Here is a 55,882-nt window from a genome sequence, read left to right on the forward strand (position 1 = left end):
TAGCGCGTATTCGGCTTCAGCCCATGCACGCGTGCGTGGTACGCGAATACCGTTTCGCCGTTCAGGCCATCGGTGTACAGGCGCTGGACGCCGTGCACGGTGCGTGCCGGCTCGCCGTCGGCGACGATGCGCGCGCGCGGATTGACGGCCGACGCGAGCGAGGCCCACGAGATCACGACTTCCGAGGCCGGATCGTTGCCCCACGTCAGGTGGACCTGTTCGGGCGTGCCGTCCGGGTTCGACGCGGCGGCCCTGGCTGCCGCGAGGCCACCGGCGGCGGTGGCGAGGCCGGATACGCCGGCGAGTTTCAGGAAGCCGCGACGCGAGACGGACGCGGCCGGCTCGTTCGGCTGGATCGGGGAGTTGTCCTGGTTCGACATGGTCGGTGTTTTCGTGGGTGGAGACGCGAGATGTGGAACCGCCTGGCCGTGCGCGAGCGTGACCAGTGCGAGAGCCGGAAACGAGCGGGATCCCGGTGCGAGACATTGTCGAAGGGCAGTTTTGCCGGGTTGTGACAGCAAGGCAACTCCGCATAAGCGTTGGCTCAGGCCACGAACGCGTGGATCGCGGCATCCGACCAGCGCCGACGGGCGTCAGGTTCGGCCGAAATTTATTTGCAGACACCGCGACGGATTCCGTTCGCCCGCGCCGTTTAACGCATGAACGGCCGCTTCCGGTCGATACCCGCTACTTCGGAGTCTTACATGAAGCTTTCCAATTCATTGCGATTCGCCCTGGCATGCGTGGCCGCACTGGCTGCGTCCGCGGCCTTCGCGCAGGCCGTCATCGTCGCGCCTTACGCGCCGCCGCCGCCGCGCGTCGAAGTGCTGCCGGCGCCGCGCGCGGGCTACGTCTGGGATCAGGGACACTGGCACTGGCGGCAGGGCCGCTACGTCTGGATTCCCGGCCACTGGCAGGTGGTGCGCGTCGGCTACCACTGGGTGCCCGGCCATTGGGCCGCGCGCGGGCCGGCCTGGCGCTGGGTGCCGGGGCACTGGGCCTGATGCGCATGCCGCCGCACGGCACGCGATGCCGGCGCGGCGGCGCTTTCCCGCAACGTCATGAGGCGCAGCCATGCCTTTTCGAACCGTGGTGATACTCGCGGCCGCAGCTGTCGTGCTGGCCGGCTGTGTCGTGGTGCCGGCGCGTCCGGCCTATTACCGGCCCGCGCCGGTCGTCGTATATTGAGCACGCCGGCCGCCGCTCGCGCAAACGGGCGGCCGGCACCCGATCGACCCGATCGCCATGCAGCCTGAAACGGATGCCGATGAAACGGACCTTGCCGAGGCCGAGCGCGATGCGCGCGGCGATCCCCGACCGCCAGTGTGGCGGGGCCGGGTGATGGCGCGGCGCATGCAAGGAGAGCACGACGATGAGCTTCAGTCTGCCGACGGGCGCATCAGCGATCGCGCCGCGGCACAGACGCGCGATGCGCTGGAGCGCCCCGCGTTGAGCGACGGCGATCCGGACGCGGCCCTGGTCGCACGGGTCGGCACGCGCGACGCGTCGGCCGTGCGGATGCTCGTCGCGCGCAAGCTGCCGCGACTGCTCGCACTCGCGACGCGCATGCTCGGCGACCGCACGGAAGCCGAGGACGTCGCACAGGAGACGTTCTTGCGGATCTGGAAACAGGCGCCGGGCTGGCGCGAGGGCGAGGCACGGTTCGACACGTGGCTGCATCGCGTCGTGCTGAATCTGTGCTACGACCGCTTGCGCGGCCGCCGCGAGGAACCGGTCGACGTGTTGCCCGACGTGCCCGATCCGCAACCGGAGCCGGCCACCCGTGCGGAGACCCGCTCGCGCGACGCGCGCGTGCGGCAGGCGCTCGCGGCGTTGCCGGCGCGGCAGCGCGAAGCGCTCGTGCTCCAGTACTATCAGGAAATGTCGAACGTGGAGGCGGCCAACCTGATGGGCATTACCGTCGACGCGCTGGAAAGCCTGCTTGCACGTGCGCGGCGAAACTTGCGCGCGCAACTGGCGGGCGACTCACCTAGCGAGGACATCCGATGACACCCGAACGATTTCGCACCATCGTCGCCGCGTACGGCTCGGATGCGCGGCGCTGGCCGGTCGGCGAGCGCGCGGCCGCCGAGGCATGGGCGCGTGCGCATCCGGGCGACGCATTGGCGGCGCTGGACGATGCCGCCGAACTGGATGCGTGGCTCGCCAACGATACGGTCGCACCGCCCGCGCCGGCGCTCGTCGAGCGCATCGTCGCGACGGCGCCCGCCCCGCGGCGCGCGCGGCGGCGGGGCACCGTGTGGTGGTCGGGCGCGGCATTCGCGGGCGTGGGCCTGGCCGGTGCGCTCGCGGGCGCGGTGGCCGTGTCGATGCTGATGCTCGGCAGCGTGCCGCCTGCGCATGAGCCGGGCTATCTGACTACGACGTTCGGTGGGCCGAGCGTGGACTGGAGTGATGAATGAGTGAGCGTGGCTGGAAATTCGTCCTCGTCGGTTCGGTCGTGCTGAACGTATTCATGCTCGGCGCGATCGGCGGCGGTGCGTATCAGTGGTTTTCGACGCACCGCGACCTGCGGGCGGCGGGCGTACCTGCGTCGCGCACCGCATTGCGTTTCGCCGCGGACGAATTGCCGGACGCGCGCCAGCAGGAATTCGTGGCGGCGCTGAAGGCGGCGCGCAAGGACGGCCGCGATTTCGCGCGGGAAGGGCGCGACGACCGGATCACCGTGCTGGACCTGCTGGCCGCGCCGCAACTCGATCGCACGGCGATCGACGCGGCGCTCGATCGGACGCGTGCGGCCGATACGGCGCTGCGTGCGCAGGTCGAGCGCCGCGTCGTCGATTTCGCGGCGACGCTGACGCCGGACGAGCGCGCGAAGTTCGTCGACGGGTTGCGGCGTAGCGGGAACTGGCGGCTGCCGGCGAAGTGGCAGAAGAAGCAGGGGGACGCGGCGAGCAAGTAAGCAAACGCCGCGCGGGCAACGTGCGACGGTGCGCCTTGTCGGTGATGCGCAACGCGTACGCGGAAGGCCGGTCGGCGATGCTTGCAGGCTGAGCTTCGGCGAAGGATCGCGAGGGGCAACCGCGACTTCGCTGCGCGGCGCGCACGTTCAGCGTGCAAGCATCCACGCGGAGATCGCGTCGACCACACCGCTCTCCAGGCCATTGAAGCCGTGATACGCAAAGGCTTCGCACGGATCGCCCCGGGACGTGCCGCCCGACACGATCATCAGTTCGGCTTTCGGAGACTGCTGCAGCTTCTTCAGCAGCGTATCCGTTTCGGACACCGGACAATGTTTGCAGCCGTCATTCTGGTGGTGAACGATGAGCACCGGAATCGTGATGCTGGCAAGGTTCATGTCCGTGACCGCGGTACCGCCTCGCTCTTCGCGGAGGATGGTGGACGTCAGCACGAGACCGTCGGGCCCGCCTGCGCCGGCCAGCGCAACCGCGATGGCGGCGGCGGACTGGGTGCCGCGGCTCGTCCCGACCAGCCAGACCGGTACATGTAGTTGCTCCTTCAACCACGCAATCACGGCGCGTGCGTCGTCGGCGTGCTCCTTCGACAGTCGGAAGCCATCGAGGTAGGGCGCGGATTGGCGGTCGCTCGGTGCATCGATGACCGCGACGGCGATGCCGTCCTTCACGAACAACTGCCGGGTGCGGACGAGAAAGTTGCCCGCGCCCCATCCGAACCGTCCGGACGGTTCCAGTTGCAGCCCGCCATGTCCGCCGGCATAGAGAATGGCCGCGGCCTTCGGCGCGTCGGGTGCGATGAAGAGAAACCGCTGAGTCACGCCGGCGCGCGTCGGAATATCGACGACCCTGGGCGGGTTCTGCGCAAGGGCCGGATAGCCGGGCAGCGTCAGCGCGACGGCAAGCAGCCACGCATGGGGCCAGCGCGAGCGCGGACGCATCGAGCCGACGCAACGAAACCGCGCACGCAAGCTGACGGGAAGAGTGGGCATCGTAGTGGTCGCTGGGTCCGGACGGCAAAACGCCGTGACACGGGGCGATACCTTTCATTGAGTCTAGGTGGCTTTCCGGGAACGGCAAGCGTCCGGGCTGCTGCGGCCGGCGAGCCTTCCCGTGAGATCGAGGTCGGTCAGTCAAGTGAAAGCCCGCTGACCGAATTTCGAAACAGACCCGTTCTTCGCTGGGACACGGCACTCCGATACGGCCGCCGAGCACCCCACCGATTCGCGGCATTGGTCAGCCGAATCCGCGACGCGCATTCGAGCGGCAGCACGCACGCATTCAAAGCCGCGCGACGTACCAGAAATATTCGTGTTCCCAGCGACGGATTTCCCGCCGGCCCACGTTAAACACGGGTACGCATCGCGAGAGCCCTGTCATGGACCACCCGAACGACATCACACCGGCCGCCATCGCGCTGAACCGCTTCGGTCTCGGCGCGCGCGCCGACGAAGCGCCGCCAGCGGACCCGAAGGCAGCGCTCGTCGCGCAATTCGACCGTTACGACGCGCGGCCGGCCGCATGGGCCGGCGAGCCCGACGCGGTCGCGCTCGCGACACGCTTCGCGAACGCGCGCAATGCGATGACGGCCAACGATCCGGCAACGAAGCGCGCCACCGAGCAGTCGATCCGGCGCGACGGCAACGACACGTATCGCAGCGCCGTCGTCGCGCGGATGAACAGTGCGCTGAATACACCCGCACCGTTCGTCGAGCGTCTCGTGCATTTCTGGGCGAACCATTTCGCGGTGTCGGTCGACAAGGGGCCGGTGGCGGCCTATGCGGGCGCGCTCGAACGCGACGCGATCCGCCCGCACGTGCTCGGCCGTTTCGAGGACATGCTGGTCGCCGTCGAACAGCATCCCGCGATGCAGCTTTTCCTCGACCAGGCACGCTCGGTCGGCCCCGACAGCCCGGCCGCGCTGCGTGCCGAAGCCCGCAATCCGTCGGCCAAACGCGGGCTCAACGAGAATCTCGCGCGAGAAATCATGGAACTGCACACGCTCGGCGTACGCACGGGATACACACAGGCCGACGTGACGGAATTCGCGCGTGCGCTGACCGGCTGGAGCATCGCCGGCGGGCGCGGCCCGCAGCCCGGCGATGCGGCGCCCGGCGCGTTCGTGTTTCGCCCGAAACTGCACGAGCCCGGCGTGCGTACCGTGATGGGCCGCAGCTACGACCAGCCCGGCGAAGCGCAGGCGCGCGCGATCCTGCACGACCTCGCGCATTCGGAGGCAACCGGCCGGCATATCGCGTTCCAGCTGGCCCGCCATTTCGTCGCCGACAATCCGCCGCCCGCGCTGACCGACCGGCTGGCCCGCGCGTTCGATGCGAGCGGCGGCGATCTGCCGACCGTCTATCGCGCGCTCGTCGATGCGCCTGATGCGTGGTCGCCGGTCAACCGCAAGTTCAAGACACCGTGGGAGTGGGCCGTGTCGTCGCTGCGGGGGCTCGGCTGGCGCGACACGGGCGACCTGAAGGTCGCGCCGCTGCTCGCGCAACTCGGCCAGCCGGTGTGGCGGCCCGGCTCGCCGGCCGGTTACGACGACATTGCCGCGAGCTGGGCCGCACCCGACGCGCTCGTGCGTCGTGTCGAGTTCGCGCAGCGCCTGGCCGCGCGCACGGGCGACCGGCTCGACCCGCGCACGCTCGGCAACACGCTGCTCGCCGGTTCGTTGAGCGCGCCGACGGCGACCGCGCTGTCGCGCGCCGAAAGCGCGACCACGTCGCTCGCGCTGTTGCTCGTCTCACCCGATTTCCAACGGAGATGACCATGGCACTGTCCCGCCGACAATTCCTGAGCGTGGCCGCCGCCGGCGCAGGCGCGATCCTCGTCGCACCACGGATCGTGTTCGCGAACGTCGAGACCGATCGGCGCTTCGTGTTCGTGATCCAGCGCGGCGCGGCCGACGGCCTGAACATCGTCGTTCCGTATGCCGAGCCCGCGTATGCGTCGCTGCGCGGCCCGCTCGCGATCGACACGGCGGCCGCGACGCGGCTCGACGGCACGTTCGCGCTGCATCCGTCGCTCGTGCAGACCGCGCAGTTGTACCGCGACGGGCAGGCGCTGTTCGTTCATGCGATTGCGTCGCCGTATCGCGACCGCTCGCATTTCGATGGGCAGAACGTGCTCGAGACGGGTGGCCGCGCGCCGTACCAGGTGAAGGACGGCTGGCTGAACCGGCTCGCCGCGCTGCTGCCGGCCACGCGTGAAAGCGCGATTGCGTTCGCGCCGACCGTGCCGCTCGCGTTGCGCGGCACCGTGCAGGCCGCGTCGTACGCGCCGTCCGGTTTGCCGGCCGCGCCGGACGACCTGCTCGCACGCGTGTCGGCGCTCTACGAGGCCGACGCGCAGCTCGGCCCGTTGTGGCAGTCGGCGATGGACGCGCGCGGCCTCGCCGGCGATGCGCATGCGCGGCAGGATCCGGCGGGCGTCGGCAAGCTCGCCGCGACGTTCCTCGCGCGTGACGACGGCCCGCGCATCGCGATGATCGAGACGGGTGGCTGGGACACGCACAGCGCGCAGAACGCACGGCTCGCGAATCAGCTGAAAGCGCTCGACACGATGCTCGCCGCGTTGCGCGACGGCCTCGGGCCCGCGTGGCAGCAAACCACGGTGCTGGTCGCAACCGAGTTCGGCCGCACGGTGGCCGCGAACGGCACGGGCGGCACCGATCACGGGCAGGCATCCGTCGCGATGCTCACGGGCGGCGCGGTCGCGGGCGGTCGCGTAATCGCCGACTGGCCCGGTTTGCGGCCGGGCGACCTGTACGAAGGGCGCGACCTGAAACCGACCGCATCGCTCGACGCGCTGATTTCGGGCGCCGCCGCCGAGAGCCTGCGGCTCGATCCGCGCCGTACCGCGTCCGCGCTGTTTGCGCAAAGCGGTGCGACGCGGCCGATGAGCGGGCTGATTCGCGGAACCGCATGACGCGCGGCGTTGCCGCGTCGGCAACGAATCCATCCACTACACAAAAGGGAGAATGCAGGATGATGAAGATCCGATCCGTTTCGCTCGCCATGCTGGTGACGGCCAGTGCGGCGCTGATGTCCGCATGCGTGGTCGAACCCGTGCGGCCGCCGCAGCCGGCGCCCGTCGTCGAGGTGCCGCCGCCGATGCCAGCGCCGGGCTATCGCTGGGCGAGGGGGCACTACCGGTGGGCCGGCAATCACTGGGCATGGGTGCCCGGGCACTGGGTGGGCGTGTACTGATCGAGTGTGACGCGCCGAACGGGGCGGATGCCACCTACCACCCGATCCGGTGCTTCTCCTCAGTCTCGCGATGCCGCCAGTCGTCGTCCGCGTGCAGGTACTGGCTCGTCGTCGTGAGCGACACGTGGCCGAGGTTGTCGCGTACGAGCCGCAGATCGACGCGGCCATCGGCCATGTGCGAGCCCGCGCTGTGGCGCAGCCAGTGTGCGGACGCCTGTTCGAGCACACGCGCCTGCTGCTCTCCGGCTTCGCCGTTCGCTCGCAACCGGTCGGCCGCGTGCCGGAATACCTGTTTCACGATCCGGTGCAGCGCGGCGCGCGTGAGCGGCTTGCGCGCGTGGCCGACCGGCAGCACGAGCGGCGTGGCCTCGCCGTCGGACGGCAACGCGGGCAGGCCATGCGCACGCCGGTAGCGCGACAGTTCGGCCATCATCTCGTCGGTGGCCGGCACGAGCCGCTGCCGGCCGCCTTTGCCCGTCACGTCGAGCCACCAGCGGTCGCGCCCGTCCGCATCGCGCCGGCAGAAGAACTGGCCCATCGTCGTGTCGGCCGCTTCGGTGATGCGCAGGCCGCCGAGATACAGCAGCGTGAACAGCCAGCGCGCACGATCCGCATGGAAGCCCGCCCGCGCGTCGTCGCGCGGCATCGCGGCGATCGCATCCTTGACCGATTGCCACAGCGGCTGCCCGAGATGGCGCGTGACGTGCGGCGCGGGCCGGCGCTGCCGCTGGCGCGACAACGCGAGCGGATTGCCGGCGAGATAGCCGGCCTGCACGAGCCACGAGAACATCACGTTCAGGATCACCAGCGCCTGCCGCTGGCTGGCCGCCGACAGCGGCCCGTAGAACGGCCGCCAGCGCGGATCGTCGCGCGGATGCTTGCGCCCGCCGTTCGCACACCACAGCTCGGCCGGCGCGGGGGCGAGCAGGAACTGGCGGTAGACGACCAGATCTTCGTGCGTGAGCGACGACAGCGGCTTGCCGCAAGCGATCACGGCCCACAGCAGCAGGCGTTCGGCTTCCTTGCGGTAGTTCTGGAACGTGGTCGGCGTATCGACGAAGCGGGCGAGCCACGCGCGCACCGCGTCCAGGTCGTTGGTCGCGGCAATCTGCGGATGCGCGCTGCTCGAGCGGTTGGTGCCCGAGCGTCCGTCGAGCGCGGCCGGCACGGTCAGCGCATCGATCGGAAGCGGGCGCAATGCGGTGTCGGACGGAACGGGTGAGGTCATGCGAAGCAGGGTGCGCTGCGCGGATCGTACGCATGTGAAAGGGCGGACGAGCACAACGCGATCAGGCTTATCGGGAAGCGCCGATGGTACACGATCGGCACACGGTGAATCCGCCGTCGACAGCGATCGCCTGACCCGTGACGAAGCGCGCGGCGGGCGAGCGCAGCCACGTCACCGTTTCCGCGATGCCGCGCGGTTCGCCGGGCATGAAGGGGGCATGATTGCTGTAAGGCATTTGTGAACTTTCTTGCCGTGAGGGCCTCTAATCGGCCCTCCAACGCTTCCAGAGGAACACCCGATGATTCGCCCATCCAGAACGCTGCTCGGCGCGGCCGTCATTGCCGGCAGCACGCTCCTCGCCGGATGCCAGACCGACGCCGTCGCCACGTCGGCGAACGCGGTGCGCCCGGCCGACAGCAAGCCGGTGACCAGGACCGTGTATGTCGCGCCGCAATCCGCGCGCTGCACGGGCGTCGCGCCGATGGAGTGCCTGCAGGTGCGCAACGCCCCGAACGAGCCGTGGAGCCTGTGGTACGCCGGTATCGAAGGCTTCGCGTACCAGCCGGGCTACCTGTACACGCTCGAAATCGACGAGTACCGCGTCGCGCAGCCGCCGGCCGACGGTTCGTCGATCCGCTGGGTGCTCAAGCGTGTCGTCGAGCGCCGCCCGGCGAACTGACGGCCGCGCTCAGGCCGACGGGCGCGCTGCCGCACTCGCCGGCGGCGCGGCCGTATCGATCCGCCGGAACACGACGGACGACAGCAGCGTTACCACGCCCATGCACGTGAACGACAGCATGAACCCGTGCGCCATCGAGCCCCAATAGGCGGAAAACAGGTTGACGAGGCCGCCGCCGATCGACACCCCGAGCCCCATCGCCAGCATCTGCATCATCGTGAACAGGCTGTTGCCGCTGCCGGCGTCGGCATGCGACAGCCCCTTCAACGTCACGCCGTTCATCGCCGCGAACTGCATCGAGTTCGCCGTGCCGAACACGATCAGCAGCGCGCTTTCCAGTAGCGGCGCGGGCCGCACCGACACCAGCGCGAATCCCGCGATCGCGCACCCGACGATCCCCGTATTCACGACCAGGAACGCCGCATAGCCGAAACGCTTCACGAGCGGCGCGATCCAGCGTTTTGCGATGACGCCCGCGATCGCGGCCGGCAGCATCATCATCCCCGACTGCAGCGGCGTATAGCCGAGCTGCACCTGCATCAGCAGCGGCAGCATGAACGGCACGGAGCTCGTGCCGATCCGGCACAGCAGGTTGCCGAGCAGGCCCGAGCCGAAGTTCGGTTCGCGGAACAGCCCGAGCCGGAACAGCGGCTGCGCGCGGCGCCGTGCGTGCGGCAGGTAAGCAAGCGCGCTCGCCAGCCCGACCACGGCGAGCCCGGCTGCCCATGCGGCGCGATGCGTGGGCAGCGGCGGGTCGATCGCGAGCGACAGCGCGATCATCGCGACCGACAGCAGCGCACAGCCGACGAAGTCGAACGGCGGCGGCTGGTGCGCCTGGTCGTGCGGCAGGTAGCGCTGCACGGCGACGAAGCCGACCACGCCGACCGGCACGTTGACGATGAACACCCAGTGCCACGAAATCGCCTGCGTGAGCCAGCCGCCGAGCGTCGGCCCGACGATCGGGCCGAGCTGGCCGGCGATCGACACGAACGCGATCGCCGCGACGTACTGTTCGCCCGGCACGCGGCGCAGCACGGCGAGCCGTCCGATCGGCAGCAGCATCGAGCCGCCGATGCCCTGCAGCGCGCGCGCGGCGACGAGCTGGCCGAGCGTATGCGACGCCGCGCAGCCGATCGATGCCAGCACGAATACGAGGATCGCGAGCGAGAACACGCGGCGTGTGCCGAACCGGTCGGCAAGCCAGCCGGACGCCGGCGTGAGCATCGCCATCGTCAGCGTATAGACGACCACGACGGGCTGCATCGCGAGCGGCGACGCATGCAGGCTTTGCGCGATCGAAGGCAGGGCTGTGTTGACGATCGTCGTGTCGAGCGACTGCATGAAGAATGCAGCGGCGACGATCCAGAGCAGCGCGGAGTGTGTGGGTTCCCGGGACATGGCGAAATCGGTGGTGCAAAGGCCGGCGCGGGTGGCGCCTTCACGCGGTTGCGCCGCGCGTGCCGGTCTCCAAGCGCACGATGGTACCGATTCCGATGGTCATCGGGAAGCTGCCTTAAGTCGTTGACTGTCATCGGCATTGCCGATGACAATGCGCCATGCTCAATCCCGTCTGGCTCAACACGTTCGCGACCGTCACGAACTGCCGCAGCTTCACCGAAGCAGGGCGGCAACTCGGGCTCAACCAGTCGAGCGTCAGCGAACACATCCGTCGTCTCGAGGAGAGCGTCGGCCGGCGGCTGTTCGTGCGCGACACGCATTCGATCGCGATGACGGCCGACGGCGAGGCGCTGCTCGTGCACGCGAACGTGATCCTGCAGGCGCTGAACCGCGCGGAATCGCAGTTCCGCAAGCCGAGGCTCAAGGGGCGGGTGCGGCTGGGCGCGCCGGACGACCTCGCGCTCGTCGCGTTGCCGGACGTGCTCGCCGGGTTTCGCGCCGCGCACCCGGACGTCGCGCTGGAGATCACCACCGGCATGACGAGCCGGCTCTACGAAGGGCTGGACGCGGGCGCGCTCGACCTGATGATCGGCAAGCGGCGGCTCGGCGAACGGCGCGGCACGCCGCTCTTGCGCACGCGGCTCGAATGGGTCGCGCGGCCCGGCACCGTCGTCGATCCGGAGCGGCCGCTGCCGCTCGTGCTGGTCGCCGAGCCGAGCGTGACGCGCGCGATCGTCCTGAATGCGCTCGCGGAGAAGGGGATCGGCTGGGAAGTCGTGTGTTCGAGCAGCAGCCAGCCGGGCTGCATCGCGGCCGCCCGCGCGGGGCTCGGCCTGACCGCGACGTCGCACTATCTGTCGACGCGCGGGCTCGCGCCGCTGGTCAACGGCGACGCGCTGCCCGTGCTGCCCGACATCGAGTTCATCGCGCTGGCCGCGAAGCGGCTCAGCCAGCCGGCGCGCACGCTGCTCGAATTGCTCGAAGCGAGCGACCTGAGCACGCCGGGCGCGGACGCGTAACGGGCCTGCCACACGCGCGGCACCCGCATCGGGCGCCGGCGCCGCGGGCCGTCATGCGGCCCGTTTCTGCGAAATCACGAGCAGCGCGCCGTTCTTGTCCTCCAGCACCGCGCGGTATTCGTGCGGCCCGGCCTGCACGGGCACGCGCACCGATGCGCCGGCCTTGACCACTCGCGCCATCGCCGCATACAGGTCGTCGTCCTCGTCCACGCGCAGCGTGAGCGCCGCGCGCTCGACGATCTGCTCGTCGCCCGCCACCAGCGCGATCGTCAGCGGGCCGCCGTCGAGCGCGCAATAACGGTCGCCGTCGCGAAACTTCACGCTCAGGCCCAGCCCGTCGACGAACAGCGGCAGCGCCGTGTCGATGTCGTCGACCGGATACAGCAGCATCGATACCTTCATTCCCGCTCTCCCTTGTCGTTGATCGGTGCGCGCCACGCGCCCGCCGTTCGATGCTAGCGCGCCGTCCGCGCGCTCACGCAGTCCGATCGGATGACGGTGAAACCCCTCTGTCCCCGCGGGCGCGCCGGTACTCCGAACAGACGATGCCCGCACCCGTGCGCGCGCCGACACTCCCATTCGTGGACCGTCGCGCTTCGTCCGTATCGTGCGGGCGGGCTGCACGACCCGACTCGTCCAACAACCATGGAGACGCACGCAATGAAGTTTTCCCTCATCTACGAAGCCCAGACCACCGACGCATCGCGCGAGGGCGACCACCGGGTATTCAAGGAGACGGTCGAACAGGCGCTGCTCGCCGAGCAGGTCGGCTTCGACACGATCTGGTGCGTCGAGCATACGTCGCTGACCAACTATGCGCACATGAGCGCGCCGGAAACCTTCCTTGCGTACCTGGCCGGCCGCACGACGCGCATCGGCCTCGGCCACGGCGTCGTGTGCCTGCCGCCGGCGATGAACCACCCGATCAAGGTCGCGGAGCGCGTCGCGCTGCTCGACATCCTGTCCGGCGGCCGCGTGCACTTCGGCGTCGGCAAGGGCGGCAGCCAGCAGGAAGCCGGTGCGTTCGGCTACGACCTCAACGAACTGCAGCCGATGATCGACGAATCGATGTACCTCGTGCCGAAGATGTTCGTGCAGGACGAGATCGAGCACGACGGCAAGTACATCAAGATTCCGAAGCGTCCGATCCACCCGAAGCCGTTCCAGGATCCGCATCCACCGATGTACCTCGCCTGCACGAACACCGACGCGCTGCTGCGCGCCGGCCAGCGCGGGATGGGCGCGCTGGTGCTCGGCTTCGGCGGCCCCGACGAAGTCGCGAAGAAGAACGCCGTGTACCGCGAAGCATGGGCGAACCGCAAGCCGGAAGACCAGGTCGGCTTCCGCCCGACCCAGCACCTTGCCGCGCTGTGCCCGACGGTCGTGATGGCCGATGGCCAGGCCGCCCGCAAGATCGGCATCCGCGGGCAGCGCTACTTCATGGAATCGCTCGCGTACTGGTACACGGGCGGCGAGCGTCCGGACCCGGCGAAGTGGGGCGACGACCTCGTGCAGGCCGACACCGGCGAGATGGTGATCCGCTCGCGCTTCGCGTCGGAGGAAGTCGTCGTGAACTTCGCCGACCCGGCGCTCGCGATGATGAACCCGAACCATGCGTACGGCACGGTGGACGACTGCATCGGCTATGTCGGCCGCCTGCAGGAAGCCGGCGTCGACGAAGTGCTGTTCCTGTGCCAGATGGGCACGGTGCCGCACGACGCGCAGATGGAGACGATCCGCAACATCGGCGAGCACGTGATCCCGTTCTTCAATCGCGAGAAGGAGCGCGCCTGCGCGTGATGTTCGAGGCCGCGCCCGTCGTCCCGTCCGGTCGGACGATGCGGCGCGGTCGCGCGAAGCCGACCATCGGTGGTGGCGAGCATCGCCCGCGGCCAGGCCGCGCCGAACAACTTTGAACGAGAGCGGGGCAGGCGCCGCGGCGCGGCCCCCGTTCCACAGGAGACATTCGTGCATCGCGACAACGATTCGAACGCACTGGCCGCCACGCTGATCGCCCGGGCCGAGGCACTGGCGCCGACGCTGGCCGGCCGCGCCGCGCAGGCGGACGCGCAGGGCCGGATCCCGGCCGAGACGATCGCCGACATGCAGGCCGCCGGCTTCTTCAAGGTGCTGCAGCCGAAGCGCTACGGCGGCTACGAGCTCGATCCGCAGGCCTTCTTCGACATCCAGATGGCGCTCGCGCGCGGCTGCATGTCGACCGCGTGGGTGTACGGCGTCGTCGGCGTGCACAACTGGCAGCTCGCGCTGTTCGACGAACGCGCGCAGCAGGACGTATGGGGCAACGATCCGGCGACGCTGATCGCGTCAACCTACATGCCGGTGGGCCGCGTGACGCCGGTCGACGGCGGCTTCCGCCTGTCGGGCCACTGGAAGTTCTCGAGCGGCAGCGAACTGTGCGAGTGGGTGTTCCTCGGCGCGCTGGTGCCGGCAGCCGTTGCCGGCCAGCCGCCCGAATACCGCACCTTCCTGCTGCCGAAATCCGACTACCGGATCCAGCAGGACTGGGACGTGCTCGGCCTGCGCGCGACGGGCAGCCACGACATCGTCGTCGACGACGTGTTCGTGCCCGCGTACCGGACGCACAAGGCGATCGACGGGATGAGGGGCACGAGCCCCGGTCTCGCCGTGAACGATGCGCCGCTGTTCAGGCTGCCGTTCGCGCAGATCTTCGTGCGCGCGGTGTGCACGTCGTGCATCGGCGCGCTGCAGGGCGCACTCGACGATTTCACCGGCTACGCGGCCACGCGCGTGTCGGCCAACAGCGGCGCGAAGACGACCGACGATCCGGGTGCGCAGAGCGCGTGCGCGAACGCGGCCGTCGCGATCGACGAGATGCAGGTGCTGCTCAAGCGCAATTTCGCGGAACTGATGGCGTCCGTCACCGGCGGCCCGGCCGTGTCGATCGAGCGCCGCGTGCATTTCCGCTACCAGTCCGCGCAGGTCGCCGAGCGCTGCGCGCAGGCCGCGAACGCGCTGCTGCGCTACGCGGGCGGCAACGGCATCTATCACCGCAATCCGCTGGTGCGCCGCTTCCTCGACCTGCATGCGGCCCGCGCGCACTACGCGAACAACGTGGACCGTTTCGGGCAGAACCTCGGCGCCGTGATGCTCGGCCGCGAGAACACCGACTTCTTCATCTGACGAGGCCGAGATGAACGACCCGCAAGCACAGCAATACGTGTTCGACGTGGTGGTCGTCGGTTCGGGCGCGGGCGCGCTGCTCGCCGCGTGCCGCGCGGCCGACCGCGGCCTGTCCGTCGTCGTGATCGAGAAGACGGCGCTGTACGGCGGCACGTCGGCCGTGTCGGGCGGTGGCATCTGGGTGCCGTGCAACCACCACATCGCCGAGCTGGGCGCGACCGATTCGCGCGAGGCCGCGCGCGGCTACATCGAAGCGTGCGTGGCAGGCGAATCGACGCCCGAGAAGATCGACACGTATCTCGACCGCGCGCCGGAGATGCTGCGCTACCTGGAATCGAAGACGCCGGTGCGTTACCAGTCGCTGCCGAAGTACGCGGACTATTTCCAGAAGGTGCCGGGCGCGATGCCGGGCTACCGCGCGCTCGATCCGATGCCGTTCGACGGCGCGCTGCTGGGCGACGAATTCGACCGGCTGCGGCCGGCGTCGCCCGGTACGCTGATCGGCGGGCGCGTGGCCGTGACGTCGAAGGAGGCGCATACGCTGTTCTCGCGCGGGCCGGGCTTCATGAAGCTCGCGATCGCGCAGTTCGGCCGCTACTGGCTCGATATCGGGATGCGCCGCCGCACGCGGCGCGACCGGCGCCTGACGCTCGGCAATGCGCTGATCGGCGGGCTGCGCCGCGCGCTGCTCGACCGCAACGTGCCCGTGTGGCTCGACACGCCGATGCGCGACCTGCTCGACGTCGACGGCCGCGTGACCGGCGTGCGCGCGCAGCGCTTCGGGCAGCCGGTGACGATTGCGGCGCGACGCGGCGTGATCCTCGGCGCGGGCGGCTTCGAGCGCAACCAGCCGATGCGCGAGTGCTACCTGCCGCAGCCGACGCAGGCGCAGTGGAGCGCGACGCCGCCGGCCAACACCGGCGACGCGATCGCCGAAGGCCATCGGCTCGGCGGCGCGCTGGCGCTGATGGCGCACGTGTGGGGCGCGCCGACGGTCGGTGTCGCGGGCGAGGAGAAGCAGCGCGCGCTGTTCGTCGAACGCAACCTGCCGGGCTGCGTGATCGTGAACCGCCTCGGCAAGCGCTTCGTCAACGAAGCCGCGCCGTATTCCGAATTCGTGCCGGCGATGTATCGCGACCATGCGCGCACCGGCGCGAGCGTACCCGCGTGGATGGTGTTCGACGCGCGGTTTCGCCGCAAGTATCCGTGCGGGCCGATCATGCCGGCGTCGATGATGCCCAACTCTCGGATTCCGGCCGCGTTCCGCGACGTGATCGTGAAGGCCGACACGATCGACGCGCTGGCTGCGCGCATCGGCGTCGACGCCGCCGGCCTGCACGACACGCTGCGCGACATGGCGCGCTACGCGGCCACCGGGATCGACGAAGCGTTCGGCAAGGGCGACAACCTGTTCGACACGTACTACGGCGATCCGCAGAACAAGCCGAACCCGTGCCTCGGGCCGGTCGACCAGGCGCCGTTCTATGCGGTGCGGATCGACGCGGGCGACATCGGGACGAAGGGGGGCCTCGTCACCGACGTGCACGCCCGCGTGCTGCGCGCCGACGGTGAGCCGATCGACGGCCTCTATGCGATCGGCAACACCAGCGCATCGATGATGGGCGTGAGCTACCCCGGCGCGGGCTCGACGCTTGGCCCGGCGATGACCTTCGGGTATCTCGCGGCCGACCACCTGGCTGCTCGCGCAGCCGACGCCGGCGGCTGGCCCGCCCGGCCATCCACGACTGAACTTGACGGAGTCCAATGATGAGCGATCTCACCCCCCATCCGCTGCGCACCGACATGCTGCTCGCGATGCGCCGCCTCGCGCGCTCCGTCACGGTCATCAGCAGTGCGCACGACGGCCGGCGCTACTCGATGTCCGCGACGGCGGTCGATTCGCTGTCGACCGATCCGCCTTCGCTGCTGATCTGCATCAACCGCAGCGCGTCGCTGTATCCACCGCTCGACGCGGGCGCCGGGTTCTGCGTGAACGTGTTGTCGGCGGCCCACGAAGGCATCGCGATCGATTGCAGCGGCCGCCTGAAGGGCGAGGCGCGCTTCACGACCGGCGACTGGCACACGTCGGCGCTCGGCGTGCCGTACCTGCGTGACGCGCAGGCGAGCCTCGTGTGCGAGCAGGACGGCCGCTTCGAATACGGCACGCATACGGTGTTCATCGGGCGCATCCGCGAGGTGCTGATGAGCGGCGACGTCGATCCGCTCGTCTATCTCGACGGCGCCTACACGACGCCCGGCGCGCCGGTGGCCCGTGCGGCCGCGTGACGTGAGGAGCCGGCCATGAGCGATTCGCGCTTCCATCGGCTGACCGTGGCCGACGTGATTGCCGAAAGCGACGACGCGTGCTCGTTCGTGTTCGACGTGCCGGCCGCTTTGCGCGACGCATTCGCGTACCGGCCCGGCCAGTTCCTGACGCTGAACGTGCCGTGCGCGGATGCGTCCGTCGCGCGCTGTTATTCGCTGTCGAGCGCGCCCGGCATCGATCCCGCGCCGAAGATCACCGTCAAGCGCGTGCGCGACGGCCGCGCGTCGAACTGGCTGTGCGACCGCATTCGCGCGGGCGATGCGCTCGACGTGCTGCCGCCGGCTGGTGTCTTCACGCCGCGCACGCTCGATGGCGACCTGCTGTTGTTCGCGGGCGGCAGCGGCATCACGCCGGTGCTGTCGATCCTGAAATCGGCGCTCGTGCACGGACGCGGGATGCTGACGCTGATCTACGCGAACCGCGACGAGCGCTCGGTGATTTTCCGTGCCGAGCTGCAGCAGCTCGCGCAGCGCCATCCGGGCCGTGTGCGCGTGATCCACTGGCTCGACAGTGTGCAGGGCATCCCGCAGCAGCGCCATCTCGAGGAACTCGCTCGGCCGTTCAGCCAGCAGGAGACGTTCATCTGCGGGCCCGCGCTGTTCATGGAGAACGCGCTGGCCGCGATGCTCGGCCTCGGGCTGCCGCGCTCGCGGGTACATGTCGAGCGTTTTGCATCGCTGCCCGATGCACCGGCGTCGGCGTTGGCACCGGCGTCGGCGGATACGACGGCGTCAGGCGTCGCAGCGGCGGCCTCGGCACCCGGCGACGGCGCGGCGATCGAGACGGTGCTCGACGGCGACGCGTTTGCGTTCGACAGCGCCCCCGGCGAAACGCTGCTCGACGCGATGCTGCGCGCGGGCGTGCCGGCGCCGAATTCCTGCCGGATGGGGCAGTGCGGCGCGTGCATGTGCCGGATCGAGCGTGGCGAAGTCGCGCTCGACAGCAACCACGTGCTCGACGACGACGAGATCGCGGCCGGCTGGACGCTCGCCTGCTGTGCACGGCCCGCGAGCGACGCGCTGCGCGTGGTGTTTCCCGACTGAGCCGTCGCGCCGGCGGCGCGCACGGCTAACCTGATCCAAGACGATGGACAACGAAATCCTGACCACGCCCGCGCTGATCGCCCGGGCAGCCGCGCGCCACGGCGCGCATCCGGCGATCGAGTCGGAGCATGGCCGGCTGACCTATGCGGAACTCGATGCGGCACGCGTCGACGCGGCCCGCGCGTTGCTCGCGAGCGGCATCGAGACAGGCGACCGCGTCGCGGTGTGGGCGCCGAACCTGCCGCAATGGATCGTCGCGGCGCTGGCGATCCACACCGTCGGCGCGATCCTCGTGCCGGTCAATACGCGGATGAAGGGGATGGAGGTGGGCGGCATCCTGCACGACGGCGGCGCACGGTTGCTCTTCTGCTGCGGCACCTTCCTCGGCGAATCCTATCCGGCGATGCTCGCGCCGCACCGGCCCGCGACGCTCGAGCGCGTTGTCGTGTTCGACGGCGAGCCGCCAGCCGGTGCGCGCGACGAGACCTGGGGCGCGTTCCTCGCGCGCGGCGCCGAGGTGCCGCTGGCCGCGGTGCGCGAACGCGAGGCGCAGGTCACGCCCGACACCGTGATGGACCTGATCTTCACGTCCGGCACGACGGGCCGCCCGAAAGGCGTGATGACCGCGCACGGCCAGAACCTGCGCGCCGCGCAGGCGTGGGCGGCGATCGCCGGCGTGCGCGCCGACGACCGCTACCTGATCGTCAATCCGTTCTTCCACACGTTCGGCTACAAGGCCGGCTGGCTCGCCGCGCTGTCGAGCGGCGCGACCGTGCTGCCGCATCTCGTGTTCCAGCCGGCCGACGTGCTGCGGCGCGTCGCCGACGATCGCGTCTCGGTGCTGCCCGGCCCGCCGACGCTGTACTACGCGCTGCTCGACGCACCCGATCGCGCGACGCGCGACCTGTCGTCGCTGCGGATCGCGGTGACGGGCGCGGCGGCGATCGCGCCGAGCCTGATCGAGCGGATGCGCGCGGAACTCGGCTTCGAGACGGTGCTGACCGGCTACGGGCTGACCGAATCGTGCGGCTTCGCGACGCTGTGCCGCCAGGGCGACGATGCGCAAACCGTTGCCCATACGTCGGGGCGCCCGATGCCGGACGTCGAATTGCGCATCGCGGGCCAAGGCGGCGCGCCGCTCGGGCCGGACGAGACCGGCGAGATCTGGGTGCGCGGCTACAACGTGATGCGCGGCTACTTCAACCAGCCGGACGCGACGCGCGAGGCCATCGATGCGGACGGCTGGCTGCATACGGGCGATCTCGGCTGCGTCGATGCGAACGGCAACCTGAAGATCACCGATCGCATCAAGGACATGTTCATCGTCGGCGGCTTCAACTGTTACCCGGCCGAGATCGAGCGGCTGCTCGCCGCGCATCCGGCGATCGCGCAGGTTGCGCTGGTCGGTGTGCCCGATACGCGGCTCGGCGAAGTCGGACACGCGTATGTCGTGCTGCGGCCGGGCGTGCATGCCGATGCCGACGAACTGAACGACTGGGCCCGCCGCAACATGGCGAACTACAAGGTGCCGCGGCATTTCACGTTCGTCGAGCAACTGCCGACGAGCGCGGCCGGCAAGGTGCTGAAGTACCGCCTGCGGGCGGGGACCGAAGCGGCGGCCTGAGCGTGGGCGCCGCCGCGACACACGAACGGGATGAACGCATGAACGACAACGGGTTTGCGCAGGGCGCGGTGCTGGTGTTCGGCGGCAGCGGCGGGATCGGGCAGGGTGTCGCGCTCGAGTTTGCGCGTGCCGGCGTGCCGGTCGCGGTGGGCTATCGGAGCAAGGCCGACGTGGCCGAGCGCGTGGAGGCGGTGAATGCACCCGCGTCGCTGCAGCGTGTGCGTGCGCCTTCACAAGACGGGGTGAATAGCCGATCGGCCGTCTTTTCTACCGTTCCGTTCCGGCTTACCTTGCAGACAGCAATTCGACCCGTCGGGCGAGCGGCGCATGCCGAGAGGATTCATGCGGCCCGTTGCCGTTCGCCGACGCCAATCACCGTCCTCCTTCCGTCAACGGCGATGATAGCAATGATTGCAATTCGCCCTCATGGCGCTATCATTGATATCAAACCCGGATGGAGGATCTCATGGCAAATCTACTGGTGCGTAACGTGGATGACAGTATCGTTCAGAGCCTGCGCGAGCAGGCTGCGGCAAATGGCAGGAGTGCCGAGGCCGAACATCGGGCCATCCTGGCCGATGCGCTCGGCCGGCCGAAGCGAAAGACATTTGCGCAAGTGCTGATGAGCATGCCCGATGTTGGCGACGACGCGGATTTTCAACGTGTTCAGGATTCCGGCGAGGCCAGGCGTGTATTTGATTGACACGAATATCATCAGCGAAATCAGGAAGGGCAAGCGAACCAACCGTGGCGTACGGGCGTTTTTCAGGCAGGCCGCGGCGGACGCAAGCCCGCTTTACCTTTCCGTCGTAACGGTTGCTGAACTTCGCCGCGGCGTCGATCTGATCCGTCATCGCGGCGATCATCCCCAGGCGTCGGCGCTCGAGGCCTGGATGGCGACCATCCTGTCCGGCTATGCGCCGAACATCCTGCCGGTCGACATCGAGATCAGCCAGATGTGGGGGCATTTGCGCGTGCCCGATCCGACCCACGAACTCGACAAGCTGATCGCGGCCACCGCGCTGATCAACGATCTCACTGTGGTCACGCGCAACGTCGCGGATTTCGCCCGCACCGGTGTCCGGCTGCTGAACCCGTTCGACTGATCCGGGTTGCCGCGCTGCGGCAACCCGCACCTGCTCTCCGTCTCCTTCCGCTTGCATAGCCCGTCCCGCCGGGCTTGCGCGCGCACATGGGCCGCGCCAATTCCCCGCCGCCCCTCGTCCCAACAGACGATGTGACACCACCCCCGACCGGCCAGAATCCTTTCACGAACAACGGATTCTGAACCAGGAGGAGGCCGACATGATCGATGTCCGTGCGCTTGGCTATGTCGTCGTCGAGGCGACGCGCGTCGATGCGTGGCGCCGCTACGCGGAGGACGTGCTGGGCATGCAGGCGCTCGACGCGCCCGACGGCGCGCTGTACCTGAAGATGGACGAGCGCGATTTCCGCTACGTGATCGTTCCCGGCTCGACCGACCGCTATTCCGCGTCGGGCTGGGAACTGCCCGACGGCGCCGCGTTCGATGCCGCGCTGGCTGCATTGCAGCGCGCGGGCGTCGAGCCGGTGCGCGCCACTCGCGACGAAGCCGCGCTGCGCCGCGTGCAGGCGATGGCGTGGTGTACCGATCCGTCCGGCAACCGCCACGAGTTGTACTGGGGCGCGCGCTGCGACTTCCGCCGCTTCGTGTCGCCGCTGGGCGTCGCGCGCTTCGTCACCGGCGACATGGGGCTCGGCCACGCGGTGCTGCCCGCGCCGCAGTTCGACGCGACCGACGCATTCGTGCGCGATGTGCTCGGCTTCGAGCTGTCCGACATCTATCGCGTGAAGTTCACGCCCGATCCGGCCGAACCCGAGAAACGCATCCACTTCATGCACTGCCGCAACGCGCGCCATCACAGCCTCGCGCTGTTCGAGATGACCGTGCCGTCGGGCTGCGTGCACGTGATGGCCGAAGTCGACTCGATGGACGAAGTGGGCCGCGCGCTCGATCGCGTGGCCGCGCACGACGTGAAGATGTCCGCGACGCTCGGCCGCCACTGCAACGACCAGATGATCTCTTTCTACATGAAGACCCCCGGCGGCTTCGATCTCGAATACGGCTTCGGCGGCCTCACGGTCGACTGGTCGAAGCACGCGGTGTTCGAGGCCACGAAGGTGAGCCAGTGGGGCCACGATTTCAGCATCGGATACCGGTAAGCCAGCACGATGACGATGAAACCTCTCGACAAGACGATGTCCGCGCGCGACGTGGTCGCGCAACTCGCCGACGGCATGACGATCGGCATCGGCGGATGGGGGCCGCGGCGCAAGCCGATGGCGCTGGTGCGCGAGATCGCGCGCTCGAACCTGAAGGACCTGACGATCGTCGCGTACGGCGGCGCCGATGTCGGCCTGCTGTGCGCCGCGAACAAGGTGCGCAAGGTGGTGTTCGGCTTCGTGTCGCTCGACGTGATTCCGCTCGAACCGCATTTCCGCCGCGCTCGCGAGCAGGGCCGCGTCGACGTGCTCGAACTCGACGAAGGGATGCTGCAGCTCGGCCTGCGCGCGGCCGCCGCGCGCCTGCCGTTCCTGCCGACCCGCGCCGGGCTCGGCACCGCGCTGCTCGATCACGCGCCGCAACTGCGCACCGTGCAATCGCCGTACGACGACGGCGAAACGCTGCTCGCGATGCCTGCGATCGAACTCGACGTCGCGCTGCTGCACGTGAACGTGGCCGACCGGATGGGCAACACGCGCATCGACGGCCCGGATCCGTTCTTCGATGCGTGGATGGCGCGTGCCGCGCAGCGTTGCTACGTGTCGGCGGAAACGGTCGATGCGTCGCTCGCGAGCGAAGATCTCGACGCCGCCAAACGCAATCCGTTCGAGCGCACGCTCGTCACCGGCGTCGTGCATGCGCCGGGCGGCGCGCACCCGACGTCGTGCGGGCCGGCCTACGGCTGGGACCTGCCGCACCTGCGCGCGTACTGCGCGAGTGCGGAAGACGATGCGAAAACGACGGCGTACCTGCGCGACGTGGTCGGCCAGGACGAACGCCGGTACCTCGAAGGCGTCGGCGGCCTGTCGCACGTGACGACGCTGCCGTTGCCGATTCTGTAAAGGAGCGCCTGTGAGCGAATCTCTCGACCATTCCCTCGCGGAACTGATGATCGTCGCGTCCGCGCGGCTCTGGCGCGACGACGGCGAAGTGCTGGCGACCGGCATCGGCACGGGCCCGCGGCTCGCGGCCGGCCTCGCGCGGCTCGCATACAACAACGGGCTGATGCTGACCGACGGCGAAGCGTATCTCGTCGAGGAGCCGGTGCCGCTCGGGCCCCGCCCCGACGGCTATCGCGTGAAGGTGAGCGGCTGGATGACCTACGAGCGCGTGTTCGACTGCCTGTGGCACGGCCGCCGCCATGCGCTCGTGATGCCGACGCAGATCGACCGCTTCGGCCAGGCCAACATCTCGTGGCTCGGCGACGACTACGCGCGCCCGAAAACCCAGCTGCTCGGCGCGCGCGGCTTCCCCGGCAACACGACGAACCACGCGAACTCGTTCTTCGTCAGCGGCCACGGCAAGCGCACGTTCGTCGAACGCGAAGTCGACATGGTGTGCACGGTCGGCTACAACCCGGCGCGCCGGCTGCCCGGGATGAAGACCTTCGTCGACCTGCGCAGCATCGTCACCGACCTGTGCGTGATGGATTTCGGCGGGCCGGACCATGCGATTCGCGTGCGTTCGCTGCATCCGGGCGTGAGCTTCGACGAGGTGCAGGACGCGACGGGCTTCCCGCTGGTTGCCGCACCCGACCTCGGCACGACGGCCCCGCCGAACGCGGACGACCTGCGCATCGTCCGTGCGCTCGATCCGCACAACCTGCGCGCGACGATCGTGCGCAACAATCCGGCGCCGCGCCGGGGATGAGGTCCGACATGGAAGCGACCCAGGTGACCTTTGGCGACGGTGTCGTCGATTACGCGGTCGAGAACGGCATCGCGACGATCACGATGAACCGCCCCGAGTATCACAACGCGCAGAACTCGAAGATGACGTATGCGCTCGACGCGGCGTTCCGGCGCGCGGCGCACGACGACGCGGTGAAGGCGATCGTGCTCGCGGGCGCGGGCAAGCATTTCTCGGCGGGCCACGACATCGGCACGCCGGGCCGCGACATCCACGAGTCGTTCGACCGCGCGTCGCTCTGGTACGACCACGTCGACAAGGAAGGCGGCGAATTCCTCTATGCACGCGAGCAGGAGGTGTACCTCGGAATGTGCCGGCGCTGGCGCGACCTGCCGAAGCCGACGATCGCGATGGTGCAGGGTGCGTGCATCGCGGGCGGCCTGATGCTCGCGTGGGTGTGCGACCTGATCGTCGCGTCCGAGGATGCGTTCTTCGCCGATCCGGTCGTGCGGATGGGGATTCCGGGCGTCGAGTATTTCGCGCATGCGTACGAGCTGAACCCGCGCATCGCGAAGGAATTCCTGTTCCTCGGCGAGCGGATGCCGGCCGAGCGTGCGTACCAGATGGGGATGGTCAACCGCGTGGTGCCGCGCGAGCGGCTGCACGACGCAACCTACGCGGTCGCCGCGAAGATCGCGACGATGCCGCGCCTCGGGCTCACGCTGACCAAGCAGGCGCTGAACCACGTCGAGGAACTGCAGGGCAAGCGCGCAGCGATGGATGCGGCGTTTGCATGGCATCACTTCGCGCATGCGCACAACGAACTGGTGAGCGGCGACCGCCTCGGCGGCTACGACGCACGCAGCATGGCCAGCTCGCAGCGCCAGCCGAACGGCGCGGACCGCAGCGACGCGCAGGCGCAGGCACCGGCACCGGTTGCCGTCAACGGAGCCGCCGCATGAGCACGACGCTTCACACGCCTTTGTGCGACCTGCTCGGCTGTCGCTACCCGATCGTGCAGACCGCGATGGGCTGGGTGGCCGATGCACGGCTCGTCGCGGCCACCGGCAACGCGGGCGGCTTCGGCTTCCTGGCCGGCGCAACGCTCGAGCCCGGACAGGTCGAGGCCGAGATCCTGAAAGTGAAGTCGCTGACGGACCAGCCGTTCGGCATCAACTTCCACATGTTCCAGAAGAACGCGCAGCAGGTGGTCGAGCTCGCGATCAAGCACAAGCTGCGCGCGGTGAGCTACGGCCGCGGGCCCGATGCGAAGACGATCCGCCGCTTCAAGGATGCCGGCATCGTCTGCATGCCGACCGTCGGCGCGCCGAAGCATGCGGCGAAAGCGGTCGAACTCGGCGCGGACATCGTCACCGTGCAGGGCGCGGAAGGCGGCGGCCACACGGGCTCGGTGCCGACCACGCTGCTGTTGCCGAAGGTGCTCGACGCGGTGCGCGTGCCGGTGGTTGCGGCCGGCGGCTTTTTCGACGGTCGCGGGCTGGCCGCCGCGCTCGCGTACGGCGCGGCCGGCATCGCGATGGGCACGCGCTTCCTGATGAGCGCCGAATCGCCGGTGCCGCGCGAGACGCTCGAGCGCTACGTCGCGGTGGGCGACCCGGCGCGCATTCGCGTATCGGACGCGCTCGACGGGCTGCCGCAACGAATGATCGACAACCCGTACCTGCTGAAGCTCGAGCGCTTCGGCCCGCTGCGCCGCACGTGGTTCGCACTGAAGACCGCCGAAGCGTGGCGCCGCCAGAACGGCTTGAGCACGGCTGACATGCTCGGCCTCGCGATCAAGGCGCTGCGCTCGCACGACTACACGGCGAGCCAGACGCTGATGGCCGCGAACGCGCCGTTCCTGATCCAGCGCGCGATCGTCGAGGGCCGCCCGGATGAAGGCGTGCTGCCGAGCGGCCAGGCGGCCGCGATGATCGGCGCGATCGAATCGTGCGACGCATTGATCGCGCGGATCGTGGCGGAAGCCGGCGAGCGGCTCGACGCACTGGCCGCATTGCGCGGCGCGGCGGCGACCCAGGCGGCTTGACGGCTTGAAAGACATCACAGGGAGGCAGTGCAGATGACAACATCCAACCAACCGGCCGGCGCGACGCCGTTCCGGATCGATCGCGCCGACGGCATCGCCGAACTGGTGATCGCCCATCCACCCGTAAACGCACTCGACGCGCAGGGCTGGCACGCGCTCTCGCGTGCGCTCGACGCGCTCGGCGGGGACGACGACGTACGCGTGATCGTCGTGCGCGGCGAAGGGCGCGGCTTCTGCGCGGGCGTCGACATCAAGGAACTGGCCGCGCATCCGGAGCGGATCGTCGCGGTCAACGCGGGCAACTACGAGACGTTCCGTGCGGTGCACCGCAACCCGAAGCCGGTGATCGCAGCCGTGCACGGGTTCGTGCTCGGCGGCGGGATCGGCATCTGCGGCGCGGCTGATATCGTCGTCGCAGCCGACTGCGCGCGTTTCGGCGTGCCCGAGATCGACCGCGGCGCGATGGGCGGTGGCGCGCATCTGCAGCGGTTGTTCGGCGTGCAGAAGGTGCGCGCGATGTACTTCACCGGCGACATGATCGACGCGGCCGAAGCGTACCGCCTCGGCGCGGTCGAGCAGGTCGTGACGCGCGGCACGCTGCGCGACGCGGCGCTCGCGATCGCCCGCAAGATCGCGGAGAAGAGCCCGGCGATGGTGCGGCTCGCGAAGGAAGCGCTGAACGGCGTCGAAGACGGCGATCTCGAGAGCAAGTACCGCTGGGAGCAGGGCTTCACGCTGCAGGCGTACATGACGAACGACTCGACGGAAGCGCGCGCCGCGTTCGTCGAGAAGCGCGATGCGCGTTTCGGCTCGCAGGCGAGCGTCGAGGAGGCCCGCGCATGAACCTGACCTATACGCCGCAGCAACAGGCGTTTCGCGCGGAGATCCGCGCATGGCTCGCCGCGCACGTGCCGCGTGAGCGGCTGCCGAGCTTCGACACCGAGGAAGGCTTCGCCGCGCACCGCGAATGGGAGCGCACGCTGCATTCGGGCCGCTGGAGCATGGTCACGTGGCCGCGCGAGCTCGGAGGGCGCGGCTGCGACCTGATCGAGTGGCTGATCTTCGAAGAGGAATACTGGCGTGCCGACGCGCCGATGCGCGTGAACCAGAACGGCATCTTCCTGCTCGGCCCGACGCTGATGGATTTCGGCACGACGGAGCAGAAGGCGCGTTTCCTGCCCGCGATGGCGGCCGGCGAGCACGTGTGGGCGCAGGGCTGGTCGGAGCCGAACGCGGGCTCGGACATGGCCGCGATCCGCACGACGGCCGCCCGCATCGGCGACGAATACGTGCTGAACGGCCAGAAGATCTGGTCGACGCGCGCGGTATGGGCCGACTGGCTGTTCGGCCTCTTTCGCAGCGATCCCGAATCGTCGCGCCACCACGGGCTCACGTTCCTGATGGTGCCGCTGTCCGCGCCGGGCATCACGGTGCGGCCGATCCGCCAACTGAACGGGCAGACGGGTTTCGCGGAAATCTTCTTCGACGACGTGCGCGTGCGGGTCGAGAACCGGCTCGCGGCCGAAGGCGCGGGCTGGCAGGTCGCGATGGCGACGGCCGGCTTCGAGCGGGGGTTGATGCTGCGTTCGCCGGCGCGGTTCCAGCGCACCGCGCAGGCGCTGCGCGACCTGTATCTCGCCCACCGTGACAGCGCCGACCGCGATCCGACGCTGCGCGAGCGCGTGGTGCAGGCGTGGATGGATGCGCAGGCCTACGCGCTGTCGACCTACGCGACCGCGAGCCGGCTGCTGAAGGGTGGCCATATCGGCGCGGAGTCGAGCACCAACAAGGTGTTCTGGTCTGAACTCGATTTGCGCATGCACCAGACCGCGCTCGACATCCTCGGCGCGCACGGCGAGGTCGTCCCGCAGACAGCCGCGCAGCACGCGACGCTCGGCCACTGGCTCGACGGCTTCCTGTTTGCGCAGGCCGGCACGATCTACGCGGGCACCAACGAGATCCAGCGCAACATCGTCGCCGAACGGATGCTCGGCATGCCGCGCGCGTAAGCGCGCCGGCGCCACCTTTACAGAACGGACATCGTATGGATTTCGTATTCGATGAAGACCAGGAAGCGCTCGCGGACAGCGTGAAGCGCCTGCTGATGACCGAGATGACCCCCGAGCTGATCCGCGAGCTGTGGGCCACGCCGACCGGGCGTTCGGACGACCTGTGGGCGCTGTTCGCGTCGCAGGGGCTGACGGCCGTGTCGGTGCCCGAAGCGCACGGCGGCCTCGGCCTGACCGAAGCGGAATGGGCGCTGCTCGCGCACGCTTACGGCTATTTCGGCAGCCCCGAGCCGTTGCTCGACACGGCGCTCGTGTCGGCCGGCGTGCTGGCGCGGCTGCCGGCGAGCGACTGGCGCGACGCGCTGCTGCGCGACATCGCCGAAGGGCGCGCGCGCGTCGCGCTCGTGCATCCGGTGAACCCGTATGCGGCCGACGTGCACGTCGCGCAGACGCTGCTGTGCGAGCACCGCGGCGAACTGCACCGCGTCGATCCCGCGCAGTGCGCCTGGCGTGCGGTCGACAGCGTCGACCCGTCGCGGCGGCTGTTCACGCTCGACTGGGAGCCGTCGCCGGCCACGCGCATCGCGGGCGCCGACGCGGCCGCGCCGCTGCTGAATCGCGCGCTCGACCACGGCGCGTTCGCGGTCGCCGCGCAACTGCTCGGCCTCACGCAGCGCGTGCTCGACGTCGCGATCGACTACAGCGCGCAGCGCAAGCAGTTCGGCAAGGCGATCGGTTCGTACCAGGCGCTCAAGCACCTGCTCGCGGACGTCGCGATCCGCTACGAGTTCGCACGACCGGTGGTGGCACGCGCCGCACAGGCGATCGCCGACGACCATCCGCAGCGCGCGGTGTTCGTGTCGCACGCGAAGCTCGCGGCGATGTCGGCGGCGCAGCTTGCCGCGCGCCACTCGATGCAGGTGCACGGCGCGATCGGCTACACGTGGGAGCTCGACCTGCAGATCTTCATGAAACGCATCTGGGCGCTCTCCGGCAGCTGGGGCGACAGCGCGTTCCACAAGGCCCGCGTGGCCGACGCGATCCTCGGCGATGCGTTGCCGATCGGCCCCGCGCAGACCTTCGACTTCGAGGAAACGAACTGATGAAACAAGCCTATATCGTCGACGCGCTGCGCACGCCGACCGGCCGCCGCAAGGGCGGGCTCGCGCACGTGCATGCGGCCGACCTCGGCGGCTTCGTGCTGAAGACGCTGGTCGAGCGCAACGCGATTCCCGCCGATGAATACGACGACGTGGTGTTCGGCTGCGTCGACACGATCGGCCCGCTCGCGGGCAACATCGCGCGCACCTGCTGGCTCGCGGCCGGGCTGCCGCTGCAGGTGCCGGGCGTGACGGTCGATCGTCAGTGCGGCTCGTCGCAGCAGGCCGTGCACTTTGCCGCGCAGGCGGTGATGAGCGGCGTGCAGGACGTGGTGGTGGCCGGTGGCGTGCAGACGATGACGCAGATCCCGATCTCGTCCGCGATGACCTGCGCGGCGCCGCTCGGCTTCGACGACCCGTTCTCGGGCAGCACCGGCTGGCGCGCGCGCTTCGGCGATGCGCCGGTATCGCAGTTCGTCGCCGCGCAGCGGATCGCCGATCACTGGAACCTGTCGCGCGACGCGATGGAGCGCTATGCGCTCGAAAGCCATCGTCGCGCGGTGGCGGCGATCGAGGCCGGGCATTTCAAGCGGGAAATCGTGCCGCTCGAAGGCGTTCTGCATGACGAAACGCCACGCCCCGACACGTCGCTGGAGAAGATGGCGACGCTCGAACCACTGACGCCGGGCGGCTCGCTGACGGCCGCCGTCGCGAGCCAGACCTGCGACGCGGCCGCCGCGCTGCTGATCGTGTCGGAGGATGCCTTGAAGCGCTACGGCCTCACGCCGCGCGCACGCATTCATCACCTGAGCGTGCTCGGCGACGATCCGCTGTGGATGCTCACCGCGCCGATTCCGGCGACGAAGGCCGCGCTGAAGAAGAGCGGCCTCGACTGGTCGCAGATCGACGTCGTCGAGATGAACGAGGCATTCGCATCGGTCGCGCAGGCATGGCTCGCCGATACGCGTTTCCCGCACGAAAAAACCAACCCGAACGGCGGCGGCATCGCGCTCGGCCATCCGCTCGGCGCGACCGGCGCACGGCTGATGACGACGCTGCTGCACGAACTGGAGCGCACGGGCGGCCGCTACGGGCTGCAGACGATGTGCGAAGGCGGCGGCCTCGCGAACGTCACGATCATCGAGCGCCTGTGAGCGCGCCATCTTTCACGATCCACGAGGCATGAGCATGGGAATCTGTAACGGACGCACCGTCATCATCACCGGCGCGGGCGGCGGGCTCGGGCGCGAATACGCGCTGGCGTTCGCGGCCGACGGCGCGTCGGTCGTCGTCAACGACATCCGGCACGACGCCGCGCAGGCGGTCGTCGACGAGATCGCGCAGCGCGGCGGTCGCGCGCTTGCCAATGCGGACGACATCACGCGCATCGACACCGCGCAGCGTATCGTCGACGCGGCACGCGAAGCATTCGGCGACGTACACGTGCTCGTCAACAACGCGGGCATCTGCCGCGACAAGATGTTCACGAGCATGACGGAAACCGATTGGGACGACGTGATGCGCGTGCACCTGCGCGGCCACTTCTGCCTGTCGAGCGTGCTGGCGCGTGTATGGCGCGACGCGGCGAAAGCCGGCCATGCGGTCGACGCGCGAATCGTCAACACGAGTTCGGGCGCCGGGCTGCAAGGCTCTATCGGCCAGTCGAACTACGGCGCGGCGAAGGCGGGGATCGCCGCGCTCACGCTGATGCAGGCGGCCGAGCTGCAGCGCTACGGCGTGCGCGTGAACGCGCTCGCGCCGGCCGCGCGCACGTCGATGACCGAAGGCGTGTTCGCCGACATGATGAAGAAGCCCGAGGACGGCGGCTTCGACTACTTCGATCCGGCCAACGTCGCGCCGCTGGTCGTGTGGCTCGGCAGCGCGCTGTCGGCCGACGTGACGGGCCAGGTGTTCGAGGTCGCGGGCGGGATGATTGCGGTCGCGGAAGGCTGGCGCACCGGCCCGAGCATCGATCGCGGCGCGCGCTGGGCGGCGGCCGAGGTGGGCCCGGCGGTCGCGCAGCTGCTCGCCGGTGCGCGGCCCGCGCAGCGCGTGTACGGGAGCTGACGATGGATCTTGCGCTCACCGACGAACAGGCGATGATCCGCGACGCAGCGGCCGACGTGCTCGCCGAACGCAGCGCGTCCGCCGACGTGCGCCGCGCGCTCGAGCACTCGGCCGGCCGCGACGATGCGCTGTGGGCCGCGCTGGCAGGCGAGCTCGGCTGGAATGCGCTTGCGCTGCCCGAGGCGTCCGGCGGGCTGGGGCTCGGTGCGGTCGAGCAGACGGTGCTGATGGAACAGCTCGGCCGACGCATCGCGTGCGTGCCGTATTTTTCGACGGCGTGCCTCGCGGCGACCGCGCTCGCGGGCTTCGCCGATACGCCGCCGGCAAACGGCTGGCTCGCGAAGATTGCCGAAGGTGCGTGCAGCGCGACGCTGGCGCTGCCGTTCGACCTGCCGGCCGGTGCGCGGCAACTGCCGGTCGTCGCGGAAGAAGCGGCTGGCGGTCATGCGCTGTCCGGCACGGTCGAACAGGTGATCGACGGCGCGCATGTCGACCTGCTGCTGGTGCCCGCGCGGATCGCGAATGAAGGGCAGTCGATCGGCTTGTTCGCGATCGATGTCGCGACGGCGTCGGGGCTCGAAGTCACGCCGCTGGACACGCTCGACGCCACGCGGCCGATCGCGCGGATCGTGCTCGACGAAGTCCGCGTGAACCGCGACGGGCTGTTCGCGTGCGGCAACGCGGCAGCACAGGTGCTGGAACGCACCGCCTGGTTCGCAGCACTCGCACTCGCCGCCGAACAACTCGGCGGCGCCCGGCAATGCCTCGACCTGACGCTCGACTACACGAGCCAGCGCGTGCAGTTCGGCCGTGCGATCGCGTCGTTCCAGGCGGTCAAGCACCGTTGCGCACAGATGATGGTGTTGATCGAATCGGCGCGCTCGGCCGTGCTCGGGGCCGCACACGCGTGGGACGCGGAAGCCGGCGGCGTGGCACCGAGCGACGCATTGCGCGCCGACATCGCCGCCGCGAAATCCGCCGCGAACGACGCGTATGCGTTCGGCGCACAGGAAGCGATCCAGCTGCACGGCGGCGTCGGCTTTACGTGGGAATACGACCCGCATCTCTATTTCAAGCGCGCACAGGCGTCGGGTGCGCAGTTCGGCAGCACGCCGCAACTGCTCGAATGGATCGCGTCTCATGCGATCGACGGCGGCGCATCGGCTCGCGTCGAAGCATTCGCATCACCCGCCGCGGCGGCATCTCGTCCATCGGCCGCACGCGCAGGAGCCCTGCAATGAACAGCGAAACGCGCGAACAGCAATTGCGGCACGAAGTGGCCGACTGGGTGCAGTCGCACCTGACCGGCGATTTCGCGTGCCTGAAATACCGCGGCGGCCCCGGCGACGAGGAAGCGTGGCCCGAGCTGCGCAAGGCGTGGGAGCAGGAACTGGCGAGGGGCGGCTGGACCGGGCTCGGCTGGCCGACGGACGCCGGCGGGCGCGGCTTCTCGGTTGCCGAACAGGTGATCTTCCACGAGGAATATGCACGCGCAGGCGGCCCCGGGCGGATGGGCCACATCGGCGAAGGGCTGCTCGGACCGACGCTCGTCGCATGCGGCACCGACGACCAGCGCACGCGTTTCTTGCCCGGCATCCTCGCCGGCACGCAGTTCTGGTGCCAGGGCTATTCGGAACCGGGCGCGGGTTCGGACCTGGCCAACGTGCGCACGCGTGCCGAACAGGATGCGGACGGCACGTGGCGCGTGGCCGGCCAGAAGGTGTGGACGTCGCTCGCACACGATTCCGACTGGATCTTCGTGCTCGCGCGTACCGACCCGGCGTCGAAGGGCAGCAAGGGGTTGTCGTTCCTGCTGATGCCGCTCGACCAGCCGGGCATCGAGATCCGGCCGATCAAACAGCTCAACGGCGGCGCCGAATTCAACGAAGTGTTCTTCGACGGCGCGCGAGCGCAAGCCCGCGACCTCGTCGGCGCGCCCGGCGACGGCTGGCGGATCGCGATGACGCTGCTCGGCTTCGAGCGCGGGATGTCGACGCTCGGCCAGCAGATGCAGTTCGTCCGCGAGCTCGAATGGGTGATCGACGCCGCGCGCGAGTCGGGCGCCGACCGCGATCCGATGCTGCGCCAGCGGATCGGCCGCGCGTGGGCCGGGCTTCGTGTGATGCGCTACAACGCGCTGCGGATGCTGTCCGGCGCGGACGACACCGATGCCGGCGCCGGCACGACGCTGCGCCGCGAGGCGCTGATCTACAAGTATTTCTGGTCGAACTGGCACCGCGACCTCGGCCAGCTCGCGATGGATGCACTCGGCCCGCGTGCGAACGTGATCGATCCGGCCGACGAAAAACTCACCCATCTGCAGCGCGTATTCCTGTTTTCCCGCGCGGACACGATCTACGCGGGCACCAACGAAATCCAGCTCAACATCATGGCCGAGCGCGGGCTCGGCATGCCGAGAGAACCGCGAGGTAACGCATGACCGAACCCCAGATCCAGAAAGCGCCGGCCTACGTGCCGGGCCACCAGTTGCTCGCCGGCAAATCGGTGCTGATCACGGCCGCCGCCGGTGCCGGCATCGGCTTCGCGGCCGCGCGCCGCTGCGCGGAAGAAGGCTGCCGCGCGCTGTTCATCTCCGACATCCACGAAAAGCGCCTCGAGCAGGCGGTCGAGACGCTGCGTGCCGAAACGGGGCTGCAACAGGTCTACGGCCGCCTGTGCAACGTCGCGGTCGAGGCCGACGTGCAGGCGCTGGTCGCGCAAGCGCAGGACCAGCTCGACGGCGTCGACGTGCTGATCAACAACGCCGGGCTCGGCGGCTCGACACGCATCGTCGATATGGACGATGCCGAATGGTCGCGCGTGATCGACATTAGCCTGACCGGAACGTTCCGGATGACGCGCGCGATGCTGCCGCACATGCAGGCCCGAGGCCGCGGCGCGATCGTCAACAACGCATCGGTGCTCGGCTGGCGCGCACAGGCGGAACAGGCGCATTACGCGGCCGCGAAGGCGGGCGTGATGGCGCTCACGCGCTGCGCGGCGCTCGAGGCGTCGCCGTACGGCGTGCGCATCAACGCGGTCGCGCCGAGCATCGCGATGCACGATTTTCTGAAGAAGTCGGCTCCAGCCGACTTGCTGAATCAACTGGCGTCGCGCGAAGCCTTCGGGCGCGCCGCCGAAGTCTGGGAGGTCGCGAACGTGATGGTGTTCCTTGCAAGCGATTACGCGTCGTACATGACCGGCGAAGTGCTGTCGGTTAGCAGCCAGCACGCATGATGAGCACGACCCTCGACGCCGTGAGCGCGATGCCCCGCGTGTTCGCGCATCCCGGCGAACTGGCCGAGGCCGTCGGCGACGCGCTCGGCGCGAGCGCGTGGCTCGCGATCGACCAGATCCGCATCGACGGCTTCGCCGACGCGACGGGCGACCACCAGTGGGTGCACGTCGACCCGGTGCGCGCGAAGGACGGCCCGTTCGGCGCGTGTATCGCGCATGGGTACCTGACTTTGTCGCTCGTCAATTATTTCCTGCCGCAGATCGTGCGGATCGACGGCGCGCGGCTCGGCGTCAACTACGGCTGCGACAGGATCCGTTTCCCCGCGCCGGTGAAGGTCGGTGCGCGCGTGCGCGGTGTCGGCGAGCTGCTGCGCGTCGAGCCGCTCGAGGGCGGCGTGCAGGCATGGATTCGCGTGACCGTCGAGATCGAGGGCGAAGCGAAGCCCGGCTGTGTGGCCGACACGATCAGCCGCTATTACTTCTAGATTCAGAGAGCAGACACATGGAAGACGCAGTCATCGTTTCCGTCGCACGCACGCCGATCGGCAAGGCGTTTCGCGGCATGTTCAACGACACCGAGGCGCCCGCATTGGGCGGCCACGTCGTGCGCACCGCACTCGAACGCGCAGGCGTCGCGCCGGCCGACGTCGACGACGTGCTGATCGGCTGCGCCGCGCAGCAGGGCACGCAGGGCTACAACATCGGCCGCCTGTCGGCGGCGGCGGCCGGGCTGCCGGCGTCGGTGCCCGGCATGGCGATCGACCGCATGTGCTCGTCCGGCCTGATGTCGATCGCGAGCGCCGCGCGCAGCATCGGCGCGGGCGACGCACGGATCGTCGTCGCGGGTGGCGTCGAGTCGATCTCGCTCACGCAGAACAAGCACAAGAACGCGTATCGCGCGCGCTCGCAGGCCGTGCTCGACCATCAGCCGGCTGCGTACATGGCGATGATGGAAACGGCCGAGATCGTGTCGCGCCGCTACGGGATCTCGCGCGCCGCACAGGACGAATTCGCGCTGCAGAGCCACCAGCGCACGGCCGACGCCCAGGCGGCCGGCCGCTTCGACGCGGAAATCGCGCCGCTCGACGTGCGGCGCGCGTTGTTCGACAAGGAAGGCAACCCGGCCGGTTACGAGGACGTGAACGCCGCGCGTGACGAAGGCGTGCGCGCCGACACGACGGCCGAGCGGCTCGCGGGGCTAAAGCCGTCATGGAGCGGCGGCAAGGTCGTCGAGCAGGGCGCGTTCGTCACGGCCGGCAACGCGTCGCAGCTGTCGGACGGCGCAGCGGCCGTGGTCGTGATGTCGCGCAGCGAGGCGGTGCGCCGCGGGCTGACGCCGCTCGGTGCGTTCCGCGGCCTCGCGGTGGCAGGCTGCGAGCCGGACGAGATGGGCATCGGCCCCGTGTTCGCGATTCCGAAGCTGCTGGCGCGCTTCGGGATGACCGTCGGCGACATCGGGCTGTGGGAGCTGAACGAGGCATTCGCGTGCCAGGCGCTGTACTGCCGCGACACGCTCGGCATTCCCGACGACCGGCTGAACGTCGATGGCGGCGCGATCGCACTCGGCCATCCGTTCGGGATGTCGGGTACGCGGATGACGATGCACGCGCTGCTCGAAGGCGCGCGGCGCGGCGTACGGCACGCGGTCGTGACGATGTGCATCGGCGGCGGGATGGGTGCCGCCGCGCTGTTCGAAGTCGGCGCGTAGCGGCCCGCGGACGGGCCGCGGCGTTCAGGCTGCCCGCCACTCAGGACCATTCGAGGCCGCGGCAACGACCGACGGCCCGGAGACTTGCAGGCGACGACGGTGAGCGCGATGGCGCGAACCGTCGTCGAACGCAGACACAGGAGACAAGCGATGAAACGAACTTTGCCCGGACTCGCGATGTCGGCGCTCGTGCTCGGCGCCGCGCTGTTCGCGTTTTCGCCGCGCCCGCTGCCGGCGTTCCCGGTCACCGCGATCCATGCGGACCGGCTGCAGGTCAACGGGCTCGCCCGGGCCGGCGCGCGCATCGTCGCGGTCGGCGAACGCGGCGTGATCCTGCTCAGCGACGACGCGGGCGCCCACTGGCGGCCGGCGTCGATCACACCCGACCAGGCATCGACGCTCACGCAGGTGCGCTTCATCACGCCGACGCTCGGCATCGCGGTCGGCCACGATGGCCGGATCGTGCGCAGCGACGACGCCGGCCTGCACTGGCGCGAAGTGCACACGGACCACGCCCATTCCGATCCGCTGCTGTCCATATGGGGCACGGCGGACGGCCCGCTGTTCGCGGCCGGCAGCTTCGGCCAGCTGCTGCGCTCGGACGACGCGGGCATGAACTGGCAGACCGTGAAGACGCCGGCCGGCGATCGTCACCTGAACGCGATCGTCGGCGACGGCCACGGCACCCTGCTGGTCGCGGGCGAGAGCGGCACGCTGCTGCGCTCGACCGACAACGGCGCGACGTGGGACAAGCTGCCGTCGCCGTACGCCGGTTCGCTGTTCGGCGCGCTGATGCTCGCGAACGGCGACTGGGTCGCGTACGGGATGCGCGGCAACGTGGTGCGCAGCACCGATCGCGGCGCGACCTGGACGCATGTCGACAGCCACGTGCCGGTGTCGTACTTCGGCGCGACCCAGCTCGCCGACGGCGAACTCGTGCTGGTGGGCCAGGGCGGCGCGATCGTCGCGTCGCGCGACGGCGGGCTGACCTTCGACGTGCGCAAGCTCGGCGGCGTGCAGAGCCTCGCGGCCGTGCTCGACATGGGCCACGGCGCGCTGCTGCTCGGCGGCGAGGCCGGCGTCGCGCCGCTCGCCGGCGCGGTTGCGTCAACCCCGTCCTGACGCGCGGCCGTCCTGCCGCCGGCTCCCGTTCGTTTCGCATTGACAAGAGAATTCCATGAACGACCTGTCACGCTCCCCTGAAGCCGTTCCCGTGTCGCGCCTCGCCGCGTTCGTCGAGCGCTGCGCCGACTCGATCATCCGCCGGCGCAAGCTGCTGATGCTGCTGTGCGTCGCGGTGACGCTCGCGCTCGGGCTGTCCGCGACGCGCCTGAAGCTCGATCCGGGCTTCAACAAGATGATCCCGATGCAGCACCCGTACATGCAGGTGTTCGAGCGCTATGCGGGTGCGTTCCCCGGCGCGAACACGATCCTCGTGAGCCTGCGCTGGAAGGGTGACGGCGACATCTACAACCAGACGTTCATGGACGCGCTGCGCCATGCGACCGACGACGTGTTCTTCATCCCCGGTGTGAACCGCTCGCGCGTGTTCTCGCTGTTCACGCCGAACGTCCACTACACCGAGGTGACCGAGGCCGGCTTTCGTGGCGACGTGGTCGTGCCGGGCCAGTTCTCGAGCGCGAACCCGGACGATCTCGGGAAGGTGCGCCGCAACGTCGCGCGCTCCGGGCAGATCGGCCGCCTCGTCGGCAACGACCTGAAGTCGGCGCTGATCCGTGCGGAGCTGCGCGAGACGGACCCGGCCACCGGCAAACGGCTCGACTACAGCGCGGTCGCGCGGCAGCTCGAGGAAATCCGTGCACGCTATGCGAAGCAGGGCATCGACGTGAACATCATCGGCTTCGCGAAGCTGGTGGGCGACGTCGAGAACGGCATCGCGGGCGTGATGGCGTTCTTCGCGCTCGCGTTCCTCGTGACGGCCGCGCTGCTGTTCGCCTATACGCGTTCGCTGAAGACCACCGTGCTGGCGCTCGTCGTCGCGCTGCTGCCGGTCGTGTGGCTGCTCGGCGCGCTGCCGCTGCTCGGCCTCGGCATCGACCCGATGTCGATCCTCGTGCCGTTCCTGATCTTCTCGATCGGCGTGTCGCACGCCGTGCAGATGACCAACGCGTGGAAGCAGGCGCTGGTGCGCGGCGCTTCGTCGGTCGATGCCGCGCGCGACGCGTTCCGCAAGCTGTTCGTGCCGGGCACGGTCGCGTTGCTGACCAACGCGCTCGGCTTCATGGTGATCATGCGGATCAGGATCGACATCGTGCGCGAGCTCGGCATCACCGCGTGCCTCGGCGTGCTGCTGATGATCGTGACGAACAAGGTGTTCCTGCCGATCCTGCTGTCGTACACGCGCCTCGAGCGCGGCACGCTGGCGCGTGCGCAGCGCAGCGCGGCGGCCGGCGGCAGCCCGATGTGGTCGCGCTTCGCGGTGTTCGCACGGCCGGCGCCGGCGCTCGGCGTGTTCGCGGTGGCGCTCGCGCTGCTCGCGTACGGCACGCTCGAATCGCGCAGGCTGGAGATCGGCGACATCGGCACCGGTGCGCCCGAACTGCGCGCGAACTCGCGCTACAACGTCGACAACGCGGCGATCACGCACCAGTACAACATCGGCGTGGACGTGCTGTCGGTGATCGTCGAGACGACCGGCTTCGACGACGCGTGCCTGCATTACCCGGTGATGAGCGCGATCGAGAAGTTCGAGATGAACATGCGCGGCGTGGCCGGCGTGCAGTCGGTGACGAGCGTGTCGTCGCAGGGCAAGGTGTTCATCGCCGCGTTCAACGAGGGCAACCCGCGCTGGGCCGCGCTGCCGCGCTCCAGCGACGGCCTCACGCAGGGTTCCAACGCGTTCGATCCCGACAACGGGATGAACACCGCGAACTGCAAGGCGATCCAGGTGCTGATCTACACGAAGAACCACGAAGGCACGACCATCGCGCACATCGTCGACGAGATCAAGCGCTTCGCGGCCGAGAATCCGACGCCGAACGTCGCGTTCCGGCTCGCGGGCGGCAACGTCGGCGTGATGGCGGCGACCAACGAGGCCGTCGGCGACGCGGAGATCGCGATGCTGCTGTCGATCTTCGGCGCGATCGCGCTGCTCTGCGCGGTCACGTTCCGCTCGTGGCGCGCGGTGCTGTGCATCATCGTGCCGCTCACGCTCGTGTCGATCCTGTGCAACGCGGTGATGGCGCGCCTCGGCATCGGGCTGAAGGTCGCGACGCTGCCGGTGATCACGCTCGGCGTGGGCGTGGGTGTCGACTACGGGATCTACCTGTACGAGCGCCTGCAGCACGACATCCGCCACGGCGCGACGCTGCCGGACGCCTTCGCCGACGCGATGCGCCAGCGCGGCACGGCGGCGCTGTTCACGGCCGTCACGATGTTCATCGGCGTCGGTACCTGGGCGTTCTCCGCGTTGAAGTTCCAGGTCGACATGGGCGTGCTGCTCGCGTTCATGTTCCTCGTGAACCTGTTCGGCGCGGTGTTCCTGCTGCCCGCGCTCGCCGCATGGCTCGGCGTCGAGCGGGCCGAGCGCCGTGTGCCGCACCGGCAGCAGCCGTCGCCGGCGGCTCCGGCGCCGCTTAAGCCGTCGCCCGCGCTCGAATCCGGCAACCCGATGCGCTGACCGGCGCGCCCATTTCCCCCGCGCGCGGCGGGCCGCCGCGCGCTCTCGACAAGAGGAGTCAACCCACATGTCCGCACGCCCTTACAAGATCGAAGCTCAGCCGCTCGCGCAGCGCTATGCGCGCGGCTGGCACTGCCTCGGGCTCGCCCGCGATTTCAAGGACGGCAAGCCGCACACGCTGAACGCCTTCGGCCGCAAGCTCGCCGCGTTCGCCGATTCGACCGGCAAGGTCAACATCGTCGACGCGTATTGCCCGCACATGGGCGCCGACCTGAGCCTCGGCACGGTGCAGGGCGACCACCTCGTGTGCCCGTTCCACGGCTGGGCGTGGAGCGGCGAGGGGCAGTGCGCATCGATCCCGTACTGCAAGCGGATCCCGCCGAAGGCGCGCATCGGCGCGTGGCCGACCTGCGAGGAAAACAACCTGCTGTTCGTGTGGAACGATCCGGAAGGCAACGCGCCGCCGCCGGAGGTCGCGATTCCGCGCCTCGACGTGTGCTTTTCCGACGAATGGTCGGACTGGGTCGTCGACAAGATGGTGATCCAGGCCAACTGTCGCGAGCTGGTCGACAACATCTCGGACGTCGCGCACTTCGCGACCGTGCACCGCGCGCCGATCGACTATTTCGCGAACCTGTTCGAGGATCACAAGGCGACGCAACTGATGGTCGGCCGCAGCGAGAAGCTCGGCGGCGACGCCCTGACCGCGCTGTCGACGTATTTCGGGCCGGCCGTGCACATCACGCAGATGACGGGGCAGAGCGGCGGGCAGCCGATCCACTCGGTGCTGCTGAACTGCCACGTGCCGATCGACATGAACAGCTTCGAGCTGCGCTACGGTGTGATCGTGAAGAAGGTGCCCGGGCTGACCGACGCGCAGAACATGGAGATCGCGAACGCGTACGTGAAGGAAGCGCAGCGCGCGTTCTACGAGGACGTCGACATCTGGCACAGCAAGACGCGGATCGACAACCCGCTGCTGTGCGAAGGCGACGGGCCGCTGTACCAGATGCGCGACTGGTATTCGCAGTTCTATCTGGACGTGGCGGACGTGCGGCCGACGAGCGTCGCCCGCAAGGCGTTCGAGATGCGGATTCGCGAAGGTGACGCGCCCCCGGCGCTGCATCACGTGTTCGAGCCGCAGTAAAAACGCGGCGGGTCGGCCGAAAAGGGGGCGTATCGAAATGCTTCCCGTCGGCCGGCAACGCCCGCCGCGTAAGGCGCACGCGGCGGGCATGCTTGTGCATCGCATCAAAAAGACTTGACGAAGCGGCCACTAGCGCGTAGTGTCCATGACCGAAGTGTTCAAGAAGTTCGATTGCTCATCATTGGCCGCACTCCGTGCGGCGGTCGTTGGTCTCTCCCTCTTTTGATTCTTTCTGTGCCCTTCACGGGCGCATGTTCAATTATTCGTCATTTGTATTAAGGAAGTAATTGTGGATACCGGTACCGTCAAGTGGTTCAACGAAACCAAGGGCTTTGGTTTCATCTCCCCTGACAACGGCGGCGACGATCTGTTCGCCCATTTCTCCGAAATTCGCGGCACGGGCTTCAAGACCCTGGCCGAAGGCCAGAAGGTCAGCTTCGAAGTGAAGCGCGGCCCGAAGGGTCTGCAAGCGTCGAACATCACGCCGCAGTAAGTCGCATCGGCAACGGCCGCCGAATGGTGGCCGCTGCCGGCTGGATTGGCGCGCAGGGCGTCGCTTTGGCGGCAGCCGGCGCGTTTCCGATGCGCACGACCGATGCATCGCGACATCCACGATGCATCGGTCGTGACGCCTCCCTCATCGCATGCGCGACCCGCGTGCGACGCAACGCCTTCGTGAAGCGCCTGCCGTTTCGCGAGCGCATCACCGCTTCAACGCATCAACCCGAGCAGACCGCCGCCATGCCGTAGCAGGCGCGGTCCCGACTTTGCGCGGCGCTCCATGCGTCGCCGCCACCGACCGCCTGAACGCCGTAACGCGCCGGGCTCCGATCGCAAGACAGGCCCTGGGCCCGTCTGAACGAACCGATCCCCGGCAGCCTGCCGGCCGCCGTCCCGTTGTGGGGCGCGGCGCCGGGCAGATCGCCGCGGCCGCGGTCAATTACCTTGTCTGGAGGAATTGGTTTGGCAAAAGAAGAACTGCTGGAACTGGACGGAATCGTCGACGAAGTGCTGCCGGACAGCAAATACCGTGTCACGCTGGAAAACGGCGTCGTGGTCGGCGCGTACGCGTCGGGCCGCATGCGCAAGAACCACATCCGCATTCTCGCGGGTGACCGTGTGACGCTGGAACTGTCGGTCTATGACCTCACCAAGGGCCGCATCAACTTCCGTCACAAGGACGCGAATTCCCCGCGTCCGCCGCGCAGCGGCCAACCGCGCCGTTAAGCGCGGCAACGATCGGCGCGGGCATGCAGCACTGCCTCGCCGATCGAATCCTGTCCGGCCGACGAGGCCGGGCGAGCCGGGTGGACGACACATCGCGTGCCGTCCGCCGGCCGCCGGCATCGTCATGCCGTGGCGGCCCACACCGCCTTCACCGGCCGCCGCGCGTGCACGACGCTCAGGCGGCCGCGTCCCGCAGGAAATCCTCGACGATCATCGCGAAATACGGCGGACATTCCTGCATCGGGTAATGCCCGCAATTCGGTATCGTCACGAGCCGCGCATTCGGATGCCACGCGAGGAACGTCGCCTGCATCGCCGCTGCGTCGAGCCCCGGATCCTTGTCGCCGACGATCACCAGGAAACGCGTGTCGAGCCCGCGGATGTCGTCGACGAAATCCGTGCCGGTCAGCATGTCGAGATACGCGAGCCGGCAAGCCGGCGCCACACGCTCGCGGTTCTGCCGCAGCTTCACGTCGGCCCAGCGCGCCGACAATCCTCCCGTCACGAATCGCACGAGCCGGCGAAACGCATCGTCATCGGCGGTCGTGCTCGCGAAGAAAGCACGTGCGTCGTCGTTCAGGCGATTGCCGGCCGCCGACACCGGGCACACGGCGATCGCGCTCGTGATGCGCGCTGGCGCGTCGGCGGCGAGCCGTTGCGTCGCCATGCCGGTCATCGAATGGCCGATCACGTGAAAGCGCTGCCAGCCGAGACGATCCGCGAGGGCCAGGCAGTCGGCCGAGATTTCGTCGACGGTACAGGCGCCGCTCAGGTGGATGGATTCGCCGTAGCCGCGCAGGTCGACGAACACGTAAGTGAACGCCGCTTCGTCGAGATACGGCAGCAGCGCCGTGTAGTTCGTGCGGTCGCCGAGCCAGTCGTGCAGGACCATCACGCATTCGGGGCCGGTGCCGTGCTGCAGGTAGCCGAGGCCGCTGGTCGGGCCGGAGGCGAGGGGAGCGATACGGTTCATTTCAAGGGGTTTCCTTTTGGTTGGCGGAACCAAAACGAAACGCCCTCCCGGCGGACCGGGAGGGCGTCTTGAAAGTGCGCCGATCGTATCGGGCCGCTCGGCGAAAGTCAACGCTCAGAGGGCCATCCCGCCCGACACCTCGATGCGCTGCGCATTGACCCAGCGGTTGTCGTCCGACAGCAGCGAAGCAATCATCGGCCCGATGTCGTCGGGCTCGCCCGCGCGGCCGAGCGCCGTCCATTCCGCGACGCGCCGGTTGACCTCGGGGTTGTCGCGCACCATCCCGCCGCTGAAGTCGGTTGCCACCGCGCCCGGCGCAACGACGTTCACCGCGATGCGGCGCGGGCCGAGCTCCTTGGCCAGATAGCGCGTCAGCACCTCGACGGCTCCCTTCATCGACCCGTACGCCGCGCTGCCCGGCACGGCGACGCGCGTGAGGCCCGACGACACGTTCACGATGCGGCCGCCGTCGCGGATCAGCGGCAGCAGCGCTTGCGTGAGGAAGAACACGCCCGTGAAGTGCACGCGATAGAGCGCGTCGAGATCGGCTTCCGTCGTTTCGGCGATCGGCGCGTGATGCGACGTGCCTGCATTGTTGACGAGGAAATCGAACCGGTCGGCGCCCCAACTGGCCAGCGCTTCGCGGAGCTGCCCGGCGAAGCGGTCGAACGTCGCGCTGTCGCCCGTATCGAGCGGCAGCGCGATCGCCGCCTGCCCGGCGTCGGCGGCCAGCGCGACGACGTGATCGGCCTCGGTGCGATTCGAGTGATAGGTGAAGATCGCGCGCACGCCGCGCTGCGCGAGATGCAGCACCGTATTGCGGCCAAGCCCGCGGCTGCCGCCGGTGACGACGGCGATTTTCGGGGTGGGAGGATGGGATTGGGCTGCGGTCATGCTGGGCTCCTGATCGAAGTCGGTGACGAACAGCGCCAAGCGTACGGTGGCGGCTGCCGCGCCTGAATGCCGGAACCGGCCGCGTTCTTGCCTGATCCTGCCCGACCGCCCCGGCAAGCGTCGCGCCGCGTGTACCATCCGGACATCGGGAACGGAGGGGCTGCATGTCGGACGAACTGGTCGAACGTATCGCTCGCCTGACGGGCGCGACGGGGGAAGAGAGCCCGTTCGCGACGGCGATCGACGGGCTGATCCTGCTGCGTTCCAATCGCGAGAAGCTGCCCGCGCCGCTGATCATGAAACCGGCGCTGTGCGTCGTCGTGCAGGGTGCGAAGTGGACGACGTTCGGCGGGCGCCGTTACGACTACGGGCCCGGCCGCGCGCTCGTCGTCAGCGTCGAGATGCCGGCGACGAGCCGCATCGTCAAGGCGAGCGAGACCGAACCGTTCCTCGGCATGGTGCTCGAATTCGATATCGCGATGATGCGTGAAGTACTCGAACGACTCGACACGCCGCCATCGCAACCGCGTGGCGCGATCGGCCATGGCGTGTGCGTGACCGATTTCGGCGGGCCGCTCGCCGATTGCGTGCTGCGGATGATGCGGCTGCTCGATACGCCGGCCGCGATTCCGGTCGTCGCGCCGCTCGTGAAGCGGGAGATCTGCTACTGGCTGCTCGCGGGGCCGCACGGCGGCGAAGTCGCGCGCGTCGTGTTCGCCAACGGCCATGCGCAGCGCGTCGTCGCGGCGATCCATGCGCTGCGCGGCCAGTTCGCCGAGGCGATCCGCGTCGAGGATCTCGCTGCCGTCGCGCAAATGAGCGCGTCGGCGTTTCATCGGCAATTCAAGGCGCTCACGTCGATGACGCCGCTGCAGTACCAGAAGCAGTTGCGCCTGCTGGAAGCGCGGCACCTGATGGTGACGGGCGCGGCGAACGCGGAAACGGCAGCGTATCGCGTCGGCTACGAAAGCGCGTCGCAGTTCAGCCGCGAATACGCGCGGATGTTCGGTGCGCCGCCTCGGCGCGATGTCGTCACGCTGAAAACCGCTTCGGCCGACAGTTGAACGCGCATGCCGCGACGCGGTTCGCGTGCGGCTTTACGTGGGGGCCGGGGCGGTCGTACACTCATCGGCAATTCGCGGCCCGCGCCACGGCTTTCAATCCCTTCAGCAGCTTTCAGCGGGCCGACGATCGTGCCAGCAGGACTTTCGTCGCGCGACGCCAGGAGGCGCCATGAGTGCAGACGCAGCCCCCGCATCCCCGTCGGTTCAGGACCGCATCCAGCACGTGTTCGTGCTGATGCTCGAGAACCGTTCCTTCGATCACTTGTTCGCGCTGTCGGGCTACCCCGACATCGTTGCCGCGTCGCCGGGTAACAGCAATGCGTACGGTGACGCGGTATATCCGTTCGGCGGCGGCGCGCCCGACCGGATGCCGACCGATCCGTGCCACGAATTCAACGACGTGCTCGAACAGCTGTGCGGCGCGGGCGTGCCGTTCGTGAAAGGGCAGCCGTATCCGCCGGTCGTCAACACCGGGTTCGTGTCGAACTACGCGACATCGCATTCCGAAGGCACGCCGCCGCAGCCGGCCGACGCGGGCAAGATCATGCAGGGTGTCGATATCGCGACGCAGGCGCCGTCGCTGCACGCGCTCGCGAACGCGTTCGTGCTGTGTGACGCATGGCATGCGTCGATGCCGGGGCCGACCTGGCCGAACCGCTTCTTCCTGCACGGCGCATCGTCGGCCGGGCTCGACCATTCGCCGACCAGGGAAGAGATGGCCGGATGGGACGCGTTCAACGGCTTTCCGTATCCGAAGGGTTCGATCTTCGCCGCGCTCGGCGACGACAACTGGCGCATCTACCAGGACCAGACCGGCGACCCGCTCGGCCACGTGCCGCAGGTCGCGTCGCTGAAGGGCATCAGCTTCTTCGACATCGACGACCTCGCGCACTTCGAGGCCGATCTCGCGGCCGGCTATACGGCGCGCTACACGTTCATCGAGCCCGGTTACGGCGACATCGTGCACGGCACATACCAGAACGGCAGCTCGCAGCACCCGATGGATGGCCTCGCCGGCGGCGACCAGCTCGCCGCGCGGGTGTACAACGCGATCCGCAATTCGCCGGTGTGGAACAGCAGCCTGCTCGTGATCTGCTACGACGAGCACGGCGGTTTCTACGATTCGGTCAGGCCGGGCGCCGTGCCGCCGCCGAACGATGGCGCGGCGGCGACGTTGAACGCGAGTGGTTTCGGGTTCGACGTGTATGGCGTGCGGGTGCCGGCGATCGTGATCTCGCCGTGGGTCGCGGCCGGGCAGGTCGACCACACGCCGTACGATCATGCATCGGTCGCCGCGACGCTCGAGCGGCTGTTCGGCCTCGCGCCGCTGACGGATCGCGACCGTCTCGCGAACGACCTGCTGGCGCTCGTCACCCCGACGTGCCGCACCGACTGCCCGCAAAGGATCGGATCATGAGTACGACACCGGCCCCCGACCCGCGCGATGCGCTGCCCGTACGCGACGGCACGAGCCTGATTGGCTATTTGCACATCCTGAAGAAAGCGCATGCGGCGCTGGTCGGGCATGACAAGGCCCATCAGCGCTTCAGCGAGATCGTGACGCGAGGGCAGGCGCGGCAATATATCGAGGAACTGATGCCGTCGTTGCTGCAGGCGCGTGAAGCGCATCGGCGCAAGCGGCACGGGGGGAAGCATCGCTGACGAGTCGGGCGATGCCCGGCAGGGGGCCGTACAACGACGGGTCACGCTGCGGGCCGCCCACGGTGCACGCTGATCGCCGACGCGGTCGCGCCGATCAACTGAATCACCGCGCCGGCGAACATGGCCGCGCGCAAGCCGGCCGTGCCGCCGTGCGTGGCGGCGAACAGCGTGCCGAGCACGGCGATGCCGAGCGTCGCGCCGCTCATTCGTGCAACGTTGACGAGCGCACTGGCGGTGCCCGAACGCGCGGCGTCGACGGCGCCGACCGCGACGGTCATCAACGGGCCGGTCGCGATGCCCATGCCGAGCCCCGTCAACGCAAGCCCGATTTCGGCGCCGATCAGGCCCGGTGAACCGGCTGACGCACCGATGACGACGAGCCCGCTTGCGATCACGGCGACCCCGCCGGCCGTCGTCGTGCGCGTGCCGACGCGTTCCGACAGCGGCCCCGAGCATGGCGATACGACGACGAACACGAGCGCCATCGGCAGTAGCGCGAGGCCCGCGCCGGTTGAATCGAGCCGACCGATGCTCTGCCACGCCAGCGGCAGCAGGAACAGCACGCCGTACATCCCGAACGTCATGCCGGTGGTCGCGGCGATCGCGCCGCGAAACGCACTGATCCGGAAGATGTCGAGCGGCACCAGTGCCGCTGCACCGTGGCGCCGCTCGATCGCGATGAAGGCGATGAACGACAGGATCGCTACACATCCGGCGAGCGCGCATGCTACCGGTGAATCGCGGAACACGATCGCCGCATAGGCGAGCGCGCCGAGCGAGAGGGCGCCCGCGAGTTGTGCTGCGCCGTCGAAGTGCCTGCCGCGCGGGTCGGAGGATTCGGGCACTGCAGGGACCGCGAGCAGCATCGCTGCGACGCTCAATGGCACGACCACGAAAAAGATGCTGCGCCAGCCGAAGTGCCGGATCAGCACGCCGCCGAGCGTCGGGCCGATCGCCATCGCCACGCCGTTGCACGCCGCCCAGATGCCGAGCGCGCGGCCACGCTCGACCGGGTCTCGCCACACCACGCGCACGATCGCGAGCGACGCCGGCAGCAGCAGCGCCGCGCCGACACCGGCCAGTGCCCGGGCGGCGATCAGCACCGCTACCGAAGGCGCCAGCGCGCACAGCAGCGACGCGGCGGTGAAGAGGGCCGTACCCGCCATGAAGATGCGACGCCGGCCGTACAGGTCTGCGAGCAGCCCGCCGGTCAGCAGCAGTACCGCGTAAGTGAGGTTGTAACTGTCGACGACCCATTGCAATGCGCCCACGCCTGCGTGGAAATAGTCGCCGATCGTGCGCGTCGCAAGATTGACAACCGCCGTGTCGACCTGCGCGACGAGCACGGCGAGGCATAGGATCAGGAGGGTCAGGCCGCGTCGTTTGACGGTGCGTTGGGCCTGTGCGGCGAGTTCTCCGGTATGGGCCACGGGCGAGGCTCCTCGTGTGTCGATCGATCAAGTTTGGGGGCCGTCGACTGACAGCGTGCTGTCAGCAGTCGGAGTGCGATGCACGAAGAACGCTCGCAATCCCGATGCCCGCTACTTGCTGGCGGAACCTGAATGCAAAACGGGGCTCGCGCCCCCGTTCCTTCATGCGTCCTCGCACGATTTCACCCACTCAGGCCGCCACCTCCCGCGCCCGCGCCATCGTCAGCGCCGCATCTTCGATCATGTCCTCCTGCCCGCCGACGAGCCGCTGCCGGCCCAGCTCGACGAGGATGTCGCGCGCCGGAATCCCGTACTTCGCTTCCGCGCGCTTCGCGAACAGCAGGAACGACGAGTAGACGCCCGCATAGCCGAGCGTCAGCGCGTCGCGGTCGAGGCGGATCGGCGCGTCCATGATCGGCACGACGAGATCCTCGGCGACGTCCGAGATCGCGAACACGTCGACACCCGTTTCGATCCCCATCCGGTCGCACACGGCAACGAACACTTCCATCGGCGTGTTGCCCGCGCCGGCGCCGAGGCCGGCCGCGGCCGCGTCGATCCGGTTCGCGCCGGCGGCAACCGCCGCGACCGAGTTGGCGACACCCATCGCGAGGTTGTGGTGGCCGTGGAAGCCGAGTTCGGTCTCCGGCTTCAGCGCGTCGCGCACCTGGGCGATCCGTGCGGTCACGTCGTCGGGCAGCATGTGGCCGGCCGAATCGGTGATGTAGATGCAGTTCGCGCCGTACGATTCCATCAGCTTCGCCTGCACGACGAGCTGCTCCGGCGGGGACATGTGCGCCATCATCAAAAAGCCGACCGTATCGAGCCCGAGCGTGCGCGCGAGGCCGATGTGCTGCTCCGACACGTCCGCCTCGGTGCAGTGCGTCGCGACGCGGATCGTGCCGACGCCGAGTTCGTGCGCCATGCGCAGATGCTCGACGGTGCCGATACCGGGCAGCAGCAGCGCCGACACCTTCGCCTGCTTCAGTTCCGGAATCACGGCGCCGAGGTACGCCTCATCGGTATGCGCGGGGAACCCGTAGTTGACGGACGCGCCGCCGAGCCCGTCGCCGTGCGTGACCTCGATCAGCGGCACACCGGCAGCGTCGAGCCCGCGCGCGATGTTGCGCATCTGGTCGAGCGTGATCTGGTGGCGCTTCGGGTGCATCCCGTCGCGCAGCGACATGTCGTGGACGGTGATCTTCTTGCCTGCAAGTGACATCGTGTGACTCCTCGACTCAAGCGGTGGCGGCCGTCGCGGCCAGCATCTGTTCGGCGAAACGCTCGGCCGTGGCGGCCGCGGCGGCGGTCATGATGTCGAGGTTGCCCGCGTACTTCGGCAGGTAATCGCCGAGCCCTTCGACTTCCATGAAGACGGACACGCGATTGCCGTCGAACACGGGGCCGTTCTTCAGCGTATAGCCGGGCACGTAGCGCTGCACTTCCTTGACCATCGCATGCACGGACGCGGTGATCGCGTCGACGTCGGGCGGGCCGTCGGTCAGGCAGTGGATCGTGTCGCGCATGATCAGCGGCGGCTCGGCCGGGTTGATCACGATGATCGCCTTGCCCTTGCGGGCGCCGCCGACCTGTTCGATCGCACCGGACGTCGTGCGCGTGAATTCGTCGATGTTCTTGCGCGTGCCGGGGCCGACCGAGCGCGACGACACGGTCGCGACGATCTCGCCGTACGCAACCGGCTGCACGCGCGATACCGCATATACCATCGGGATCGTCGCCTGGCCGCCGCAGGTCACCATGTTCACGTTCGCCTGCGCGCTGTCGAGATGCGCGTCGAGGTTCACCGGCGGCACGCAGTACGGCCCGATCGCGGCGGGCGTCAGGTCGATCATCTTCACGCCGAGCGCGGTGAGCTTGTCGGAGTTGTCGCGGTGCACGTAGGCGGACGTCGCGTCGAACGCGATGCGGATGTCGTCGGCGGCCACGTGCGGCAGCAGCCCGTCGACACCCTTGTCGGTGGTCTTCAGGCCGAACTCGCGCGCCCGCGCGAGGCCGTCGGACGCCGGATCGACGCCGACCATCCACACGGGTTCGAGCACCGGCGAGCGGCGCAGCTTGTAGAGCAGGTCGGTGCCGATGTTGCCGGGCCCGATCAGCGCGCATTTGATTTTCTTCATCAGGATTCTTCCTTTAGATAAAGCGGACGTCGCAGCTGCCGATGCCGGAGATATGCATCGACAGCGCGTCGCCGGCCGTGACCGGAATCAGTTTGGCGAGCGAGCCGGACAGCACGATCTCGCCGGCGAGCAGCGGCACGTCGTACGCGGCGAGCGTGTTCGCGAGCCACGCGACCGCGTCGGCGGGGTGGCCGAGCGCCGCGTCGCCGCGCCCTTGCGCGACGGGCTCGCCGTTCTTGTCGATCGTCATCTCGCACGCTGCGAGGTCGAGCGTGCGCGGATCGACGCGCGCGTCGCCGAGCACGTACACGCCGCACGACGCGTTGTCGGCGACGGTGTCCTCGATGCGGATCGCCCAGTCGCGGATGCGCGAATCGACGATCTCGAAGCAGGGCGCGACGGCGGCCGTCGCCGCGATCACGTCGGTGCGGTCGATGCCGGGGCCGCGCAGGTCGCGCGCGAGGATGAACGCGATCTCGCCCTCGGCGCGCGGTGCGATCAGCGTATCGGCGGCGATCGCTTCGCCGGCCGCGTAGTGCATGCCGGACAGCAGGATGCCGAAATCCGGCTGGCGCACGTTCAGCATGTCCTGCACGGCCTGGCTCGTCACGCCGATCTTCTTGCCGACCACGGCCTCACCGTGCTCGATGCGGCGCTCGATGAAGCGCTGCTGGATGCGATAGGCGTCGTCGAGCGACAGGCGGCGCGGGCGGCTCGACAGCGGCGCGACCGGCGCACGCGCGTGCCACGCGGCGTACAGCTCGTCGCCGAGCGTCGTATGCAGGCGGGAAGACATGAAGGGGCCCTCGAATCTCGAATGGAAAAGGCCGCCGTCGCGGGCGGCGTCGGGCGCCGGAGCGGAGGCTCCGGCGCGTGGGTTGCTTAGTTACCCGAACTTCGGATCGCGTCCGGCGAGAAGTACGCCTCGTTGAACTGCGGGCTGTTGTCGAGCTTCGGCATCGGGCCTTCGTTCGTCAGGCGGTCGGCCATGTACGCGCCGGAGATCAGGTCGTGATAAAACACGACGCCCGGGTAGAACACCTTCGCGTCATACGCATACAGCGTCGTCGCCACGTTGGTGCGCCACAGCTGGCCGCGTGCGTCGTAGTTGTCGGCGAGCAGCGTCATCCACGAATCCTCGTCGATGTACAGCACGCGCTTCGCATACTGGTGACGGTAATTGCTCTTCAGCGTCGCCTGCAGCACCCACACGCGATGCAGCTCGTAGCGGATATACGACGGGTTCTCGTGGCCCTTGGTCAGCAGGTCGGCGTACTTCACCGAGCTGTCCATCGCCTTGTAGTTGTCGTACGGTACGTAGATCTCGCGCTTGCCGACGATCTTCCAGTCGTAGCGGTCGCCGGGGCCGTTGTACAGGCGATCGTCGTCGACGGTGCGGAAGCCGCCCGGGCCCTGCGGCTGGTCGTAGCCGTATTCCGGCGCCTGCCGCACGCGCCGCGTGCCGGGGTTGTACATCCACGTGCGCGACGAGTTGTCCGCGCCGGCCTTGTCCCAGTTCGTGAAGCCGACGATCAGCGAGCCGCGGTCGGACAGCGGCAGCTCCGTCGCGTTGCGGTAGTACGTGCGGTTGTTCAGGTCGCTCTTCACGTCGAACTTGCCGGAGTTGCGCGGCGAGTAGATGTCGTAGCGCACCTTGCCCCATGCGACGTTGCCGTCCGAGTACACGACCGCCTGGTCGTAGGTCGCCTGCTCCGCGCCGATCGCCGACGAGAAGCGCTGGTTCCACAGCAGCTCGGCAGCCGTTTTCGGGATCGGGTAGGGCACCGTCGGCGGCGCGTTCGTGAGGCCGTTCGCGTCGGACGTCATCGTCGAATCCGGCGCGTACGCACGGATGTCCTTGTAGACCGAATCCGCGTAGCGGAAGTCGCGGTGGCTCGGGTAGACGTTGATCTTGAACGTGGCCGGGTAGCGCTTGAACATCGCCTTCTGGCCGTCGGTCAGGTGCTCGGCGTACTGCGCCATGTTTTCCGCGGTGATCGTCGCGACAGGCTTGTCGTTCGCGAACGGGTCGGGGTAGCGGCTGCCGCGCTTGTACTGCACGTCCGGCGGCGTGCCGAGCCACTTGCCCGACCACTCGGGCACACCGCTGTCCTTGCTGGCGGCGCGCACCGCGCCCATCGGCGTCAGCGGGCCGTCGAGCGCCTTCAGGTCGTCCGGCGTGACCTTCGGGAACGACGCCGTCGCGACGACCGCGCACGCGGCCATCACCGACGCGCGCAGGAGGGGGAGATGAATGCGTTTCATATCGGTCCTCATAGTGCTGAATGACGAGCGGCCGGGCCGCTCAGAAGTGGTAGGTCGCCGTGGCCAGCACGTAGTCGCGATCCGCGAGCGGGCGCGTGACCGGGTTCGGCGATCCGAGGAACTTCGCGTAGACGAGCGACAGCTGCAGGTTGCTCAGGCGCGTGAAGGTCACGCCGGCCGTCACGCGGTGGTCGCCCTGGCCCGTCAGCGAGCCGAGCGCGCCGGCGAGCGGCGACGTGCCCGTCAGGTCGTGCGTGTAGGTCAGCGGCACGTCGAGATCCCAGCCGTTGAACACATTCTTGTAGCTGAGCGTCCACGCGATCTCCATCGCGAGCGCGTTGCGCGAATTCGTGAGCGTGGTCGAGCCGTCGAGCGCCGAGATGCTGCCGGCATGCACGTACGTGAGTTCGCCGATCAGCGTCTGCGAATTCGCGAGGAAGCTCGGCCCGATCGAGTAGATGCCGGACAGGTTCGTCTGCAGCACGTTCGCGCGGGTCGACTGCGGGCCGGTCGGCGTGTTGACGAGCACGGCCGCCCCCTGGCGGTACGACACTTCGCCGGCGACGTTCACCGGGCCGACCTGCGTCGAGAAGCTCGCGCCGGTCAGCTTGATGTTGCTGAAGTAGGTCTGCTGGTACTGGAGCGTCGGGAAGTACGTCGTGACGACACTCGGGTTCATGTCGTTGTAGTGCAGGTGGTACAGGCCGAGCTCGGTGTCGCCGAGGACGCGGAAGCGCGCGCCGATCCCCCACTGGTTGCGCGCGCTCGGCTTGTCGTCGGGGCCGCGCGGAATGATCATCCCGCCCGGGCCGATGATGAACTGCGCGCCGGGGCCCGTGACGTCCGAATAGCTCCAGTACGTGCCGGGCGCGGTCAGCCGGTTCTGCTGGTAAGAGAACTGGTAGTAGCCGAGCAGGCTGAAGTTCGGCGTGATCTGCCACTGCGTGGAGATCTGCGGCACCGGCAGCAGGATGTCCTTCACTTCGGCGCCGGCCATGTACGACTTGGTCGCGTCGGCAGGCCCTTGCGCACCCGCGATGTTCGGGAAGAACAGGCTCTCGCCCCACGCGACGACCTGGTCGCCGACCTTCACGTTCAGGCTCGTCGAGCCGATCTTGAACGTGTTGTACGCATACGCGGCCAGCAGCGTCGTGTGGCCGCCCGACCAGTAGCGCGCGTCGCTCGTGAAGTTGTTGTACTGGCCCGACTGGTTCACGGTGCCCGGCGCGTCGTTGTAGTTCGGGCGGCGATACGCCTGGTCGTAGAACGTGTCGGCGCGCACGAACACGCCCCAGTCGTCGTGCTTCAGGTTCACTTCGCCGAGCAGGCTGACCTGGTTCTCGATCAGCTTGTTCTTCGCGAAGTTGCGGTCGCCGTCGTCGCCGTTGATGTTCGCCGGCGTGAGGAGATTGCCGCTCGGTGCGCGAGTGCGCATGCCGAGGCCGTAACTGAGCGTGAACGTGTAGTCCAGCGTCGTGTCGGCGCCCAGCTCGATCGTGCTGCCTGCGTGTGCGCCGGGCGCGGCACACGCCAGCAGCGCGGCGGCCAGCGTCGACAGCGTGGCGGTTGCCCGCTTGTCGGTACGGCGCGAAATCCGTTGATGCATGGTGTCTCCTCTTGGGGGTATCGACGACGGTCGACTGTGTGTGTTGTCGTGAGAGGCAGAGTAGGGAGATCGCGGTAGCAGGGAATCGTCAAAATGAACTAGATGACTTCCCTAGGACTGGCGAACAATTCGCACCGTACGGTTGGCCATGCGTGCATCAGCGCGCGGCGGCCTGCGCGGCAGACAGGAACGCGGGCCGTTCGCCGCCGCCGTCGAGCCGCAGGTTCGCGCCCGACGTGTACGACGCTGCGGGCGATGCGAGGAACAGGCACGCGGCGGCGACGTCGTCGGGTGTCGCGAGCCGTCCGGCGGGAATCGTCGCGCGAATGGCGTCGAGCGCGGCGTCGCCGCCGTAGTGGCCTTCGGTGGCCGATTCCGTCTGCACGAGGCTCGGGCTGATCGCGCACACGCGCACGCGCGGCGCCCACTCGACCGCGAGCGACGTGACCGCGTTGACGAGGCCCGCTTTCGCGGCGCCGTATGCGGCCGTGCCCGGCGACGGGCGCGACGCGCTGACGCTCGCGATGAACAGCATCACGCCGCCTTCGGGCTGCGGCTGCATGATCGCGTTCACGCGCTGCGCGAGTTGCAGCGGCGCGATCAGGTTCAGGCGCACGATCGATTCGGTGAAGCGCGCCGACGCATTGGCCGCGAGCGCGAACGGCGAGCCGCCGGCGTTGTTGACGAGCACGTCGAGGCCGCCCGCCGCAGCGCGGATCGTCGCGAGCATCGCGTCGACCTGTTCGATGTCGCGCAGGTCGGCCGCGACGAATGCCGCCGTGCGGCCGCCGGCCGACGGCGGGGTATCGGGCGCGCTGCGCCCGCACACGAACACGCGCGCGCCTGCCGCGAGAAACCGTTCGGCGATGCGTCGCCCGATGCCCTTGGTGCCGCCCGTCACGAGCACCGTCTTGCCGCTGTAGTCGAATCCGTTCATCGTTGCCTCCGTTTCGGTGGGCCGATGATAGGAAGAAGCGCGCGCGGCTTCGTAGTCTGAAAGGATGATGCCGGCCGGCGCCGGCGGCGCAATCATCGTGGCAGACATCCATCGAACGACGAAGGAGACAACCCGCGATGACGATCCCCACGACGCCGCCGGCCGGCATCTTCACCGACGTGCCGGGCGGCCTGCGCCTGCACCACTACGAGGCGGGCGAAGGGCGGCCCGTAGTGTTCATCCACGGCAGCGGCCCGGGCGCCAGCGGTTTCAGCAACTTCAAGCACAACGTGCCCGCGTTCGCGGCGGCCGGCCATCGCGCAATCGTCGTCGACCTGCCCGGGTATGGGCAGTCGTCGAAGCCCACCGACGTCGCCTATACGCTCGATTTCTTCGTCAGCGCGCTGCATGGGCAGTTGACCGCGCTCGGCATCGGCCCGGCCGTGCTGCTCGGCAACTCGCTCGGCGGCGCGATCGCGCTGAAGTACGCGCTCGACTACCCGGACGACGTCGACGGGCTGATCATGATGGCGCCGGGCGGCGTCGAGGATCGCGACACCTATTTCCGGATGGAAGGCATCCAGCGGATGGTGAAGCTGTTCACCAATCGCCAGATGAATGACGACACGATGCGCGAGCTGCTGACGCTGCTCGTGCACGATCCGGCGATCGTCACCGACGCGCTCGTTGCCGAACGGATGAAGGTGTGCGTCGAACAGCCGACCGAAGTGCTGTCGACGATGAGCGTGCCGAACCTGACCGATGCGCTCGGCGACCTGCGTACGCCGGTGCTCGGCTTCTGGGGAACGGACGACCGCTTCAATCCGGTCGGCGGTGCGCTGAAGTTCCTCGAACGCTGCCGCGATGCGCGCTTCGTGTTGATGAACCGGTGCGGCCACTGGGTGATGGTGGAACACGCCGACTATTTCAATCGGGAATGCCTCGATTTTCTTGCGACGCGCAATACGCGATAACGCCGCATGCCCCTGACGGCCGGCCCCGATGCGGGCGGCCCGTCCGAACCAATACCTGGAGACGACATGAAGCTCATCGAAGACCTGTTCGACCTGCGCGGCAATGTGGCCGCGATCACCGGCGGCGCGCGCGGCATCGGCGCGGAGACCGCGCGCACGCTGGCTGCCGCCGGCGCGAGCGTCGCGATTCTCGACGTGCTGTCGCAACCGGCGGAAGCGCTGGTCGAGGAAATCTG

58 protein-coding genes (2 of these 58 cut by a window edge) are annotated in these 55,882 nt (G+C 68.9%); 43 read left to right on the plus strand and 15 right to left on the minus strand.

Features of this window, described 5'->3' with window-relative positions; genetic code table 11:
• On the minus strand, positions 1-380 hold the 5' portion of the coding sequence (locus tag C5O79_RS23685; RefSeq protein WP_047849861.1) for a metallophosphoesterase family protein. The gene continues 1,306 nt to the left of window position 1, outside the view; the window shows 380 of its 1,686 coding nt (coding positions 1-380); it begins with the start codon at positions 378-380; its stop codon lies beyond the left edge, outside the window.
• A gap of 324 nt (positions 381-704) precedes the next feature.
• Between C5O79_RS23685 and C5O79_RS23690 the strand changes: the two genes are divergently transcribed.
• From C5O79_RS23690 to C5O79_RS23705, 4 genes are all read left to right on the plus strand, one after another.
• Positions 705-1,004: a YXWGXW repeat-containing protein gene (locus tag C5O79_RS23690; protein WP_047849862.1), complete on the plus strand. Its 300-nt coding sequence runs from the start codon at positions 705-707 to the stop codon at positions 1,002-1,004.
• Between the two features lie 241 nt (positions 1,005-1,245).
• Positions 1,246-2,010, plus strand: a complete 765-nt coding sequence (locus tag C5O79_RS23695) for an RNA polymerase sigma factor (RefSeq protein WP_122476015.1) — start codon at positions 1,246-1,248, stop codon at positions 2,008-2,010.
• Positions 2,007-2,423: a hypothetical protein gene (locus C5O79_RS23700; RefSeq protein WP_047849863.1), complete on the plus strand. Its 417-nt coding sequence runs from the start codon at positions 2,007-2,009 to the stop codon at positions 2,421-2,423. Before C5O79_RS23695 ends, C5O79_RS23700 begins: the two co-directional genes overlap by 4 nt.
• Entirely contained in the window at positions 2,420-2,923 is a 504-nt protein-coding gene (locus tag C5O79_RS23705; protein WP_046547969.1) for a periplasmic heavy metal sensor, read from the plus strand. The genes C5O79_RS23700 and C5O79_RS23705 overlap by 4 nt, the downstream gene beginning before the upstream one ends.
• A gap of 147 nt (positions 2,924-3,070) precedes the next feature.
• Here C5O79_RS23705 and C5O79_RS23710 read toward each other — a convergent pair whose 3' ends face one another.
• Positions 3,071-3,928: an alpha/beta hydrolase gene (locus tag C5O79_RS23710; protein ID WP_236862330.1), complete on the minus strand. Its 858-nt coding sequence runs from the start codon at positions 3,926-3,928 to the stop codon at positions 3,071-3,073.
• A gap of 386 nt (positions 3,929-4,314) precedes the next feature.
• Here C5O79_RS23710 and C5O79_RS23715 point away from each other — a divergent pair, with 386 nt between their 5' ends.
• The 3 genes from C5O79_RS23715 (at position 4,315) to C5O79_RS23725 (ending at position 7,150) form a co-directional block, all read left to right on the plus strand.
• Positions 4,315-5,709, plus strand: a complete 1,395-nt coding sequence (locus C5O79_RS23715) for a DUF1800 domain-containing protein (RefSeq protein WP_122476010.1) — start codon at positions 4,315-4,317, stop codon at positions 5,707-5,709.
• Complete coding sequence (locus C5O79_RS23720) at positions 5,706-6,869, plus strand: DUF1501 domain-containing protein (RefSeq protein WP_174242147.1); 1,164 nt, start codon at positions 5,706-5,708, stop codon at positions 6,867-6,869. Before C5O79_RS23715 ends, C5O79_RS23720 begins: the two co-directional genes overlap by 4 nt.
• A 62-nt stretch (positions 6,870-6,931) precedes the next feature.
• Positions 6,932-7,150: a YXWGXW repeat-containing protein gene (locus tag C5O79_RS23725; RefSeq protein WP_039351253.1), complete on the plus strand. Its 219-nt coding sequence runs from the start codon at positions 6,932-6,934 to the stop codon at positions 7,148-7,150.
• Positions 7,151-7,184: 34 nt separating this feature from the next.
• Here the strand turns inward: C5O79_RS23725 and C5O79_RS23730 are convergent, their stop codons facing one another.
• Both C5O79_RS23730 and C5O79_RS38625 read right to left on the minus strand, forming a co-directional pair.
• Positions 7,185-8,378: a tyrosine-type recombinase/integrase gene (locus C5O79_RS23730; RefSeq protein ID WP_131931800.1), complete on the minus strand. Its 1,194-nt coding sequence runs from the start codon at positions 8,376-8,378 to the stop codon at positions 7,185-7,187.
• 67 nt (positions 8,379-8,445) lie between these two features.
• Positions 8,446-8,613 (minus strand): SDR family oxidoreductase, encoded by a 168-nt coding sequence (locus C5O79_RS38625; protein ID WP_081421048.1) that lies wholly within the window; start codon positions 8,611-8,613, stop codon positions 8,446-8,448.
• 63 nt (positions 8,614-8,676) lie between these two features.
• Between C5O79_RS38625 and C5O79_RS23740 the strand changes: the two genes are divergently transcribed.
• Positions 8,677-9,057, plus strand: coding sequence for a DUF4377 domain-containing protein (locus C5O79_RS23740; RefSeq protein ID WP_039350912.1), 381 nt, complete (start codon positions 8,677-8,679; stop codon positions 9,055-9,057).
• Positions 9,058-9,066: 9 nt separating this feature from the next.
• Here C5O79_RS23740 and C5O79_RS23745 read toward each other — a convergent pair whose 3' ends face one another.
• A complete protein-coding gene (locus C5O79_RS23745) occupies positions 9,067-10,455 on the minus strand; it encodes a DHA2 family efflux MFS transporter permease subunit (RefSeq protein ID WP_131931802.1) in 1,389 nt (462 codons plus the stop codon).
• 158 nt (positions 10,456-10,613) lie between these two features.
• On the opposite strand from C5O79_RS23745, the gene C5O79_RS23750 reads away from it, so the two are divergent.
• Positions 10,614-11,474: a LysR family transcriptional regulator gene (locus C5O79_RS23750; RefSeq protein ID WP_039350907.1), complete on the plus strand. Its 861-nt coding sequence runs from the start codon at positions 10,614-10,616 to the stop codon at positions 11,472-11,474.
• Between the two features lie 51 nt (positions 11,475-11,525).
• On the opposite strand, the gene C5O79_RS23755 is transcribed toward C5O79_RS23750, so the two are convergent.
• Positions 11,526-11,876 carry a VOC family protein gene (locus C5O79_RS23755; protein WP_047849869.1) on the minus strand — a complete coding sequence of 117 codons (351 nt, stop codon included), beginning with the start codon at positions 11,874-11,876 and terminating at the stop codon, positions 11,526-11,528.
• Positions 11,877-12,134: 258 nt separating this feature from the next.
• Here C5O79_RS23755 and C5O79_RS23760 point away from each other — a divergent pair, with 258 nt between their 5' ends.
• The 29 genes from C5O79_RS23760 (at position 12,135) to infA (ending at position 41,703) form a co-directional block, all read left to right on the plus strand.
• The gene (locus C5O79_RS23760; protein WP_069252948.1) at positions 12,135-13,274 is read left to right on the plus strand and encodes an LLM class flavin-dependent oxidoreductase; all 1,140 of its coding nucleotides are present in this window, start codon (positions 12,135-12,137) and stop codon (positions 13,272-13,274) included.
• Between the two features lie 168 nt (positions 13,275-13,442).
• Positions 13,443-14,636 (plus strand): acyl-CoA dehydrogenase family protein, encoded by a 1,194-nt coding sequence (locus C5O79_RS23770; protein WP_122476001.1) that lies wholly within the window; start codon positions 13,443-13,445, stop codon positions 14,634-14,636.
• Positions 14,637-14,646: 10 nt separating this feature from the next.
• A complete protein-coding gene (locus tag C5O79_RS23775) occupies positions 14,647-16,404 on the plus strand; it encodes an FAD-dependent oxidoreductase (protein WP_122475999.1) in 1,758 nt (585 codons plus the stop codon).
• On the plus strand, positions 16,404-16,922 hold the full coding sequence (locus C5O79_RS23780; protein ID WP_081421049.1) for a flavin reductase family protein: 519 nt from the start codon (positions 16,404-16,406) through the stop codon (positions 16,920-16,922). The genes C5O79_RS23775 and C5O79_RS23780 overlap by 1 nt, the downstream gene beginning before the upstream one ends.
• A gap of 15 nt (positions 16,923-16,937) precedes the next feature.
• A complete protein-coding gene (locus C5O79_RS23785) occupies positions 16,938-18,005 on the plus strand; it encodes a ferredoxin--NADP reductase (protein ID WP_122475996.1) in 1,068 nt (355 codons plus the stop codon).
• Between the two features lie 43 nt (positions 18,006-18,048).
• Positions 18,049-19,629, plus strand: a complete 1,581-nt coding sequence (locus C5O79_RS23790; RefSeq protein ID WP_122475994.1) for a FadD3 family acyl-CoA ligase — start codon at positions 18,049-18,051, stop codon at positions 19,627-19,629.
• A gap of 466 nt (positions 19,630-20,095) precedes the next feature.
• Positions 20,096-20,332, plus strand: a complete 237-nt coding sequence (locus C5O79_RS23800; RefSeq protein ID WP_039351245.1) for a DNA-binding protein — start codon at positions 20,096-20,098, stop codon at positions 20,330-20,332.
• Complete coding sequence (locus C5O79_RS23805; RefSeq protein WP_226148243.1) at positions 20,319-20,735, plus strand: type II toxin-antitoxin system VapC family toxin; 417 nt, start codon at positions 20,319-20,321, stop codon at positions 20,733-20,735. The genes C5O79_RS23800 and C5O79_RS23805 overlap by 14 nt, the downstream gene beginning before the upstream one ends.
• Positions 20,736-20,934: 199 nt before the next feature.
• On the plus strand, positions 20,935-21,831 hold the full coding sequence (locus C5O79_RS23810) for a VOC family protein (RefSeq protein WP_047849875.1): 897 nt from the start codon (positions 20,935-20,937) through the stop codon (positions 21,829-21,831).
• Between the two features lie 9 nt (positions 21,832-21,840).
• On the plus strand, positions 21,841-22,734 hold the full coding sequence (locus C5O79_RS23815) for a CoA-transferase (RefSeq protein WP_131931804.1): 894 nt from the start codon (positions 21,841-21,843) through the stop codon (positions 22,732-22,734).
• Positions 22,735-22,744: 10 nt separating this feature from the next.
• Positions 22,745-23,542: a ketoacid CoA transferase gene (locus C5O79_RS23820; protein WP_122475991.1), complete on the plus strand. Its 798-nt coding sequence runs from the start codon at positions 22,745-22,747 to the stop codon at positions 23,540-23,542.
• A gap of 8 nt (positions 23,543-23,550) precedes the next feature.
• Entirely contained in the window at positions 23,551-24,483 is a 933-nt protein-coding gene (locus tag C5O79_RS23825; protein WP_122475988.1) for an enoyl-CoA hydratase, read from the plus strand.
• Entirely contained in the window at positions 24,480-25,568 is a 1,089-nt protein-coding gene (locus tag C5O79_RS23830; RefSeq protein WP_122475986.1) for a nitronate monooxygenase, read from the plus strand. Before C5O79_RS23825 ends, C5O79_RS23830 begins: the two co-directional genes overlap by 4 nt.
• Before the next feature lie 33 nt (positions 25,569-25,601).
• Positions 25,602-26,411, plus strand: coding sequence for an enoyl-CoA hydratase family protein (locus C5O79_RS23835; protein ID WP_131931806.1), 810 nt, complete (start codon positions 25,602-25,604; stop codon positions 26,409-26,411).
• Positions 26,408-27,577 (plus strand): acyl-CoA dehydrogenase family protein, encoded by a 1,170-nt coding sequence (locus C5O79_RS23840; protein WP_122475981.1) that lies wholly within the window; start codon positions 26,408-26,410, stop codon positions 27,575-27,577. The genes C5O79_RS23835 and C5O79_RS23840 overlap by 4 nt, the downstream gene beginning before the upstream one ends.
• A gap of 35 nt (positions 27,578-27,612) precedes the next feature.
• Entirely contained in the window at positions 27,613-28,680 is a 1,068-nt protein-coding gene (locus C5O79_RS23845; RefSeq protein ID WP_122475979.1) for an acyl-CoA dehydrogenase family protein, read from the plus strand.
• Positions 28,680-29,831: an acetyl-CoA C-acetyltransferase gene (locus C5O79_RS23850; RefSeq protein ID WP_122475977.1), complete on the plus strand. Its 1,152-nt coding sequence runs from the start codon at positions 28,680-28,682 to the stop codon at positions 29,829-29,831. The genes C5O79_RS23845 and C5O79_RS23850 overlap by 1 nt, the downstream gene beginning before the upstream one ends.
• A 34-nt stretch (positions 29,832-29,865) precedes the next feature.
• Positions 29,866-30,744, plus strand: coding sequence for an SDR family oxidoreductase (locus C5O79_RS23855; protein ID WP_122475975.1), 879 nt, complete (start codon positions 29,866-29,868; stop codon positions 30,742-30,744).
• 2 nt (positions 30,745-30,746) lie between these two features.
• Positions 30,747-31,985, plus strand: coding sequence for an acyl-CoA dehydrogenase family protein (locus C5O79_RS23860; RefSeq protein WP_122475974.1), 1,239 nt, complete (start codon positions 30,747-30,749; stop codon positions 31,983-31,985).
• Positions 31,982-33,184: an acyl-CoA dehydrogenase family protein gene (locus C5O79_RS23865; RefSeq protein WP_122475973.1), complete on the plus strand. Its 1,203-nt coding sequence runs from the start codon at positions 31,982-31,984 to the stop codon at positions 33,182-33,184. The genes C5O79_RS23860 and C5O79_RS23865 overlap by 4 nt, the downstream gene beginning before the upstream one ends.
• Entirely contained in the window at positions 33,181-33,981 is an 801-nt protein-coding gene (locus tag C5O79_RS23870; protein WP_039350841.1) for an SDR family oxidoreductase, read from the plus strand. Before C5O79_RS23865 ends, C5O79_RS23870 begins: the two co-directional genes overlap by 4 nt.
• Entirely contained in the window at positions 33,981-34,466 is a 486-nt protein-coding gene (locus C5O79_RS23875) for a MaoC family dehydratase (RefSeq protein WP_122477449.1), read from the plus strand. The genes C5O79_RS23870 and C5O79_RS23875 overlap by 1 nt, the downstream gene beginning before the upstream one ends.
• Before the next feature lie 17 nt (positions 34,467-34,483).
• The gene (locus C5O79_RS23880; RefSeq protein ID WP_046547945.1) at positions 34,484-35,689 is read left to right on the plus strand and encodes an acetyl-CoA C-acyltransferase; all 1,206 of its coding nucleotides are present in this window, start codon (positions 34,484-34,486) and stop codon (positions 35,687-35,689) included.
• A gap of 150 nt (positions 35,690-35,839) precedes the next feature.
• Entirely contained in the window at positions 35,840-36,811 is a 972-nt protein-coding gene (locus C5O79_RS23885) for a sialidase (protein WP_122477446.1), read from the plus strand.
• Between the two features lie 55 nt (positions 36,812-36,866).
• Positions 36,867-39,329: an MMPL family transporter gene (locus C5O79_RS23890; RefSeq protein WP_122475972.1), complete on the plus strand. Its 2,463-nt coding sequence runs from the start codon at positions 36,867-36,869 to the stop codon at positions 39,327-39,329.
• Positions 39,330-39,396: 67 nt separating this feature from the next.
• The gene (locus C5O79_RS23895) at positions 39,397-40,476 is read left to right on the plus strand and encodes a Rieske 2Fe-2S domain-containing protein (protein ID WP_039350830.1); all 1,080 of its coding nucleotides are present in this window, start codon (positions 39,397-39,399) and stop codon (positions 40,474-40,476) included.
• A 289-nt stretch (positions 40,477-40,765) separates the two neighbouring features.
• Positions 40,766-40,969, plus strand: a complete 204-nt coding sequence (locus tag C5O79_RS23900; RefSeq protein ID WP_006483056.1) for a cold-shock protein — start codon at positions 40,766-40,768, stop codon at positions 40,967-40,969.
• A gap of 23 nt (positions 40,970-40,992) precedes the next feature.
• Positions 40,993-41,226 (plus strand): hypothetical protein, encoded by a 234-nt coding sequence (locus C5O79_RS23905; protein WP_122475971.1) that lies wholly within the window; start codon positions 40,993-40,995, stop codon positions 41,224-41,226.
• A gap of 213 nt (positions 41,227-41,439) precedes the next feature.
• Positions 41,440-41,703 (plus strand): translation initiation factor IF-1, encoded by a 264-nt coding sequence (gene infA, locus C5O79_RS23910; protein WP_006483034.1) that lies wholly within the window; start codon positions 41,440-41,442, stop codon positions 41,701-41,703.
• 175 nt (positions 41,704-41,878) lie between these two features.
• Here infA and C5O79_RS23915 read toward each other — a convergent pair whose 3' ends face one another.
• Together C5O79_RS23915 and C5O79_RS23920 are read right to left on the minus strand one after the other, a co-directional pair.
• Positions 41,879-42,676, minus strand: coding sequence for an alpha/beta hydrolase (locus C5O79_RS23915; RefSeq protein WP_122475970.1), 798 nt, complete (start codon positions 42,674-42,676; stop codon positions 41,879-41,881).
• Positions 42,677-42,790: 114 nt separating this feature from the next.
• Positions 42,791-43,570: an SDR family oxidoreductase gene (locus C5O79_RS23920; protein ID WP_122477444.1), complete on the minus strand. Its 780-nt coding sequence runs from the start codon at positions 43,568-43,570 to the stop codon at positions 42,791-42,793.
• Positions 43,571-43,734: 164 nt separating this feature from the next.
• On the opposite strand from C5O79_RS23920, the gene C5O79_RS23925 reads away from it, so the two are divergent.
• The 3 genes from C5O79_RS23925 (at position 43,735) to C5O79_RS23935 (ending at position 46,296) form a co-directional block, all read left to right on the plus strand.
• A complete protein-coding gene (locus tag C5O79_RS23925; RefSeq protein WP_122475968.1) occupies positions 43,735-44,634 on the plus strand; it encodes an AraC family transcriptional regulator in 900 nt (299 codons plus the stop codon).
• 169 nt (positions 44,635-44,803) lie between these two features.
• Positions 44,804-46,051: an alkaline phosphatase family protein gene (locus C5O79_RS23930; protein ID WP_131931808.1), complete on the plus strand. Its 1,248-nt coding sequence runs from the start codon at positions 44,804-44,806 to the stop codon at positions 46,049-46,051.
• Positions 46,048-46,296 carry a hypothetical protein gene (locus C5O79_RS23935; RefSeq protein WP_046547939.1) on the plus strand — a complete coding sequence of 83 codons (249 nt, stop codon included), beginning with the start codon at positions 46,048-46,050 and terminating at the stop codon, positions 46,294-46,296. The genes C5O79_RS23930 and C5O79_RS23935 overlap by 4 nt, the downstream gene beginning before the upstream one ends.
• Before the next feature lie 41 nt (positions 46,297-46,337).
• Here C5O79_RS23935 and C5O79_RS23940 read toward each other — a convergent pair whose 3' ends face one another.
• The 7 genes from C5O79_RS23940 to C5O79_RS23970 all read right to left on the minus strand — a co-directional run bounded on the left by C5O79_RS23940 (position 46,338) and on the right by C5O79_RS23970 (position 54,672).
• Positions 46,338-47,726, minus strand: coding sequence for an MFS transporter (locus C5O79_RS23940; protein ID WP_122475963.1), 1,389 nt, complete (start codon positions 47,724-47,726; stop codon positions 46,338-46,340).
• 190 nt (positions 47,727-47,916) lie between these two features.
• Positions 47,917-48,948, minus strand: a complete 1,032-nt coding sequence (gene dmpG, locus C5O79_RS23945) for a 4-hydroxy-2-oxovalerate aldolase (protein ID WP_046547937.1) — start codon at positions 48,946-48,948, stop codon at positions 47,917-47,919.
• A gap of 16 nt (positions 48,949-48,964) precedes the next feature.
• On the minus strand, positions 48,965-49,864 hold the full coding sequence (locus C5O79_RS23950) for an acetaldehyde dehydrogenase (acetylating) (protein ID WP_046547936.1): 900 nt from the start codon (positions 49,862-49,864) through the stop codon (positions 48,965-48,967).
• A gap of 13 nt (positions 49,865-49,877) precedes the next feature.
• Positions 49,878-50,660: a 2-oxopent-4-enoate hydratase gene (gene dmpE / locus C5O79_RS23955; RefSeq protein WP_039350783.1), complete on the minus strand. Its 783-nt coding sequence runs from the start codon at positions 50,658-50,660 to the stop codon at positions 49,878-49,880.
• Between the two features lie 86 nt (positions 50,661-50,746).
• A complete protein-coding gene (locus C5O79_RS23960; protein ID WP_039350780.1) occupies positions 50,747-52,129 on the minus strand; it encodes a DUF1329 domain-containing protein in 1,383 nt (460 codons plus the stop codon).
• Positions 52,130-52,169: 40 nt separating this feature from the next.
• Positions 52,170-53,735, minus strand: coding sequence for a DUF1302 family protein (locus tag C5O79_RS23965; protein WP_122475961.1), 1,566 nt, complete (start codon positions 53,733-53,735; stop codon positions 52,170-52,172).
• A gap of 157 nt (positions 53,736-53,892) precedes the next feature.
• Positions 53,893-54,672, minus strand: coding sequence for an SDR family oxidoreductase (locus tag C5O79_RS23970; RefSeq protein ID WP_122477441.1), 780 nt, complete (start codon positions 54,670-54,672; stop codon positions 53,893-53,895).
• Positions 54,673-54,809: 137 nt separating this feature from the next.
• Here C5O79_RS23970 and C5O79_RS23975 point away from each other — a divergent pair, with 137 nt between their 5' ends.
• Both C5O79_RS23975 and C5O79_RS23980 read left to right on the plus strand, forming a co-directional pair.
• Positions 54,810-55,646, plus strand: a complete 837-nt coding sequence (locus C5O79_RS23975; RefSeq protein WP_122475959.1) for an alpha/beta hydrolase — start codon at positions 54,810-54,812, stop codon at positions 55,644-55,646.
• A gap of 66 nt (positions 55,647-55,712) precedes the next feature.
• Positions 55,713-55,882, plus strand: partial view of an SDR family NAD(P)-dependent oxidoreductase gene (locus C5O79_RS23980; RefSeq protein ID WP_122475957.1) — the beginning only. It continues 619 nt past the right edge of the window; 170 of the gene's 789 nt are visible here — the first part of the coding sequence; it begins with the start codon at positions 55,713-55,715; its stop codon lies beyond the right edge, outside the window.

This window comes from Burkholderia sp. SRS-25, from assembly GCF_004343765.1.
GTDB classification, from domain to species: Bacteria; Pseudomonadota; Gammaproteobacteria; order Burkholderiales; family Burkholderiaceae; genus Burkholderia; species Burkholderia contaminans.

Bases quoted from the DNA above. Each gene is read 5' to 3' on its own strand.
- C5O79_RS23690 (WP_047849862.1), top strand. From the start codon at position 705: ATGAAGCTTTCCAATTCATTGCGATTCGCCCTGGCATGCGTGGCCGCA.
- C5O79_RS23695 (WP_122476015.1), top strand. From the start codon at position 1,246: ATGCAGCCTGAAACGGATGCCGATGAAACGGACCTTGCCGAGGCCGAG.
- C5O79_RS23700 (WP_047849863.1), top strand. From the start codon at position 2,007: ATGACACCCGAACGATTTCGCACCATCGTCGCCGCGTACGGCTCGGAT.
- C5O79_RS23705 (WP_046547969.1), top strand. From the start codon at position 2,420: ATGAGTGAGCGTGGCTGGAAATTCGTCCTCGTCGGTTCGGTCGTGCTG.
- C5O79_RS23710 (WP_236862330.1), bottom strand. From the start codon at position 3,928: ATGCCCACTCTTCCCGTCAGCTTGCGTGCGCGGTTTCGTTGCGTCGGC.
- C5O79_RS23715 (WP_122476010.1), top strand. From the start codon at position 4,315: ATGGACCACCCGAACGACATCACACCGGCCGCCATCGCGCTGAACCGC.
- C5O79_RS23720 (WP_174242147.1), top strand. From the start codon at position 5,706: ATGACCATGGCACTGTCCCGCCGACAATTCCTGAGCGTGGCCGCCGCC.
- C5O79_RS23725 (WP_039351253.1), top strand. From the start codon at position 6,932: ATGAAGATCCGATCCGTTTCGCTCGCCATGCTGGTGACGGCCAGTGCG.
- C5O79_RS23730 (WP_131931800.1), bottom strand. From the start codon at position 8,378: ATGACCTCACCCGTTCCGTCCGACACCGCATTGCGCCCGCTTCCGATC.
- C5O79_RS38625 (WP_081421048.1), bottom strand. From the start codon at position 8,613: ATGCCTTACAGCAATCATGCCCCCTTCATGCCCGGCGAACCGCGCGGC.
- C5O79_RS23740 (WP_039350912.1), top strand. From the start codon at position 8,677: ATGATTCGCCCATCCAGAACGCTGCTCGGCGCGGCCGTCATTGCCGGC.
- C5O79_RS23745 (WP_131931802.1), bottom strand. From the start codon at position 10,455: ATGTCCCGGGAACCCACACACTCCGCGCTGCTCTGGATCGTCGCCGCT.
- C5O79_RS23750 (WP_039350907.1), top strand. From the start codon at position 10,614: ATGCTCAATCCCGTCTGGCTCAACACGTTCGCGACCGTCACGAACTGC.
- C5O79_RS23755 (WP_047849869.1), bottom strand. From the start codon at position 11,876: ATGAAGGTATCGATGCTGCTGTATCCGGTCGACGACATCGACACGGCG.
- C5O79_RS23760 (WP_069252948.1), top strand. From the start codon at position 12,135: ATGAAGTTTTCCCTCATCTACGAAGCCCAGACCACCGACGCATCGCGC.
- C5O79_RS23775 (WP_122475999.1), top strand. From the start codon at position 14,647: ATGAACGACCCGCAAGCACAGCAATACGTGTTCGACGTGGTGGTCGTC.
- C5O79_RS23780 (WP_081421049.1), top strand. From the start codon at position 16,404: ATGAGCGATCTCACCCCCCATCCGCTGCGCACCGACATGCTGCTCGCG.
- C5O79_RS23785 (WP_122475996.1), top strand. From the start codon at position 16,938: ATGAGCGATTCGCGCTTCCATCGGCTGACCGTGGCCGACGTGATTGCC.
- C5O79_RS23790 (WP_122475994.1), top strand. From the start codon at position 18,049: ATGGACAACGAAATCCTGACCACGCCCGCGCTGATCGCCCGGGCAGCC.
- C5O79_RS23800 (WP_039351245.1), top strand. From the start codon at position 20,096: ATGGCAAATCTACTGGTGCGTAACGTGGATGACAGTATCGTTCAGAGC.
- C5O79_RS23810 (WP_047849875.1), top strand. From the start codon at position 20,935: ATGATCGATGTCCGTGCGCTTGGCTATGTCGTCGTCGAGGCGACGCGC.
- C5O79_RS23815 (WP_131931804.1), top strand. From the start codon at position 21,841: ATGACGATGAAACCTCTCGACAAGACGATGTCCGCGCGCGACGTGGTC.
- C5O79_RS23825 (WP_122475988.1), top strand. From the start codon at position 23,551: ATGGAAGCGACCCAGGTGACCTTTGGCGACGGTGTCGTCGATTACGCG.
- C5O79_RS23830 (WP_122475986.1), top strand. From the start codon at position 24,480: ATGAGCACGACGCTTCACACGCCTTTGTGCGACCTGCTCGGCTGTCGC.
- C5O79_RS23835 (WP_131931806.1), top strand. From the start codon at position 25,602: ATGACAACATCCAACCAACCGGCCGGCGCGACGCCGTTCCGGATCGAT.
- C5O79_RS23840 (WP_122475981.1), top strand. From the start codon at position 26,408: ATGAACCTGACCTATACGCCGCAGCAACAGGCGTTTCGCGCGGAGATC.
- C5O79_RS23845 (WP_122475979.1), top strand. From the start codon at position 27,613: ATGGATTTCGTATTCGATGAAGACCAGGAAGCGCTCGCGGACAGCGTG.
- C5O79_RS23850 (WP_122475977.1), top strand. From the start codon at position 28,680: ATGAAACAAGCCTATATCGTCGACGCGCTGCGCACGCCGACCGGCCGC.
- C5O79_RS23855 (WP_122475975.1), top strand. From the start codon at position 29,866: ATGGGAATCTGTAACGGACGCACCGTCATCATCACCGGCGCGGGCGGC.
- C5O79_RS23860 (WP_122475974.1), top strand. From the start codon at position 30,747: ATGGATCTTGCGCTCACCGACGAACAGGCGATGATCCGCGACGCAGCG.
- C5O79_RS23865 (WP_122475973.1), top strand. From the start codon at position 31,982: ATGAACAGCGAAACGCGCGAACAGCAATTGCGGCACGAAGTGGCCGAC.
- C5O79_RS23870 (WP_039350841.1), top strand. From the start codon at position 33,181: ATGACCGAACCCCAGATCCAGAAAGCGCCGGCCTACGTGCCGGGCCAC.
- C5O79_RS23875 (WP_122477449.1), top strand. From the start codon at position 33,981: ATGAGCACGACCCTCGACGCCGTGAGCGCGATGCCCCGCGTGTTCGCG.
- C5O79_RS23880 (WP_046547945.1), top strand. From the start codon at position 34,484: ATGGAAGACGCAGTCATCGTTTCCGTCGCACGCACGCCGATCGGCAAG.
- C5O79_RS23885 (WP_122477446.1), top strand. From the start codon at position 35,840: ATGAAACGAACTTTGCCCGGACTCGCGATGTCGGCGCTCGTGCTCGGC.
- C5O79_RS23890 (WP_122475972.1), top strand. From the start codon at position 36,867: ATGAACGACCTGTCACGCTCCCCTGAAGCCGTTCCCGTGTCGCGCCTC.
- C5O79_RS23895 (WP_039350830.1), top strand. From the start codon at position 39,397: ATGTCCGCACGCCCTTACAAGATCGAAGCTCAGCCGCTCGCGCAGCGC.
- C5O79_RS23905 (WP_122475971.1), top strand. From the start codon at position 40,993: ATGGTGGCCGCTGCCGGCTGGATTGGCGCGCAGGGCGTCGCTTTGGCG.
- C5O79_RS23915 (WP_122475970.1), bottom strand. From the start codon at position 42,676: ATGAACCGTATCGCTCCCCTCGCCTCCGGCCCGACCAGCGGCCTCGGC.
- C5O79_RS23920 (WP_122477444.1), bottom strand. From the start codon at position 43,570: ATGACCGCAGCCCAATCCCATCCTCCCACCCCGAAAATCGCCGTCGTC.
- C5O79_RS23925 (WP_122475968.1), top strand. From the start codon at position 43,735: ATGTCGGACGAACTGGTCGAACGTATCGCTCGCCTGACGGGCGCGACG.
- C5O79_RS23930 (WP_131931808.1), top strand. From the start codon at position 44,804: ATGAGTGCAGACGCAGCCCCCGCATCCCCGTCGGTTCAGGACCGCATC.
- C5O79_RS23935 (WP_046547939.1), top strand. From the start codon at position 46,048: ATGAGTACGACACCGGCCCCCGACCCGCGCGATGCGCTGCCCGTACGC.
- dmpG (WP_046547937.1), bottom strand. From the start codon at position 48,948: ATGTCACTTGCAGGCAAGAAGATCACCGTCCACGACATGTCGCTGCGC.
- C5O79_RS23950 (WP_046547936.1), bottom strand. From the start codon at position 49,864: ATGAAGAAAATCAAATGCGCGCTGATCGGGCCCGGCAACATCGGCACC.
- dmpE (WP_039350783.1), bottom strand. From the start codon at position 50,660: ATGTCTTCCCGCCTGCATACGACGCTCGGCGACGAGCTGTACGCCGCG.
- C5O79_RS23960 (WP_039350780.1), bottom strand. From the start codon at position 52,129: ATGAAACGCATTCATCTCCCCCTCCTGCGCGCGTCGGTGATGGCCGCG.
- C5O79_RS23965 (WP_122475961.1), bottom strand. From the start codon at position 53,735: ATGCATCAACGGATTTCGCGCCGTACCGACAAGCGGGCAACCGCCACG.
- C5O79_RS23970 (WP_122477441.1), bottom strand. From the start codon at position 54,672: ATGAACGGATTCGACTACAGCGGCAAGACGGTGCTCGTGACGGGCGGC.
- C5O79_RS23975 (WP_122475959.1), top strand. From the start codon at position 54,810: ATGACGATCCCCACGACGCCGCCGGCCGGCATCTTCACCGACGTGCCG.